This is a genomic window from Roseibium sp. AS2 (assembly GCF_038900065.1).
Taxonomy (GTDB): Bacteria; Pseudomonadota; Alphaproteobacteria; order Rhizobiales; family Stappiaceae; genus Roseibium.
In genome coordinates, this window is record NZ_JBBMQN010000006.1 from 286040 (window position 1) to 341979 (window position 55940).

General features: G+C 62.7%; 53 protein-coding genes (2 of these 53 running past the window's edge). 29 read left to right on the plus strand and 24 right to left on the minus strand.

What is annotated here, in order from left to right; all coding sequences use genetic code 11:
- Positions 1–1196 carry the 5' portion of a sugar ABC transporter ATP-binding protein gene (locus WNZ15_RS19165; protein WP_342894616.1) on the minus strand. The gene continues 328 nt to the left of window position 1, outside the view, so only the first 1196 of its 1524 coding nucleotides appear in the window; it begins with the start codon at positions 1194–1196; its stop codon lies off the left edge, out of view.
- Between the two features lie 202 nt (positions 1197–1398).
- Between WNZ15_RS19165 and WNZ15_RS19170 the strand changes: the two genes are divergently transcribed.
- A complete protein-coding gene (locus WNZ15_RS19170) occupies positions 1399–2424 on the plus strand; it encodes a LacI family DNA-binding transcriptional regulator (protein WP_342894617.1) in 1026 nt (341 codons plus the stop codon).
- 13 nt (positions 2425–2437) lie between these two features.
- Here the strand turns inward: WNZ15_RS19170 and WNZ15_RS19175 are convergent, their stop codons facing one another.
- The 8 genes from WNZ15_RS19175 to WNZ15_RS19210 all read right to left on the minus strand — a co-directional run bounded on the left by WNZ15_RS19175 (position 2438) and on the right by WNZ15_RS19210 (position 9442).
- Complete coding sequence (locus tag WNZ15_RS19175) at positions 2438–3553, minus strand: isocitrate/isopropylmalate family dehydrogenase (protein WP_342894618.1); 1116 nt, start codon at positions 3551–3553, stop codon at positions 2438–2440.
- A 12-nt stretch (positions 3554–3565) separates the two neighbouring features.
- A complete protein-coding gene (gene otnC, locus WNZ15_RS19180; protein ID WP_342894619.1) occupies positions 3566–4213 on the minus strand; it encodes a 3-oxo-tetronate 4-phosphate decarboxylase in 648 nt (215 codons plus the stop codon).
- Entirely contained in the window at positions 4210–5442 is a 1233-nt protein-coding gene (otnK, locus tag WNZ15_RS19185) for a 3-oxo-tetronate kinase (RefSeq protein ID WP_342894620.1), read from the minus strand. The genes otnC and otnK overlap by 4 nt, the downstream gene beginning before the upstream one ends.
- Entirely contained in the window at positions 5439–6236 is a 798-nt protein-coding gene (locus tag WNZ15_RS19190) for an N-acyl homoserine lactonase family protein (RefSeq protein ID WP_342894621.1), read from the minus strand. Before WNZ15_RS19190 ends, otnK begins: the two co-directional genes overlap by 4 nt.
- Entirely contained in the window at positions 6233–6523 is a 291-nt protein-coding gene (locus WNZ15_RS19195) for a putative quinol monooxygenase (RefSeq protein WP_342894622.1), read from the minus strand. The genes WNZ15_RS19190 and WNZ15_RS19195 overlap by 4 nt, the downstream gene beginning before the upstream one ends.
- A gap of 14 nt (positions 6524–6537) precedes the next feature.
- Positions 6538–7821: a TRAP transporter large permease gene (locus tag WNZ15_RS19200; RefSeq protein ID WP_342894623.1), complete on the minus strand. Its 1284-nt coding sequence runs from the start codon at positions 7819–7821 to the stop codon at positions 6538–6540.
- Positions 7818–8348 carry a TRAP transporter small permease gene (locus WNZ15_RS19205; RefSeq protein ID WP_342894624.1) on the minus strand — a complete coding sequence of 177 codons (531 nt, stop codon included), beginning with the start codon at positions 8346–8348 and terminating at the stop codon, positions 7818–7820. The genes WNZ15_RS19200 and WNZ15_RS19205 overlap by 4 nt, the downstream gene beginning before the upstream one ends.
- A gap of 80 nt (positions 8349–8428) precedes the next feature.
- A complete protein-coding gene (locus WNZ15_RS19210; protein WP_342894625.1) occupies positions 8429–9442 on the minus strand; it encodes a TRAP transporter substrate-binding protein in 1014 nt (337 codons plus the stop codon).
- Positions 9443–9629: 187 nt separating this feature from the next.
- On the opposite strand from WNZ15_RS19210, the gene WNZ15_RS19215 reads away from it, so the two are divergent.
- Entirely contained in the window at positions 9630–10667 is a 1038-nt protein-coding gene (locus tag WNZ15_RS19215) for a Gfo/Idh/MocA family oxidoreductase (protein WP_342894626.1), read from the plus strand.
- A complete protein-coding gene (locus WNZ15_RS19220; protein ID WP_342894627.1) occupies positions 10660–11334 on the plus strand; it encodes a GntR family transcriptional regulator in 675 nt (224 codons plus the stop codon). The genes WNZ15_RS19215 and WNZ15_RS19220 overlap by 8 nt, the downstream gene beginning before the upstream one ends.
- 9 nt (positions 11335–11343) lie before the next feature.
- Here the strand turns inward: WNZ15_RS19220 and WNZ15_RS19225 are convergent, their stop codons facing one another.
- Positions 11344–11898, minus strand: a complete 555-nt coding sequence (locus tag WNZ15_RS19225; RefSeq protein ID WP_342894628.1) for a DUF2585 domain-containing protein — start codon at positions 11896–11898, stop codon at positions 11344–11346.
- A 178-nt stretch (positions 11899–12076) separates the two neighbouring features.
- Here WNZ15_RS19225 and WNZ15_RS19230 point away from each other — a divergent pair, with 178 nt between their 5' ends.
- Positions 12077–13678 carry a peptide chain release factor 3 gene (locus tag WNZ15_RS19230; protein ID WP_342894629.1) on the plus strand — a complete coding sequence of 534 codons (1602 nt, stop codon included), beginning with the start codon at positions 12077–12079 and terminating at the stop codon, positions 13676–13678.
- A 366-nt stretch (positions 13679–14044) separates the two neighbouring features.
- Here the strand turns inward: WNZ15_RS19230 and minE are convergent, their stop codons facing one another.
- From minE to minC, 3 genes are read right to left on the minus strand one after another with little or no spacing between them, the layout of a single operon-like run.
- Positions 14045–14305: a cell division topological specificity factor MinE gene (gene minE / locus WNZ15_RS19235; protein WP_342894630.1), complete on the minus strand. Its 261-nt coding sequence runs from the start codon at positions 14303–14305 to the stop codon at positions 14045–14047.
- Positions 14302–15123 (minus strand): septum site-determining protein MinD, encoded by an 822-nt coding sequence (gene minD, locus WNZ15_RS19240; protein WP_342894631.1) that lies wholly within the window; start codon positions 15121–15123, stop codon positions 14302–14304. Before minD ends, minE begins: the two co-directional genes overlap by 4 nt.
- 57 nt (positions 15124–15180) lie before the next feature.
- On the minus strand, positions 15181–15990 hold the full coding sequence (gene minC, locus WNZ15_RS19245; protein WP_342894632.1) for a septum site-determining protein MinC: 810 nt from the start codon (positions 15988–15990) through the stop codon (positions 15181–15183).
- 345 nt (positions 15991–16335) lie between these two features.
- Here minC and WNZ15_RS19250 point away from each other — a divergent pair, with 345 nt between their 5' ends.
- Together WNZ15_RS19250 and WNZ15_RS19255 are read left to right on the plus strand one after the other, a co-directional pair.
- A complete protein-coding gene (locus WNZ15_RS19250; RefSeq protein ID WP_342894633.1) occupies positions 16336–16668 on the plus strand; it encodes a hypothetical protein in 333 nt (110 codons plus the stop codon).
- A gap of 181 nt (positions 16669–16849) precedes the next feature.
- On the plus strand, positions 16850–17770 hold the full coding sequence (locus WNZ15_RS19255) for a DMT family transporter (protein ID WP_342894634.1): 921 nt from the start codon (positions 16850–16852) through the stop codon (positions 17768–17770).
- A gap of 7 nt (positions 17771–17777) precedes the next feature.
- Here WNZ15_RS19255 and WNZ15_RS19260 read toward each other — a convergent pair whose 3' ends face one another.
- Positions 17778–18482 carry a ParA family protein gene (locus WNZ15_RS19260; protein WP_342894635.1) on the minus strand — a complete coding sequence of 235 codons (705 nt, stop codon included), beginning with the start codon at positions 18480–18482 and terminating at the stop codon, positions 17778–17780.
- Positions 18483–18879: 397 nt separating this feature from the next.
- On the opposite strand from WNZ15_RS19260, the gene WNZ15_RS19265 reads away from it, so the two are divergent.
- Complete coding sequence (locus WNZ15_RS19265) at positions 18880–19788, plus strand: alpha/beta hydrolase (protein ID WP_342894636.1); 909 nt, start codon at positions 18880–18882, stop codon at positions 19786–19788.
- 79 nt (positions 19789–19867) lie between these two features.
- Here WNZ15_RS19265 and WNZ15_RS19270 read toward each other — a convergent pair whose 3' ends face one another.
- Entirely contained in the window at positions 19868–20770 is a 903-nt protein-coding gene (locus WNZ15_RS19270) for a LysR family transcriptional regulator (protein WP_342894637.1), read from the minus strand.
- Between the two features lie 85 nt (positions 20771–20855).
- Here WNZ15_RS19270 and WNZ15_RS19275 point away from each other — a divergent pair, with 85 nt between their 5' ends.
- The 3 genes from WNZ15_RS19275 to WNZ15_RS19285 all read left to right on the plus strand — a co-directional run bounded on the left by WNZ15_RS19275 (position 20856) and on the right by WNZ15_RS19285 (position 23140).
- On the plus strand, positions 20856–21002 hold the full coding sequence (locus WNZ15_RS19275) for a hypothetical protein (RefSeq protein WP_342894638.1): 147 nt from the start codon (positions 20856–20858) through the stop codon (positions 21000–21002).
- Positions 21003–21181: 179 nt separating this feature from the next.
- Entirely contained in the window at positions 21182–21850 is a 669-nt protein-coding gene (locus WNZ15_RS19280; protein WP_342894639.1) for a class I SAM-dependent methyltransferase, read from the plus strand.
- Positions 21851–21973: 123 nt separating this feature from the next.
- Positions 21974–23140, plus strand: coding sequence for an MFS transporter (locus tag WNZ15_RS19285; RefSeq protein ID WP_342894640.1), 1167 nt, complete (start codon positions 21974–21976; stop codon positions 23138–23140).
- A 7-nt stretch (positions 23141–23147) separates the two neighbouring features.
- On the opposite strand, the gene WNZ15_RS19290 is transcribed toward WNZ15_RS19285, so the two are convergent.
- Positions 23148–24083 (minus strand): LysR substrate-binding domain-containing protein, encoded by a 936-nt coding sequence (locus WNZ15_RS19290; RefSeq protein WP_342894641.1) that lies wholly within the window; start codon positions 24081–24083, stop codon positions 23148–23150.
- Positions 24084–24361: 278 nt separating this feature from the next.
- Between WNZ15_RS19290 and katG the strand changes: the two genes are divergently transcribed.
- The 7 genes from katG (at position 24362) to WNZ15_RS19325 (ending at position 34285) form a co-directional block, all read left to right on the plus strand.
- Positions 24362–26539, plus strand: coding sequence for a catalase/peroxidase HPI (gene katG / locus WNZ15_RS19295; protein WP_342894642.1), 2178 nt, complete (start codon positions 24362–24364; stop codon positions 26537–26539).
- A 237-nt stretch (positions 26540–26776) separates the two neighbouring features.
- The gene (fabI, locus tag WNZ15_RS19300) at positions 26777–27541 is read left to right on the plus strand and encodes an enoyl-ACP reductase FabI (RefSeq protein WP_342894643.1); all 765 of its coding nucleotides are present in this window, start codon (positions 26777–26779) and stop codon (positions 27539–27541) included.
- A 9-nt stretch (positions 27542–27550) separates the two neighbouring features.
- The gene (locus tag WNZ15_RS19305; RefSeq protein WP_342894644.1) at positions 27551–30211 is read left to right on the plus strand and encodes a DUF3141 domain-containing protein; all 2661 of its coding nucleotides are present in this window, start codon (positions 27551–27553) and stop codon (positions 30209–30211) included.
- A gap of 327 nt (positions 30212–30538) precedes the next feature.
- Positions 30539–31900 carry a DUF2157 domain-containing protein gene (locus tag WNZ15_RS19310; RefSeq protein ID WP_342894645.1) on the plus strand — a complete coding sequence of 454 codons (1362 nt, stop codon included), beginning with the start codon at positions 30539–30541 and terminating at the stop codon, positions 31898–31900.
- Complete coding sequence (locus WNZ15_RS19315) at positions 31897–32466, plus strand: GDYXXLXY domain-containing protein (RefSeq protein WP_342894646.1); 570 nt, start codon at positions 31897–31899, stop codon at positions 32464–32466. The genes WNZ15_RS19310 and WNZ15_RS19315 overlap by 4 nt, the downstream gene beginning before the upstream one ends.
- A gap of 57 nt (positions 32467–32523) precedes the next feature.
- Positions 32524–33579, plus strand: a complete 1056-nt coding sequence (locus WNZ15_RS19320) for a class I SAM-dependent methyltransferase (RefSeq protein WP_342894647.1) — start codon at positions 32524–32526, stop codon at positions 33577–33579.
- 1 nt (position 33580) lies between these two features.
- The gene (locus tag WNZ15_RS19325) at positions 33581–34285 is read left to right on the plus strand and encodes a pseudouridine synthase (RefSeq protein ID WP_342894648.1); all 705 of its coding nucleotides are present in this window, start codon (positions 33581–33583) and stop codon (positions 34283–34285) included.
- A 138-nt stretch (positions 34286–34423) separates the two neighbouring features.
- Here WNZ15_RS19325 and WNZ15_RS19330 read toward each other — a convergent pair whose 3' ends face one another.
- Together WNZ15_RS19330 and WNZ15_RS19335 are read right to left on the minus strand one after the other, a co-directional pair.
- Positions 34424–35545 carry a TauD/TfdA family dioxygenase gene (locus WNZ15_RS19330; RefSeq protein ID WP_342894649.1) on the minus strand — a complete coding sequence of 374 codons (1122 nt, stop codon included), beginning with the start codon at positions 35543–35545 and terminating at the stop codon, positions 34424–34426.
- Between the two features lie 257 nt (positions 35546–35802).
- On the minus strand, positions 35803–36366 hold the full coding sequence (locus WNZ15_RS19335) for an HdeD family acid-resistance protein (RefSeq protein ID WP_342894650.1): 564 nt from the start codon (positions 36364–36366) through the stop codon (positions 35803–35805).
- Between the two features lie 148 nt (positions 36367–36514).
- Here WNZ15_RS19335 and WNZ15_RS19340 point away from each other — a divergent pair, with 148 nt between their 5' ends.
- The 4 genes from WNZ15_RS19340 to WNZ15_RS19355 all read left to right on the plus strand — a co-directional run bounded on the left by WNZ15_RS19340 (position 36515) and on the right by WNZ15_RS19355 (position 39756).
- Entirely contained in the window at positions 36515–36934 is a 420-nt protein-coding gene (locus WNZ15_RS19340; RefSeq protein WP_342894651.1) for a MarR family winged helix-turn-helix transcriptional regulator, read from the plus strand.
- Between the two features lie 103 nt (positions 36935–37037).
- Entirely contained in the window at positions 37038–38300 is a 1263-nt protein-coding gene (fabF, locus tag WNZ15_RS19345) for a beta-ketoacyl-ACP synthase II (protein ID WP_342894652.1), read from the plus strand.
- Positions 38301–38623: 323 nt separating this feature from the next.
- Positions 38624–39181 carry an XRE family transcriptional regulator gene (locus tag WNZ15_RS19350; protein ID WP_342894653.1) on the plus strand — a complete coding sequence of 186 codons (558 nt, stop codon included), beginning with the start codon at positions 38624–38626 and terminating at the stop codon, positions 39179–39181.
- Positions 39178–39756 carry a GNAT family N-acetyltransferase gene (locus tag WNZ15_RS19355; RefSeq protein ID WP_342894654.1) on the plus strand — a complete coding sequence of 193 codons (579 nt, stop codon included), beginning with the start codon at positions 39178–39180 and terminating at the stop codon, positions 39754–39756. Before WNZ15_RS19350 ends, WNZ15_RS19355 begins: the two co-directional genes overlap by 4 nt.
- A 102-nt stretch (positions 39757–39858) precedes the next feature.
- Here WNZ15_RS19355 and WNZ15_RS19360 read toward each other — a convergent pair whose 3' ends face one another.
- Positions 39859–40521: an FAD-binding oxidoreductase gene (locus tag WNZ15_RS19360; RefSeq protein ID WP_342894655.1), complete on the minus strand. Its 663-nt coding sequence runs from the start codon at positions 40519–40521 to the stop codon at positions 39859–39861.
- Positions 40522–41146: 625 nt separating this feature from the next.
- On the minus strand, positions 41147–42958 hold the full coding sequence (locus WNZ15_RS19365) for an ATP-binding cassette domain-containing protein (RefSeq protein WP_342894656.1): 1812 nt from the start codon (positions 42956–42958) through the stop codon (positions 41147–41149).
- Between the two features lie 205 nt (positions 42959–43163).
- On the opposite strand from WNZ15_RS19365, the gene WNZ15_RS19370 reads away from it, so the two are divergent.
- From WNZ15_RS19370 to WNZ15_RS19390, 5 genes are all read left to right on the plus strand, one after another.
- Positions 43164–43661 carry a BA14K family protein gene (locus WNZ15_RS19370; protein WP_342894657.1) on the plus strand — a complete coding sequence of 166 codons (498 nt, stop codon included), beginning with the start codon at positions 43164–43166 and terminating at the stop codon, positions 43659–43661.
- Between the two features lie 221 nt (positions 43662–43882).
- Positions 43883–45469, plus strand: a complete 1587-nt coding sequence (locus WNZ15_RS19375; RefSeq protein ID WP_342894658.1) for a peptide ABC transporter substrate-binding protein — start codon at positions 43883–43885, stop codon at positions 45467–45469.
- Positions 45470–45559: 90 nt separating this feature from the next.
- On the plus strand, positions 45560–46483 hold the full coding sequence (gene oppB / locus WNZ15_RS19380; RefSeq protein ID WP_342894659.1) for an oligopeptide ABC transporter permease OppB: 924 nt from the start codon (positions 45560–45562) through the stop codon (positions 46481–46483).
- Positions 46484–46503: 20 nt separating this feature from the next.
- Positions 46504–47622, plus strand: a complete 1119-nt coding sequence (locus WNZ15_RS19385) for an ABC transporter permease subunit (RefSeq protein WP_342894699.1) — start codon at positions 46504–46506, stop codon at positions 47620–47622.
- Between the two features lie 10 nt (positions 47623–47632).
- Positions 47633–49258 carry an ABC transporter ATP-binding protein gene (locus tag WNZ15_RS19390; RefSeq protein WP_342894660.1) on the plus strand — a complete coding sequence of 542 codons (1626 nt, stop codon included), beginning with the start codon at positions 47633–47635 and terminating at the stop codon, positions 49256–49258.
- 112 nt (positions 49259–49370) lie between these two features.
- Here WNZ15_RS19390 and WNZ15_RS19395 read toward each other — a convergent pair whose 3' ends face one another.
- Together WNZ15_RS19395 and WNZ15_RS19400 are read right to left on the minus strand one after the other, a co-directional pair.
- Positions 49371–50138, minus strand: coding sequence for a GntR family transcriptional regulator (locus WNZ15_RS19395; protein WP_342894661.1), 768 nt, complete (start codon positions 50136–50138; stop codon positions 49371–49373).
- Between the two features lie 375 nt (positions 50139–50513).
- Complete coding sequence (locus WNZ15_RS19400) at positions 50514–51581, minus strand: dipeptidase (protein ID WP_342894662.1); 1068 nt, start codon at positions 51579–51581, stop codon at positions 50514–50516.
- 136 nt (positions 51582–51717) lie between these two features.
- Here WNZ15_RS19400 and WNZ15_RS19405 point away from each other — a divergent pair, with 136 nt between their 5' ends.
- Positions 51718–52455, plus strand: coding sequence for a L,D-transpeptidase (locus tag WNZ15_RS19405; protein ID WP_342894663.1), 738 nt, complete (start codon positions 51718–51720; stop codon positions 52453–52455).
- Positions 52456–52743: 288 nt separating this feature from the next.
- Here the strand turns inward: WNZ15_RS19405 and WNZ15_RS19410 are convergent, their stop codons facing one another.
- On the minus strand, positions 52744–53427 hold the full coding sequence (locus WNZ15_RS19410) for a hemolysin III family protein (RefSeq protein ID WP_342894664.1): 684 nt from the start codon (positions 53425–53427) through the stop codon (positions 52744–52746).
- A 415-nt stretch (positions 53428–53842) separates the two neighbouring features.
- On the opposite strand from WNZ15_RS19410, the gene WNZ15_RS19415 reads away from it, so the two are divergent.
- The gene (locus WNZ15_RS19415; RefSeq protein WP_342894665.1) at positions 53843–54394 is read left to right on the plus strand and encodes a DUF2867 domain-containing protein; all 552 of its coding nucleotides are present in this window, start codon (positions 53843–53845) and stop codon (positions 54392–54394) included.
- On the opposite strand, the gene WNZ15_RS19420 is transcribed toward WNZ15_RS19415, so the two are convergent.
- Positions 54356–55018, minus strand: a complete 663-nt coding sequence (locus WNZ15_RS19420; protein WP_342894666.1) for a cupin domain-containing protein — start codon at positions 55016–55018, stop codon at positions 54356–54358. The genes WNZ15_RS19415 and WNZ15_RS19420 overlap by 39 nt on opposite strands.
- Positions 55019–55529: 511 nt before the next feature.
- Between WNZ15_RS19420 and WNZ15_RS19425 the strand changes: the two genes are divergently transcribed.
- On the plus strand, positions 55530–55940 hold the 5' end (the start) of the coding sequence (locus WNZ15_RS19425) for an ATP-binding protein (RefSeq protein ID WP_342894667.1). The gene runs 1065 nt beyond the window's last position; the window shows 411 of its 1476 coding nt (coding positions 1–411); the start codon lies at positions 55530–55532; the stop codon falls past the right edge of the window.

Sequence of the window (55940 nt, forward strand, 5' to 3'; positions counted from 1 at the left end):
GTGATGTCCCTGTCCTTTGCCCGGACATCGAAGCGGCGAATCGCCCGGTTCAGCGCGGTCTCTTCCGCCTTGCGGTCGATGCCGAAATTCCGGACGAATTTCGGCAGGGCGAACAGGGTCAGGTTCGGCTGCATCTTCTTGTCGAGCAGCAGTCCTTTTTCTTTCCTGTCCTTGGTGAGATAGGCAAGACCGAGGTCGCGTGCCTGCGCGACGGTCATGGGGCCGATGTCGCGTCCAAATAGCCGTATGGTGCCGCCTTCGACCGGCGCCAGTCCGCAGATGGCCTCGAATATCGCCGTGCGCCCGGACCCGATCAGGCCTGAAAAACCCAGTATTTCACCCTTGCGCAAGCCGAAACTGACCGGCCCGGCACCCGGGGTGAGGACATTCTCGACGTCAAGCACCACGTCCGCATCCACATCCGCCTCATGCATCGGCGGATAGAGATCGGAGAGCTCCCGGCCGACCATCATCTGGGCCATCAGGTCCGGCGTCAGGTCGCTGGAGGCGCGGGTCTCGATCCACTGGCCGTCGCGCAGGATGGTCACCCGGTCGGCAATGGCCTTGACCTCGCTCAGCTTGTGGGAAACGAACACAATGCCGACACCGCTCTGTTTCAGCTTTTCGACCTGCCGGAAGAACACTTGCGTTTCCTCTTCCGTCAGCACCGCGGTCGGTTCGTCCATGATCAGGATGCGGGCGTTGCGGCTGACGGCCTTGACGATCTCGACCATCTGCTTCTGTGCGATGGTCAGGTCGGAAATGCGGTCGCCCGGATGAATGTCGAGGCCGATCTCGTCGAGATGTTTCTGAACGATCGCGCGCATCGCGGCCTTGTCCAGCAACCCCTTCGACTTCATCTCGCGTCCCAGGAACACATTCTCCTCGACCGTCATCTGTTCGGCGAGATTGAGTTCCTGGTGAATGAGAATGATGCCGAGCCTCTCGGCAGCGCCATTGGCGGGAAGGACGGTTTTCTCGCCGTCCAGCCGGATCTGGCCGGATGTCGGGTCCTGAAATCCCGAAAGGATTTTCATGAGGGTCGATTTGCCCGCGCCGTTCTCGCCGATCAGCGCATGCACTTCGCCCGGACGCACATCCATGCTGACGCTGAACAGCACCGGGACGGGTCCAAAGGATTTGCTGATGTTGACAGCCTCGATGATCGCCGCCGGTGCGGACGTCTCCAGGTTCATTCTTGTGTCCTCCCAAGCGCCAAATTCCTCAGTCCCATTGGCGCCACGATTAAAATGTAAACGTTTTCATAATTCATGTAAACCTTTACATGGAGAAATGAAAACCTTTTCATCGTGTGCGCTGCGCAGTATACAGCTAAGAGGCCGTGAAGATTCATGAGCTTACAAAGTGCCCGCGCTGCACCATGCCCGAGAGAAAAAAATGAGCGAACCGGTAGAGCGGCCGGCCACCATTGAAGATGTTGCAAAGCTTGCGGGCGTTTCGATCGCGACCGTCAGCCGGGCCTTGCGCTCGCCGGAGAAGGTCGCGGAGAGCACGCGCAAGAAGGTCACTGCCGCCATTGCCCGCACCGGCTATACCGCCAACGCGATGGCACAGAACCTGCGCATGCAGCGCTCGCGGATGGTGCTGGTGCTGGCAGCCTCCATCGCCGACCCGAATTTCGCCGGTATTCTGACGGGCCTGGAAAAGGCCGCCGCCGACCGGGGGTATGGCGTCCTGATCGGGAACACGGAAGGCACCACCGGCATCGAACAGACCTACCTGCGCTTCCTGTCGACCGGCATGGCCGACGGCCTTGTGCTGCTGACCGGGCACATTCCGGTCGCCGGTGAGCCGCAGGCGCCCTTGAGCACCTTGCCTCCCATCGTGGCGACCGAGCGACCGCTCGCACGTGCCGAAATAAGCTATGTCGGCGTCGACGACGTCGCCGCCGCCAAGCTGGCGACCGAATACCTGATCTCCCTCGGCCACAGGAAGATCACCTACATTTCAGGAGGTGTGGCGGATGTGCGCAGCGACCTGCGCCATGCCGGCTATCGTCAGGGCCTGAAGGAAACGCCGGAGCGCCCGCGCGACTGGCGGGTCGAAGGCGACGGAACCGCCGAAAGCGGGCGGGCCGCCGTCGAACGCCTGTTCATCAAGGACGATCTGCCGACCGCGTTTTTCTGCTTCAATGACAACACGGCAATGGGCGTGATCTCGGCGCTGCATCTGCGCGGCTACAACGTGCCGGGAGATTTTTCGGTTCTCGGGTTCGACGACATTCCGTTCGCCAACAATTTCACCCCGGGGCTGACCACGATCCGCCAGCCCAGACACCACATCGGCGAACTTGCCATGAACATTCTGCTCGACCGGCTGGCCAACCGCTCGCTCGAAACCCGGACCCGTCTTCTGCATGGAGACCTGATCGTCCGGGAAAGCTGCGCGGGAGTGCCCCGGTAAGGGCGGGCCGGCATTACGCGCCCGCCGCTGTCCTTGAGCTTTGGGATCCGGACACCCGCGTCAGCAGTTCGCTGGTGACGGCCCGTGTGCCCATTTCGCCGCCGAATTCCATTGGCCGCAGCATGTTGTCCTCAAAGCCATCATCGACGGCCGTGTTGATCAGGTTCGCGGCATCCGCCAGGGCAGGGCGGTCCATCTTCTCGGCGAGATAGTCCAGCATCAGCGCGGCGCTCAGGATGGCCGCCAGGGGATTGGCCTTGTCCTGACCCATGATGTCCGGTGCGCTGCCGTGCGCGGGCTGGAACAGACCGGTGTTGTCGCCGATCTCGCCGCAGGCGGCCATGCCCATGCCGCCGACCAGCCCACCGGCCAGATCCGACAGGATGTCGCCGAACATGTTCTCCATCACCAGAACGTCGAATTCCCAGGGCTTGCGCACCAGGTCGAGGGCCATCGCGTCAACGTAGTTGTAGCTGACAGGAACGTCCGGAAAGGTCCCTTTGACCTCGTCGAACAACTGCCGGAAAAAGGCCAGGGAGGTGAACACATTGGCCTTGTCGACGCAGGTGAGACTGCCGGGCCTGCCGCGCTCGCGGCGCTTGCGCGCAAGACGGAAGGCGAAGTCGTGCAGCTTGGTCGTGGTCTTGCGGGTGATCCGCAGGACATCCTGAACCTCCTCGTCATTGACGACGAGGCTGCGATTGTGGACCGCTGCGGAATAGAACAGGCCTTCGGTCGACTCCCGCAGGATGACAAGGTTGATACCGGCAGCTCTCGGGTCGGCAAGCCGTTGCGGCGCGTTCGGATAGGCCTTGACCGGCCGGACGCCGGCATACAGCCCGAAGCGGTCACGCAGGCGCAGATGCGGCGAGACTTCCGTGCCATCCGCATGCCGGATCGCCGGCAGGCCGATGGCCCCGAGGAAAATCGCGTCCGCGGTTTCCGCGCGCGCTTCACCATCCGGCTCGATGTCGGATCCGGTTTCGCTGAAATAGCCGGCCCCGGCGTTGATGGTGTCATAGACGGGCTGCGGCTGGCCGGTTCGCCGCAAGGCAGCTTCCATCACCGCCATTGCCGCCTCGGCGACATCGACGCCGATCCCGTCACCTTTTATCAGGGCTATCTTCATGGGTATTCGTCCTTAACGCCAGTCAATGTCGAAGCGATCGACAATCCGGGCAACTTGCTGATCATTCAAAGAGGTGGCGGCCGTTCCGCGAAGCAGAAGGGCCAGCCGTGCCGTTGCTTCCAGTTCTTCCGTGGCGAAGACCGCCGCGTCCAGATCCCTGCCGGCAACCACGGGACCGTGGTTGGCCAGAAGGACCGCGGAGCGCCTGCCCGCAAGGCCCCGCACGGCCTCGCCCATGGCCGGGTCGCCGGGCACGAAAAACGGCAGCAGCTGCACCTTGCCGAGCTGCATGATCCCGTAGGCAGTCAGCGGCGGCAGGACGTTGTCGGGGTCGATCTCGGGCAACAGCGACAGTGCCACCGAGTGGCAGGAGTGAAGATGCACGACGGCCCCGGTGCCGTGACGGGTTTCGTAGAAAGCCGCATGCAGCGGCATCTCCTTCGTCGGCGCATCGCCGGAAAGCAGGGCACCGTCGGCGGACAAGTGGCTGATCCGGGCCGGGTCCAGCGTGCCCATGGACGATCCTGTCGGGGTCACCATCAGGCTGCCGTCCGACAGCCGGACGGAAATGTTGCCGGTCGACCCGTGGGTGAGGCCACGGTCGAACATCGACTTCGCCATCCGGCAGATCTGTTCGCGTGTCGCGGCTCTTTCGCTCATGCCGAACCCTCCAGAATGGCGAGGGCCTCGGAGAAGAATGCCGGGCCGCCGAAATTGCCGGACTTGAGCGCGAGCGCCAGTGGGCGGTCGGTCACCTTGAGCGCCGGCACGCCTGCGGCGATCCTGGGGCCGATCTGCAGCATGTCCGCCTGCAGACCGGAGACCACGGCGCCGGACGTCTCGCCGCCGGCGACCACGATCCGTTTGACGCCAGCCTCTGCAAGCGCCGCTGCCAGGCCGGCGAACAGCGTTTCGATCGCCTGCGCACTGCGGTCCCGGCCATGGCGGGCCTGGGCGGCTGCCACGACCTGCGGATCTGCGGAGGAATACAGAAGGGGAGGCGTGTCCTGTGCCAGGGTCCAGTCGACGAGCTCCTGCAACGACAGTTTTTGCGTAAGGATATCGTCCACCGGGAGTTCCCGCGACGGCGCCGACGCCTTGAAGATGCCCACCTGGTTGCGGGTCGCCGACGAGCAGGACCCGGACAGGACAACTGCCTTGCCGGGGACGCCTGTCCAGGGGGAGCGGCCCGGCGAGAAGCCGAAGTTCCGCGGCAGTCCGAGCGCGATGCCGGAGCCGCCGGTCAGCAGCTTGCGCGCCGCTGCCGCGTGTCCGAGCGCGACCAGATCCTCGTTGCGGATGGCATCGACGATCACCATCGCCTTGCCGGCGGCTGCGGCGCTCCATTTGATGGCGTCCGACCCCGACCACACAGTGCCAATGGCGACATGGCCGACTTCCCAGCTTGTCTGCTTGCGCAGAACACGGCGCAGGTCGGGATCCGTCATCGGCGTCAGCGGATGGTTCTGCATGCCGCTTTCGCTGAGCAGGAGGTCCTTGACGAACAGGTGACCCTGATAGACCGAACGGCCGGTCTCCGGAAAGGCCGGGCAGACAAGGACGCAGGTCTCGCCGAGCCGGTCCGCGAGTGCTTCCGTGACCGGTCCGATATTGCCCTGGTCGGTGGAATCGAAAGTGGAGCAGATCTTGAAGACGATCTGCGTGCAGCCCTGGGAAACCAGCCAGTCGCAGGCCTTCAGCGACTGCGCAACGGCCTCCTGTGCCGGCAGGGTGCGGGATTTCAGGGCGACCACACCGGCTTCGACGGCCGCGTCGGCGGCACGCTCCGGGACGCCGACGAACTGCGTCGTCGGCATGCCGCCTTCCGACAGCATCAGGGCGATGTCGGAAGCGCCCGTGAAATCATCCGCGATCACACCGAGCTTCATGCGCCGATCCCCTCGAGCGGCCCGCGGTCGAGGCGCACGATGTGATCGGGTCCGTGGACCGGGAACAGCTTGCGCACCAGCGGGTCGTGGCCCGGGATGACCAGATCCTTCGAGCTGGCGAGGGTCTGGATCTTCCGGAATCCGTCCAGCATGTCCTCCATGTCGACGACGATCGGAAACGGCTTGGCATGCAGGAAGTTCTCGTAATAGTGCGACGCGTCCGAGGCCAGGCACATCCAGCCGGCTTCGGTCAGGACACGGACCACCTGCAGTCCCCTGCTGTGGCCGCCCGTGCGGTGAACGGTGACCCCCTCACGGACCTCGCCGTCGCCCTCGTGAAAGATCACCCGTCCGGAATAGAGCCTTTGCACCGCCTCGCAGACGTGATCGGCGGTGAAGGGCGCATTGAGCGTGCCGTGGCACATGCAGGGACCCGTGGCGTAGGCCATTTCGGCGGCCTGCAGATGGATGGTTGCCTCGGGGAAATACTTCAGCCCGCCGGCATGGTCATAGTGCAGATGAGTCACGATGAGCGTCGAGACATCGTCCGGGCGGATCCCGAGCGGCGCCAGGGCCTCTGCCGGGTTCAGCCGGACCGGCCGGCCACGGCGATCGCCCTCTTCATGGTCATAGCCGGTATCGACCAGCAGGACCTCGTCGTCCCTGCGCAGCACCCAGAAGAAATAGTCCATTTTGTGCGGCTGGTCGTGATTGTCGTCGAAAAGGAAGCTGTCCTTGCGCGTGCGCGCGTTCCGGTCGGCATATTTGACGGCAAAGACGTGCCAGGGGGTCATTGGGCCACCTTGGTAAAGGTCAGGACCGTCTTGCCGGAGATCATGTCCGTGACGGCGGCGTCGAAACTCTTGAAATGCGGCGTCGCCAGATGTGTCTTGAAGGCAGCTTCATCGTCATAGAGCTCGTAGAGAAAGACCTCGTCGGGCCGGGCCGGATCGCTGCAGACATCGAATTGCCGGCACCCCGGCTCGGTCTTGAGGGAGATCGTGGCATTTTCGCTCATCAGCGGCAGGAAGGCATCAGCCTGACCTTGCCGTATCTTGAACATCACCGTGACTGCGAACATCGGTTTTCTCCTTGTCACCGGAACAGGTGCACCATACCCATTGAAATGAACGGAATGTAGGTCACGGCGAGAAGTGCGATGATGGCGGCCACGTAGAGAGGGGCCATCTTGCGCGCAATGGACAGCACGCCGACCCCTGATATCCGCGAGGCCACATAGAGTGTAGCGCCGACCGGCGGCGTGAACAGGCCGACGGCCACGTTGCAGGTCATGATGACCCCGAGATGGACCGGATCGACTCCGAAGGCCTTGGCCGTCGGCAGGAACAGAGGCGCCGTCAGAAGGATGGCCGGGACCGGATCAAGCACGAGACCGAGGATCAGGAGCACAATGTTGACCAGAAGCAGGAACATCCAGGGTCCGGAAGAGAAGTCCTGCACGAAAGCGACCAGGATCTGCGGCATCTGCTCAAGCGTGATCAGCCAGCCGAGCACCGTCGTCGCCCCGATCACCACCATCACCACGGAACTGGTGACGAAGGAATCGATCAGCAGGCGCGGCAGGTCCCGCAGCTTGAAGTCGCGATAGACGACGGTGGTCACGAAAAGCCCGTAGACGACGGCAAGTGCGGCGGCCTCGGTCGGCGTCACCCAGCCGGTGAAGATACCGCCGAGGATCAGCACCGGCATGAACAGCGCCGGTGCGGTGCCGATGAAGGACGAGGTCAGCTCCTTGAGTGTTGTGGTGCGGCCGCCGGGGTCGCATTTTGTGGTCTTGCCGACATAATAGCACACGGCCATGAACAGGGATCCGAACAGGATGCCCGGAACCATGCCGCCAAGGAACAGGTCCGCGACGGAGACATTGCCGACGAACCCGTAGATCAGCATCGGAATGGAGGGCGGAATGATGATGCCGATCGTTCCGGCTGCCGCCACCAGTCCGGCCGCGAATGCCGTATTGTAGCCTTCACGGGACATGTTCTTGATCATGACGGATCCGATGGCCGCGCTGTCGGCGATGGCCGAACCGGAAATGCCGCCGAAGATCATCGACGCGCCGACGACAACCATGCCGAGACCGCCGGCCATGAAACCGAAGGCCGCCCGGGCAAAGCCGATGATGCGCAGGCCGACGCCGCCACGGCTCATCATTTCCCCGGCAACGATGAACAGGGGGATCGCCAGGAAGTGGTTCGGTTCCACGCCGCCGATGAAATTCAGGAACAGGGCCTGCAGCGGATAGCCGAGATCGAAGACGATGATCGGCAGGACGGCCGTGATCAGGATCGCCCAGACCAGCGGAACGCCGAGAAAGACGGAGCCGAGGAAAACGGCAACGACAAAAAGCAGGATCATGACAGGGCCTCGCCGCCATCGGAATGGGATGCATGGGGAACGACCGGGTTCCGGAAGTCGTATGCCATGTTGAAGAGATGGAAGATCAGCGTCACCGTCATGCCCGCGGGCATGGACGCATAGAGCAGTCCGACCGGCCAGTAGAGCACCGTCGTCTTTTGAGCCCAGGTGTGGACGCAGATGAGATAGCCGGTATAGATCAGGCTGATCAGCAGCACGGCGATGAGTATGTCGATCGCCACGGACAGGATCCGCTGGCCGGTGTAGGGGATCAGCCTCTCGACGATCTCCGTCACCCGCATGTGCGCGCCGCGCGCGATGGCCGCCGCGCAGCCCAGAAACGTGCTCCAAAGCAGCAGGAAGCTGGTCACCTCCAGCGACCAGGCCAGGTCAAACCCGGCGAAACCGCGAAGCCAGGCGTTGCAGAACACCAGGGTGACGATCGAAAAGCCGCCAAGCGCCAGGCAAATGTCGACCAGATGGCTGAGCCAGCGCAGCACAGCCGGGTAATGCTCTCGGTAATCCAAGGCTCTTCTCATTCAGGAAAGGGCCGGAACCCCGGGAAGGCAGTCCCTCGGGTTCCGGCAAGTTTCACCCTAGGACTTGATCAGTTCTGGGCCGGGAGTTTTTCGCGGATGGCTGCGGCATCGGCGAGGATCTTGTCGACCGCTTCATCGCCGTAGACGTCCTTTGCCTTGGCGTAGACGGACTGGACCGCATCGCGGAACGGTCCGATCTCCGGAACGCTGACCTTTGCACCGGCTTCCTCCATTTCGGTGAGCTGGCTGTCAACGGAGTTCTTGACGAGGTCACGGCTGAAGGCAGCGGATTCCGCTGCGGCCTTCAGGACCGCTTCCCGGTCCTCGTCGGAAAAGGACTGCCAGGTTTTCTCGGCGATCGTCAGCGGCAACGGGCTGTAGACGTGACGCGTCAGCGTGATGTAAGGCGCCACTTCGTAGAAGCGCAGCGACTTGATGGTGTCGACCGGGTTTTCCTGGCCGTTCACGATGCCCTGCTGAATGGAGAGATAGACGTCGGTGATCGGCATGACGACGGTCTGAAAGCCGATGGCTTCCATCGACCAGCGGATCATGTCGTTCGGAAAGACGCGCATCTTCATGGATTGGGCATCTTCAGGCGAAGTCAGCGGTTCATTGGTGGTGAAGCTGCGAAATCCCGCTTCCCAGGTGCCGAGAACGCGGAAGCCCTTTTCCGGCAGCTTGGCAAACTCGCCCTGAAGCCACTCCGAATTGTCATAGAGTTCCCAGCCCTGCTCGTAGGTGTCGACCAGGAACGGCATGGCCGTCAGGTTGAGGGAAGGCAGGTGGGTGGCGTAGCTGCCGGTCGCCGAGACGGTGAAGTCGACGCCGCCAAGCTGCAACAGTTCGATCGCCTTCGGATCGTTGGCGAGCTGTCCCGACGGGAAAATCTGCACCTCGTAGCGTCCGTCAGTGTAGTCCGCGACTTTCTCCGCGAACAGTTCGGCCGCAGCCTGGCGCGAGCCGCCCGGATTGTCGGTATGGCTGAACCGCAGGGTTTCGACGGCCTCGGCGCCGCCGATGCCGGCGGTCAGGATCGCCGCGCTCAAGAGCAGGCGGCTCAATGATTTCTTGTCAAGCATTTCAGTCTCCTCCCACGGCCGCTCCATAGGCCGTATCAATTTACACATTAGATTGCGTATACGCAAACCAATCCCTTGTCAACGTGACGAATGTCGACTATCAAAAAATCCATTGATCCCCGGCTTTGCCCTAATGTCCGGTGACACATGAAAAAGGCCCTGGAACAGGGTGGGAGGAGAACCTGAGATGAAGAACGGCCCACAGACCCTGCGCGTTGCCTGTCTTGGAGCCGGATATTTCTCCCGGTTCCACTATGACGCCTGGCAGCGGACGGACCGTGTCCGGATGGTCGGTGCCTGCGACCGGGAGCAGGACAAGGCCACGGCGACCGGCCTGACCGCCTTCACGGATCTCGGCAGCATGCTGAAAATGGCGAAGCCCGACCTGCTCGACATCATCACACCGCCGCCGAGCCATCTGGCTGCGATCAGGCAGGCGGTCGAACACGGCGTCAGGGCGATCATCTGCCAGAAGCCGTTCTGCACCTCGCTGGATGAGGCCGGGGAGGCAACGGCGCTTGCGGAAGCGGCGGGCGTGACGCTTGTGGTTCACGAGAATTTCCGGTTCCAGCCCTGGTACCGGACGATGCGGCAGGCACTCGACACCGGGCTCATCGGCGACGTGCTCCAGTTCACCTTCCGCCTGCGCACGGGAGACGGGCAGGGGCCGCGGGCCTATCTCGACCGCCAGCCCTATTTCCAGGACATGCCAAGGTTTCTGATCCATGAAACCGGTGTCCACTGGATCGACACGTTCCGGTATCTGCTGGGCGAGCCGGTCGCCGTCTACGCGGATCTCCGCCGTCTCAACTCGGTCATCAAGGGGGAGGACGCGGGTTATTTCATCTTCGACCACGACAACGGGGTCCGCGCGCTGTTCGACGGCAACCGCCTGCTCGATCATGCCGCCGAAAACTGCCGCACGACGTTGGGCGAGGCCCTCGCGGAGGGCACCAGGGGCACCTTGACACTTTCCGGCGACGGTTCCGTGCGGCTGCGTTCTTTCGGCGATCAGGAGGGCAAAGTGCTGCTTGAAGCCAGGGCCTGGCCGGGCTTCGGGGGCGATTGCGTCAAGAATCTGATAGACCACGTTGTGAGTGGTATTCTCGACGGAACGCCGCTGGAGAATCGGGCGCGTGACTATCTCAAGGTGATCGCCATAGAACAGGCTTTGTATGAATCCGACCGGCTGGGCCTGAAAATCCGGGAGTTAGACAGTGCTTGAGGCGTCAAAACCCAAGACCATCACCACCCAGGCGATGGAACAGATCCGCCAGTTGATCTTCGACGGCGAACTGGCGGCGGGCTCCGATCATCTGGAAAGCGAACTGGCCGACAGGCTCGGCATGTCGCGCACGCCCGTGCGCGAGGCGACCCTGATGCTCGCCCAGCAGGGACTGCTGGAAGTGCGCCCGCGCAAGGGCGTCCGGATCGCGACCCTGTCACGCACCGACATGGAAGAGATCTATGCGGTCCTGACGGAACTCGAAGCCCTGGCGGCGGAGGAAGCCGCCTCCAAAGGGTATACCGAGGAGGACCTCGGCGCGTTGAAACAGTCCATCGAGGCGATGGAGGAGGCCTTGAAGAACGAGGACCGGGAGGCCTGGGCCGTCGCCGATCACGCCTTTCACGCCGAACTCGTGCGCCTGGGCGGCAATTCCCGCGTGCAGTCGATCGTCTCGATGATGGCCAATCAGGTGCGCCGCGCCCGCGCGATGACGCTCTATATCCGGCCGTTGCCGGTCAGGTCCAACGAGGACCATCGGGCGGTGTTCGACGCGATCCGCAAGGGCGATGCCGCGGCCGCCCGCGAGCGCCACAGGAGCCACCGCCAGCACGCCCGCGAGGTGCTGATCGATCTCCTGAAGAAGCACAAGCTGTTTCAGCTCTGACCCGGGGGCTCAGCCGCCCTGCCAGATCCTGATCGCGTCGACCGGGTAGACCAGCATCAGCACGTTCAGCGTGAGATTGTCCCGGATCACCCACAGGGCGAGCAGTTCGAAGACGATCGCTGTCAGCACCGTGACCCAGACCGGCAGTCGCCAGGCGAACACAAACCCGGCCAGCATCCACAGGATGTCGAACACCGAATTCAGGACGCTGTCGCCGGTATATCCCACGGCAATGGTCGCCTCCCGGTAGCGGTCGATGATCCAGGGGCTGTTCTCGACGATTTCCCAGGCGGCCTCGATCAGGATTGCGCCAAGCGCCCGCTCGCACACCGTGTGGCGCCTGAACGCCAGCCACAGCACCCAGTAGAAGATGAAACCGTGGATGACGTGGGAGAACGTGTACCAGTCGGCAATATGCTGGGACGAGCCGGCGAGATCGTCCGCCGGGGTCCAGAATTGAACGTAGCCGCAGTCGCAGATCGGGATCCGCCCCATGGCGAGCAGGAGGACGGCGGTGGCGGCGATCAGGGCGAAGCCGAGGAGGAAACATTTGCGGCGGCTCAAGGGACACTCCCGGGAACTGAAGGGGCTGGACAATTCAATACTGGAAATCCAGCGGGATTCTCTCTATGACCTTGCGCCAACGAAACATCAATCCGTCCGGCCTTGATTGACAGGTTGCGCCCCCGGTTTTACCGGCGCGGTCGCGCGGCCCCGCCGGATCGGCGACCAGGAGACTTTCATGACCAGCCTCAACGGCACGGCACCCTATCAAGCCCGGCGCACCTTCGCGATCATTTCCCACCCGGATGCGGGCAAGACCACGCTGACGGAAAAGCTGCTGCTGTCGGGCGGCGCGATCCGGGCCGCCGGTCAGGTGCGTGCGCGTGGTGAACGCCGCCGGGCGCGGTCCGACTGGATGAAGATCGAGCAGGAACGCGGCATCTCCGTGTCGTCCTCCGTCATGACCTTCGAGCGTGGCGGCATCATCTACAATCTGCTCGACACGCCGGGCCACGAGGACTTCTCCGAAGACACCTACCGCACGCTGACCGCCGTCGACGCGGCCGTCATGGTGATCGATGCGGCCAAGGGCATCGAGACCCAGACCCGCAAGCTGTTCGAGGTCTGCCGCCTGCGCGACATTCCGATCATCACCTTCGTCAACAAGATCGACCGGGAGGGCCGTCACGCCCTGGAAATCCTCGACGAGGTCCAGGAAGCGCTGGCGCTGGACGTCTCGCCACAGACCTGGCCGGTCGGCATGGGCTCGGACTTCTTCGGCGTCTACGACTGGCAGAAGAAGAAGTTCCACACCTCCGCCGGCGATCGGGGAGGGGCCTTTACGCAGACAAAGGACGTTTCGGGCCTCGACGACGAGATCCTGACCGGTACGGTCTTCGATCGGGTTCTGAACGAGCTGGAAGAAAACGTTGAACTCGGTGCGGAAGGCTACGCCGAATTCGATCGCGAGAGTTTCCTGGAAGGGCATCTGACCCCGGTCTTCTTCGGTTCGGCCCTGCGCGACTACGGCATCGAGGAAATTCTCGACTTCATCGCCGAATTCGCACCGCCGCCGCATTCCCAGCCGGCGACCGGCGGCCGCACGATCATGCCGGACGAGGACAAGGTCACCGGCTTCGTCTTCAAGGTTCAGGCCAACATGGACCCCAAACACCGCGACCGGATCGCCTTCCTGCGCCTGTGCTCGGGCACTTTCCGGCGCGGCATGAAGCTGAAACACGTGCGTGCCGGCAAGCAGATCGCGGTGTCAGCGCCGATCTTCTTCTTTGCCGAGGAGCGCGAGATCGCCGACCTCGCCTATCCGGGCGATGTCATCGGCGTGCCCAACCACGGCCAGCTCAGGGTTGGCGACACCTTGACCGAAGGCGAGAGCATCCATGTCACCGGCCTGCCGGCATTCGCCCCGGAAATCCTGCGCCGGGTGCGTCTTGCCGACACCATGCGCGTCAAGCAGATGCGCCAGGGTCTTCAGGATCTGGCCGAGGAAGGCCTTGTCCAGATCTTCAAGCCGGATCTCGGCTCCAACTGGATCGTCGGCGTCGTCGGCGCGCTGCAGCTCGATGTGGTGGTCGACCGGCTGAAGGCCGAATACGGCACCGAGATCGGCTTCGAGGCCGTGCCTTACACCACCGCCCGCTGGATCGAGACGGACAGTCAGACGCTGCAGAAGATGATCGAAGGCCACCGCATGTCGATCGCCAACGACCGTGACGACAAGCCGGTGTTCCTGTTCAAGAACGCCTGGGAAATCGGCCATGTGACCGAGAAGTTTTCAGACGTGAAGTTCCGCGAGACGCGGGAAATCGTCTACGAGGCGTGATCGCCGGAACGGGCCCGCAGGACTGGCGGCCTGTCTGAAAGCCTTTTATGCGCTCTGGAAACGATCGGGTCTCCGGTCCGCGCTGCGCTCGCCGGGGATGGCGGCGGCGGGGACGAAAGGCAGACGGAATGGCGCATGCCGCACCACACCCCGCTGCGCCTTCCCCGCCCCGAGCGGGGATCCAATGCCCCTCGCAGCACGCACTGACGCTCCTCGGACGACGCGCCGCGAACTGCCCTTTGGAAACCTTTCCAGCGCTCTGGAAGTGATTGGGTCCCCGATCAAGTCGGGGATGGCCGGGAAGCATCGAGGGACGGGTGTCCAGGGGCGCCAGCCGGCGCTTGCCGGCCGGAGCCCCTTGCCCGATCAGGATGCCCGGGCGGACGGCAGTTCGATGTCGATGCCGAGGGTCGTGACATCGCCGGAGCGGTCCATCTCGAGCCGGACGGAATCCGGATCGATACTGACGCGCCTTGCGACGACCGCGAGGATGTCCTCCCGCAGGCTGGAAATCAGCACCGCGTCGGAGCCGTCATCGGCCCGTTCATGGGCGAGAAGGATCTGCAGCCGGTTCTTGGCGACGGAAGCGCTCTCGTCCCGTTTGCCGAAGAAGCTCAGGATGTTCATGCGGCCCTCCCTCTGAAGAACTTGCCGAGCAGGCCCTTCTTCTCTTCGGGAATGGTGACCGGGATGTTTTCGCCGAGCAGGCGCCTGGTCGCTTCCATATAGGCCTTGGCCGCCGGTGAGGTTTCGTCCGACAGGGTGATCGGCACGCCGACATTGGACGCTTTCAGGATGTCCCTGCTTTCCGGAACCACGCCGATCAGCGGCACGGACAGGATGTCGACCACGTCGTCGGTCGCCAGCATGTCACCGGTCTTGGCACGCTCGGTGTCATAGCGGGTGATCATCAGATGTTTCGGCATCCGGCCGCCATCCTCGGCGACCTTGGTCTTGGCATCCAGAAGCCCGATGATGCGGTCACAGTCGCGCACCGAGGAAACCTCCGGATTGGACACGATGATGGCCTCGTCCGCATGCCGCATGGCCAGCGTCGCGCCGCGCTCGATACCGGCCGGGCTGTCACAGATCACCCAGTCGAAATACATGCGCAATTCGCTGATGACACTGGCAACGCCTTCTTCCGTCAGCGCGTCCTTGTCCCGTGTCTGGGAGGCAGGCAGCAGGAACAGGTTGTTCAGCTTCTTGTCCCTGACGAGCGCCTGCTTGATCGAGGCTTCGCCGCGCACCACGTTGACGAGATCGAACACGACCCGGCGTTCGGCGCCCATGATCAGGTCGAGGTTGCGCAGGCCGACGTCGAAGTCGACGGCACAGACCTGGTAACCTTCCTTGGCGAGCGCCGAGGCAATGGCCGCTGTGGTCGTGGTCTTGCCCACTCCGCCCTTGCCTGACGTGACCACAACGACGGTTGCGTTGCTCATGGTGTTCGTCCTGTTTCCTGTTGCGGACCCGCTGGCTCTGGCCAGCCGTGTCCGGGGTTAATTCAGCTGTTCGAAGACCAGCGTTTCGTTCTCGAACCGGATCTGGGCCGGCGCGTTGCGCAAGGTTGCGTCGAAGTCGTCCGCGACCTTGTAGAGACCGTTGATGGACACCAGCTCCGCCTCGAACTTGGAGCAGAAGATGCGGGCGCAGTCCTTGCCCGAAACACCCGCCAGTGCCCGGCCGCGCAGGGCGCCGTAGACATGGATCGATCCTCCGGCGATGATTTCCGCTCCGGAACTGACCGAACCGATCACCGTGACGTCGCCGTCCGGATGCAGAATGCTCTGGCCGGAGCGGACCGGTTCGGTGATCACGATCGACGCGCCGTTGTCGATGCAAGCAGGACCGGCCTGCATGTCCCGGTCGGGGTAGGCGTCCTTGCCGTCCGGTGCGATCGGTTTCTTTTCCGGTTTCGGGCCTGGTTTGTCCGCCGCCGCCGCAGTCTTGGCCTGTTCGGCATCGGGTCTATCCGTTGCCGCATCGGGCTTGCCCGCCACCGGTTCGGGAACGTCGACTTCGGCAGTCAGCCGTCCTCCGGAAAAACTCGGCGGCATGCCGGGTTTCAGCCGCGTTCCCGCGACCCCGTCAATGCCCATGACGCGTATCGAACGCTGGCCCAGTTCCTCCAGCAAGTGCTCCAGATCTCCGATCGGGATCTTGCTGCCGCGCACATCGAGAACGATCGGCCGGTCGATGAAAAAGCCCGGAGTGCGCGCAATGATGCGGTCGATCTCCCCGAACCAGTCTGCGAAAGGCAGTTCCGGACTCAGCACGATTGCAATGAAGGATTTTCCCTTGAACTTCATCTAAAGAGGGGTCCGGCGGCGTCGGCGGTCAAAGTGATTTGCTTCATTAAACTTATCATTAACCGAACCGGACAATCCGACCGCCATCCGTTTTCCACCGATATCGATTTTTCTCAAGTAATTCAGCTAATTGATGGAACGGACAGGCCGTCCGGCGTGTTCATGGGACAGATGCCTGACAGAAATGACGAGTCGGGTCGCGAGAATCGCCGGAAAGTCCCCTGCGGCATTCCTTTGCCGGTGCAGGAGTTAACTAAATTCCTGTAAAGCTCTGGATTTTCGCCATATTGCAGTGCAATATAATACGTCGGGTGTCAGGGGCTTCGTTCGTCTTTGGGGAAAAGAATGAGTAATTTCAGCGCTGTTATGAGCTATCTTGGTCTCGCCCCTGCGGAAGCCGCTTCGGTTCTGAGAGTGACTGAGGACGATATTGTTCGCTGGTGCAACACCAGTGAGGCGCCGCCGCTGCACATCTGGCAGGGCCTCGTCAGCATGCTCGACGAAATCCGGGTTTCGGCGGAGGAAGCCGCAAAGTCGGCCGACCTCGACCATATCGAGGCGACGGATCTCAACCGGATCGACCTGATCGTGCCCGGACAGGCCGCCTCTGACTATGCGGGCCCAAAACGGGCCGCCACCGCCCTGGCCGTCGCTGCTCTGGCAAGGGTGTTCGTCTGACCCTTCGGACGTCTGAGCCGGCAAAAAACTCTTGATAACGCGGGGTGCGGTCCGGATTGCCGGCCTGCTGGTGGTCCACCTTCATTGCAAGGGCGTGTAGGATCGTGTCGATCTCGCGCCACGCTTTCTCCGGATATTCAGGTTTGGGCTGGCGCGCATCCTACCGAAGAAGGCCGATCCCATGACCGCAGCATTCAAGGGGCTGATCGCCGCACTCGTTGCTTTCGCCATCTTTTCCAGCCATGACGCGCTCATCAAGACGCTCGGCGGTTCCTATCCGGCGTTCCAGATCATATTCTTTTCCATATTGTTCGCCTTTGTGCCGATGTCGATGCTGATGCTGGCGGACAAGGCCGTCGACAACTTCCGCCCGCGCCACCCCTGGCTTGTGCTGCTGCGCTCGTGTCTGACGATCATTTCCATGTCCTGCGGCTTTTATGCCTTCACCGCTTTGCCCCTGGCCGAGGTCTATGCGTTGCTTTTCGCAATGCCGCTGCTGATCACCGCCTTCTCCGTGCCGCTGCTCGGCGAAACCGTCAGGGCGCAGAGATGGGCTGCGGTGGTCGTCGGCCTGATCGGCGTCCTGATTGTGCTGCGGCCCGGCCTTACCGCCATGTCGCTGGGCCATCTGGCGGCTTTGACGGCCGCCTGCGCCAACTCCCTGGCCACGATCCTGGTCCGCAAACTCGGCGGCCAGGAGCGCTCCGTGGTGCTTATTCTCTATCCGATGCTCTTGTCGATGTTCGCAATGTCGCTGACGCTGCCTGTTGTCTATGTGCCGGTGAAGCTGGTCGATCTCGGCCTGATGGCATCGATCGGTTTTCTCTCCGTGATCGCGCAGACGTTCCTGATCAGCGCGTACCGGGCGGCGCCGGCCGCGGTGGTCGCGCCCATTCAGTACAGCCAGATTATCTGGGCGACCCTGTTCGGCGTGCTGTTTTTCGCCGAAACGCCGGATATCTACGTTGCCGTCGGCTCGACGATCATCATCGCCTCCGGCATCTTCGTCGTCTGGCGCGAGAGCCGGGAGAATGTCTCCCTGCAGACCCCTGTGCTCAAGACCGCCAATCCGCGCTTCGACACCGGGCCGCAACCCAAATGATCTAAAGTCAGCTCGCCCGCTTGAAGACGTTGTACCAGCGCTTCCTGGGTACCGAGATGGCCCGTTCCAGAACCTCCGCAGCATAGAGCGCCGCGTTTTCGCGCGCCTTGGCGACGCCGCTGACGACGGACGGATCCAGATCGGCCAGGCCACCGCCGAATTCCATGATGTCGCGGAAGGCGGCGCGCTCGACGATCGGTGTCATCAGGACGTCGATGCTCTGCGCCGACAGGAAGTCCTGGACCGCTTTCATGGCACGCGTGGTCACCGCGGCATTGGTTCGCGTCAGCACGACGCAATGCCGGATGTCGTGCCGGACGATCCGTTCCAGTTTCTTGATCAAGGTCAGGATCTTGGCGCCGCCGCGCGCGTCCATCGACGATCCCTGGATCGGCACCACCACGAGATCCGACACCGACAGGGCGTTGGCCACGATCAGGTTTTCCGTTCCCTCGAGGTCTACGATGACGAAGTCCGACTGTTCGGCCGCGAAGGTGATCTGCTCGGTGATCGAGGCCGGTGAGATCTCGCTGACGACGCTGATGCCCGGACGGGACTTCGGCAGTTCGAACCACTTCGAGATCCACTTTTGCGGATCCGCGTCGAAGATCGTGACACTTTTTCCCCGTGCGGCGACTTCTGTCGCCAGCAGCAGGGCGGCTGTGGTTTTTCCGGCGCCGCCCTTTGCGTTCGCGAAGGAAATAACTGGCATCTGGGCTCTCCTGACCTTGCCGCGCATGTTCGAGATCAGCCTGAACCGCAATCGTGCGGGCAGGGCGCTGAACTCGCCGATGGTTTCATCGGGTCATATCTCACTGGAAGTCTTGGATTTTTATGGTTACCAAATTCTTAAATTCGCAATTTGCGAGCCGGTTATTCAATGAATGTCAGCACTTGTGGATAAAACGGCCGGCCTGTCTCGGTACAAATTGCAGGGCTGCGTACCCTGGAACCGCCCGGCACCGGCATTGGCAGCGGCGCGGGCATGAACTGCCCGGCGCGGACCCGTATCCGCCACAGCTTTTTTGGCGGACCGCCGATTGCATGGCAATTGGCGGGCGCTTAGTGTGTGAGCCGACCGCGTGATTTGCCCGCAAAAAGGACGCCCCATGCTGCACCGGATAAGGAATGGCCGCCCGGCCGGCATCGTCAGGATAGTACTGGCGGGTGCCCTTCTCGCAGTGTTGGGGATGGCAGCTCCGGTGCAGGCGGAAGCCCTGAAGCCTTACAAGGACAGACTGTTCCGTTACAAGAAGATCCACGAGACGCTCTATGGCGGCGATTTTCTGGTGGTGGAATATTCCAAGCAGCGCGACCTGCGCGACCGCGACGAGGTCGACGAACGCCGGGTCTACGGCAATTACGTCTCCTACAGGCCCAAGCGCGGCCGGGGCAGCGCCGAACTGAACGCCAACGGCCGGGTGGTCCTGTACATGGGCACAGGCAAATGGAAGGGCGGGGCCAATGCCATCGTTCTTTATGTTCACGGCCAGGGCGGCAATCGCTTCCAGGGCATGAACGACGTCTCCTTCGGGGGCAACTTCAACCGGGTGCAGAACCTGATGGTTCGCAACGGTGGTGCCTACCTGACCGTCGATGTCACGAATTTCGACAAGCGCGGCACGGCGGATATCGCCGCGCTGATCCGGTACCAGAAACAGCTTTCCCCGCACGCCAGAGTGGTGGTCGCCTGCGGATCCATGGGCGGCATCATCTGCTGGAATCTCGTCAAGAACGCCAATTACGCCAGCCTTCTGAGCGGCGTTGTGCTGCTTGGCTCGCCAAAGGATCCGAACTTCCTGTCCTCCGGCGCCCTGTCGCGCAACGTTCCGGTCTACATGGGCCAGGGGACCCTCGACCGGGTCTATAACTGGGAGGATCAGGCGAATTTCTTCAAGCAGATCAAGGCCCGGGCACCGGGCTATCCGATCAGGTTCACCCTGTTCGACACCGGCACCCATGGCACCCCGATCCGTATGACCGACTGGCGCCAGGTGCTCAACTGGATGTTGCGGTGAACACGGGTATCAGGCCCGGCTCCGGGCAGGGACCTTTCGTGTGCTCTGGTCGGAACATGCCCCTGCACGTCTGAACGCATCAGAAGCCCGGTTCTACCCGTAGCAGCCCCTCCGCCAGATGGTCGAACACGGTCCGGATCCTCCGGCTGGTGTGCAGTTCCCGGTGGGTGACCAGCCAGATCGGGAAGGTCACCGGCTCGACATCCTCAAAGGCGGGCACGATCTCCGGAAAACGGGCGGCGATCTCGTCGGCCATGATCGACAGGCCGAAGCCGCGGCGGACGAATTCCCAGGCGACCACGCCATTGGGCGAGCCCAGACGGATATTGGCCTCGCCGACATCGAGCCCGAAGGCGCGCAAGTAGCTGACCAGTTCCTCGTTGTTGTCGTATCCGATGAAATCGAGGCCCGCGGCATCCGCCTTGGACAACTTGCCGCCCCGGGCGTCCAGATAACAACGGGCGCAGTAGATCCGGGCAGGGGCCTCGCGCAGCTTGCGGGCATAAAGATCGGGATGGTCCGGTGCCACATGACGGACGGCGATGTCCGCTTCGCGCCGGCGCAGATCGCTGAGGCTGTTGGTGCAAAGAACTTTCACCTCGATACCGGGGGCCTTGTCCCGCAGCTCTCTCAGGATGTCGGGCAGGATGTGGGCTGCCATCAGATCGGTGCTGGAGATGGTCACCAGGCCTTCGACCTGTTGTGCCTTGCCCGAGGCTGCGAGCGACACCCGGCTGGCGGCCTCACCCATGACCCGCACATGTTCGGCCAGCTCGATGCCGGCATCGGTCAGGACGAGCGATTTCGCGACCCGCTCGAACAGCGTCACGCCGAGCGCTTCCTCCAGCGCCGCGACCTGACGGCTCAGGGTCGGCTGGGTCAGCCTCAATGCACGGGCCGCCGCCGACAGCGATCCTTCTTCCGCGGTCACGAGAAAGGCGCGGGCCTGGTTCCAGTCGAAGGTGATGCTCTGCCAGTTCATGCAAATATGTATATCACTCAGGCGTATTTCCGCAATTTCCATTCATTTCTGAAGAGGCTACATTTTTCGGGAAAGGAGGTCGCCAATGAGCCCGTCCTCACTGATGATCCAACTGGCCAACATTGTTCTTTCGGTGCTTGAGTTTCTGGCGTCGCCCACGGGGGGGCGTGACATCGGCCGCGGCTTTCTGCATCAGATCGGTCTGCGCGGCGGCTCCCGAAAGAAGAAATAGCCAGGGTTGTGACATCCCTGAAACGGATGCTCCGGAGATCGTCCGGAATGCGAGGTTGCGTTTGCCGGATGTCATCCTCGCTCCGTGACCTGCCCGCATGACCTGCCTGCATGACCTGGAACCGCGGATCTCAAGGCGCCCTCGACCCTGTCTGAACAAACCGAAATGGAACACCGACCTTGGCGACCACATGGAGCAATGACGTGCCGTCTTCCGCCGGCTTCTGGAGCAAGATGGCCCGCAAATATGCCGCCCATCCGATCAAGGATGAGGCCGCTTATGAAAAGACGCTGTCCCGCACGATCGAACACCTGGGGCCGGAGGACGCCGTTCTGGAACTGGGCTGTGGCACCGGGTCGACCGCCCTGCGCCTGGCGGGCAACGTCAGGTCCTACCTGGCCACGGACTTCGCCGACGGCATGATCGAGATCGCCGAGCGGAAACTGTCCGGCGAACAGGAGACCGGTGCGGCCTCTGAAGGCTTGCGTTTCGCGGTTGCCGACGTCTTCAGCGAGAAGGTGGAACCCGCAGGTGACAAGGGCTACGATGCTGTCCTGGCCTATAATTTCCTGCATCTGGTGGAAAACGGCGAAGACACGCTGGCGCGTACGCGGGAGCTGCTCAGGCCCGGCGGCCTGTTCATCTCCAAGTCGGTCTGCCTGAAGAAACGGGCCTGGCTTTTCGGCCCGATGGTCAAGGTGATGCAGCTGTTCGGCAAGGCGCCCTACGTGCGGTTCTATTCCTTCAAGGCTCTCGAAGACCTGATTACCGCCGCGGGCTTCGAGATCATCGAGACGGGAACCTATCCGGCGCCCTTCAGCCGGTTTGTGGTCGCCCGGAAACTGTAACAGACGGTTCCGGCCGAGCGGTTCAAGCCGGTCCGGAACGGTGGACAGGGACAGCTTGTGGCCATCGGGGGCGGATGCTAGGAGTTGTCCACTCTCCGTCACCGCTTCCTTGAAAGCCTGTGAATGCTGGTTCGCGATCGCGCGTTTTTCACCTCCCTGTTCCTGACGGTTCTCGCCGACCAGATCCTCTTGTTCCTGGTGCCGCTGGTGATCTTCCAGATCACCGGGAACGTCGCCTGGTCGGGCCTGGCGTTCTTTTTTGAAACCCTGCCGCGCTATCTCACCTTTCCCGTTGCCGGCATCCTGTGCGACCGGATGTCGCCGATCCTGCTCCTGCGCATCAGCCGTATGCTCCGGGCCGTGGCCTGCGTCGCCGGGATCACCGGGCAGATCGTCTTCGGCGGCGTCTGGTGGCTGATCGGTCTGTCGGCTGTCGTCGGCATCCTGACGACCCAGGGCATGCTGGCACTGGAGATGGTGCTGGTGCGGGCCTTTTCCGACCAGCGCTTTGAAAAGGTGGCGAGCTATGGCCAGCTTGCCTCTCAGATGGGTGTCGTGCTCGGCCCGCTGACGGCGGCCTACCTGATGGCATTCTGGCCCTGGGAGGCGGTTGTCGTGCTGGCGACGGTGCTGTTTCTGCTCGCCGATCTTGTCTTTCTGCTGTGGCCGGGACAGGCGCGCATGAAAACCGCTCCACAGACCGCCCGGCCCCGCCATCCGGTGGGGGACCTGAAACATGCGCTGGTGCTGGTCTGGCGTCTGCCGGGCCTTGCGCGCGCCATCGTTCAGGCGGCCGGGGTCAACCTGATCGTGGGGGCCACCCTGGCGACCGCCGCGGCCATGATGACCGGGTATTTCGCCCAGAGCGAGCAGGTCTATGCCTGGCTGCAGGTCGGCGGTGCGTTGGCGACGCTCGGCGTCCTATCGCTGACGGCCCATGTGTCGCTGGGTCTGACCACCCTCGGCCTGACCGCCTACATGCTGATCTGCATCGGCGCCGTGTTGACCGGGGCAGGCGGCCACCCGCTGGTCTATGCCGCCGGTTTCCTGCTGATCGCGGGTTTCGACAAGATGTTCAACATCTATGTGCGCACCTTGCGCAAGGAGATCATTCCACCGGAGGAATTCGGCAAGACCACCGGCGTGATCATCTGTCTCAACAACCTGTCCCAGCCACTGGCGGGCCTGGTCGTTGCCCTGTTCGCGGCCGGCGATGACGCCAGGAGCGTGCTTCTGGGGCTGGCGGTGGTCATGGCGCTTCTGGGCGCGGTGACCTGGCGACGGCGGTAGGGCCCTTTCAGGCTTGCAGGTTGTCGTTGGTCTCTGTTCCCGGGTGAAAGGGATCGCCATCGGCCGCCGCGCGGACGATGTCGGCAATCTCCATGAGCTGGCCGGCCAGCGGGCTGGACTTGCGCCAGACCATGCCGACGGTGCGCCGTGGTTCCGGGGTCTCGAAACGGGAGATTGCGACGGATGCGGAGCGCGTTTCCACCGGCACGGCCATTTCCGGGATCAGGGTGACACCCATGCCGGCACCGACCATCTGCACCAGCGTGGACAGGGAACTGGCGTCAAGCACCTCCCTTGGAGGGCCGGAGGGCAGATTGCAGAACGACAGGGCCTGATCCCTGAAACAATGGCCTTCCTCCAGCAGCAGCAGCCGCATTTCTCGCAAGGTGTCGGCATTTGGCAGCGGCGCATTTGCCTCCCGGGCCGACCGCACAAGCACGAACGGTTCCTCGAACAGGGGCGTTTCCTCCAGAGTGGGCTCCGACACGGGCAGCGCGACGATTGCCGTGTCGAGGCGGCCGTCGGCGAGTTCCTGGATAAGCTTCGGTGTCACCGTCTCGCGCACATGGATGTCCAGGCCTGGAAAGCGGCCGGTCAGTTCGCCGACCACCTTCGGCAGCAGGTAGGGCGCCACCGTCGGAATGACACCGATGCGCAGGCGCCCGACCAGCCGGTCCCGCGAGGCGCGGGCAAGGTCTCCCAGTTCGTCGGCGGCCCGCAGGATGTCGCGGGCCCGCTCCGCCGCGACCTCGCCGAAATGGGTCAGACGCACCTGCCGGGCACCGCGCTCGAACAGGGGCGCGCCGAGCGCTTCCTCCATCTCCTTGATCTGCATCGACAGCGCCGGCTGTGAAATCGAGCAGGCCTCGGCGGCTCGTCCGAAATGCTTGTGGCGGGCGAGCGCCTCGAAATAGCGGAGTTGTTTGAGTGTGATGTTGATCATAAGTTAATCTTATCAAAGTTATCAGTAAATACAACTTCCTCTGATAATCGGGGTTTGCTACTGTGAAATCAGAAGAGGTCAGGGACACGGTCGCCGGCACGCTGGCATCGGTTTCCCTGGCTCCTTCCAGATGATTTTTGACACTCTTTGGTCTGTCGTCAGAGGCGGAACCGGCGGAATGCCTCATCAAGGTTTGACGCGGCGACACCGGTCGGCTGACATCAGGTCAGAGTTGTATGAAATGGTGATTGTCACCATAAATTGAACTGGAGAGGGATATGGACGCTAAGGTGGAAAAGACGGGCGGTTGTCCGGTCATGCACGGCGGCAACACCGGGATGGACAAGCCGGTCAACAGATGGTGGCCGGATGCGTTGAACCTTGACATCCTGCACCAGGGGGGCGCGCGCACCAACCCCATGGATCCGGACTTCGACTACAAGGAAGCAGTCAAGGGACTCGACCATGAAGCGGTCAAGGCCGACCTCCGCGCCCTGATGACCGAAAGCCAGGACTGGTGGCCGGCCGACTGGGGGCACTACGGCGGTCTGATGGTCCGCACAGCCTGGCACTCCGCCGGATCTTATCGCATGCAGGACGGCCGCGGCGGTGCGGGATCCGGCAATGTGCGGTTCGCTCCGCTGAATTCCTGGCCGGACAACGCCAGCCTCGACAAGGCCCGCCGCCTGCTGTGGCCGGTGAAGAAGAAATACGGCAACGCGCTTTCCTGGGCCGATCTCATCATCCTCGCCGGTAACATGGCTTACGAGTCCATGGGCTTCAAAACCTTCGGATTCGGCTTTGGCCGCGAGGATATCTGGGGTCCGGAGATCGATGTCTACTGGGGGTCTGAAAAGGAATGGCTCGCACCGTCTGAAGGCCGCTACAGCGACACGGACGATTCGGAGAGCCTGGAGAACCCTCTGGCGGCCGTGCATATGGGGCTGATCTACGTCAACCCCGAGGGTGTCGACGGCCATCCCGATCCGGTTCGCACCGCGAAGGATGTGCGTGAAACCTTCCGCCGGATGGCAATGAACGACGTGGAAACCGCGGCGCTGACCTGCGGTGGTCATACGGTCGGCAAATGCCACGGCGGCGGCCAGGCCGCCTTTGAAAATATCGGCGTCGAGCCGGAAGCCGGCGGTGTCGAGGGGCAGGGCCTCGGCTGGATCAATCCCGGCCAGGAAGGCAAGGCAGCGAACGCCTTCACCTCGGGCATCGAAGGTGCCTGGACGCAATTCCCGATCCAGTTCGACATGGGTTATTTCGACTACCTGTTCAACTATGACTGGGAGTTGAAGAAGTCTCCGGCCGGCGCATGGCAGTGGGAACCGGTCAACATGCCGGAAGACAAGAAGCCGGTCGACGCGACCGACCCGTCCATACGCCGCAACCCGATCATGACCGATGCCGACATGGGCATGAAGATGGATCCGGTCTACAACGAGATCTGCCGCAAGTTCATGGCGGACGAGGCGTATTTCCGCGATGCCTTCGCCCGCGCCTGGTTCAAGCTGACCCACCGCGACATGGGTCCGAAGGTCAACTACATCGGTCCGGACGTCCCGGCCGAGGACCTGATCTGGCAGGATCCGATCCCGGCAGGCTCCACGTCCTACGACGTTGACGCCGTCAAGGCGAAGATCGCCGAAAGCGGTCTCTCCGCTTCGGAACTGATTGCGACCGCATGGGACAGCGCCCGCACCTTCCGCGGCTCCGACAAGCGGGGCGGCGCCAACGGTGCGCGGATCCGCCTGGCGCCGCAAAAGGACTGGGAAGGCAACGAGCCGGAACAACTGGCCAAGGTGCTTGGCAAGCTGGTGCCGATCGCCGCGGAAACCGGTGCGTCCGTTGCCGACGTGATCGTTCTGGCGGGCAATGTCGGTGTCGAGCAGGGCATCAAGGCGGCCGGCTTCGGTGTGGCGGTGCCATTCGCCCCGGGCCGCGGCGATGCAACGGATGAGCAGACCGACGCGGAATCCTTCGATGTCTTGGAGCCGCTATCGGACGGTTTCCGCAACTGGCAGAAGGAAAAATACGTCGTCAGCGCCGAAGAGATGATGCTCGACCGGGCACAGCTTCTGGGCGTGACCGCTCGGGAAATGACGGCTCTGGTGGGCGGCCTGCGTGTGCTCGGCGCCAACTACGGCGGCAGCAAGCACGGTGTCTTCACCAAGCAGGAAGGAGCCCTGACCACGGACTTCTTCGTCAACCTGACCGACATGAAGTACAGCTGGCTTCCTGTTGCCGACGGCATCTATGAAATCCGCGACCGCAAGCTGAACACCCTGGAGTGGACAGCAACCAGCGCGGACCTGGTGTTCGGATCCAACTCCGTCCTGCGTGCCTATGCCGAGGTCTATGCCCAGGACGACAACAAGGAGAAGTTCGTCAGGGACTTCGTGGCCGCCTGGACGAAAGTCATGAACGCGGACCGGTTCGACCTGCACTGACATCGGTCACAACAGGTAAAAATTGCGGCGCTCCGGATCTCCGGAGCGCCGTTTTTTTGCGTTGCAACGTAAGTCTTGCGTCAGCAGTATCCCGTATTTCCCAAAAAAGTCATTGTTCCGTCACAAGGATGATGTTGCACTGCGAAGAGGGCTTGGTGGTCCTTGCCGGTTTCCGGAACCAGGCTGCCCGGTTGGAGTGGCGAGATCTGCCACCCACAGAATTGGAGCGGAGAGCGCATGTTCGATTTGACGGGCCAGAAAGCCCTGGTGGTCGGGATCGCCAACGATCAGTCCATCGCCTATGGCTGTGCGAAGGCCTTCAGGGCCCAGGGTGCCGATCTCGCCGTGACGTATCTGAACGAAAAGGCCGAGCCTCATGTGCGCCCGCTGGCGGAGGAACTGGGGGCCGACATCATTGCGCCGCTGGATATGCGCGACGATGCGCAACTCGAGGCGCTGTTTACGCAAATCACGGAAAAATGGGGCTCCCTCGACACACTCCTTCATTCCATTGCCTTTTCAAGGAAGGACGATCTGCACGGCCGTGTGATCGATTGTTCCGCCGACGGCTTCGGCGAAGCAATGGATATTTCCGTGCATTCCTTCCTGCGCCTGATCCGCAAGGCCGAGCCTCTCATGCCCGAGGGCGGCACCTGCATGACCGTCTCCTTCATGGGCGCTCAGAGAGTGGTCGAGAATTACGGTGTGATGGGTCCGGTCAAGGCCGCGCTGGAAGCGGCGACACGCTACGCGGCGGCGGAACTGGGCCCGAAGGGTATTTCCGTTCACGCGCTGTCGCCGGGGCCGCTCAAGACCCGCGCCGCGTCCGGAATCGCCGAATTCGACGCGCTCCTGAATGACGCTGCGGAGCGCGCGCCGACCCATCAACTCGCAACGATCGACGACGTCGGCGCCTATGCGGCGTTTCTTGCCAGCCGGGAGGCATTCAACGTTACCGGCGCCGTTCATCCGATCGACGGCGGCTACAGTATTCTTGGATAGGAGGTCCTGATGAAGGACATGTTTGACGCTTTTGAAAAAGGCCGCAACGAGTTTCTGAATTCGCTCAGCGACAGCACCGCCTGGACCCCCTCGGAACGGTTCACCGCCCTGCAGGCCCAGGCCACGGAACTCTCCAATCTTGCCGAACTGATGGGCCGCGGGCTCGGCAAGAATCTGACCAAGATCACTGAAACTCACAAGAGCCGCTGGCAGAAAAGTCTTTCGGACTTCAACCAGGCCATGGAAAACATGAGCGGAACCCGGAACGCCGGCGGGCTTTTCAGGGCCTGGGAAGACTACTGGAAGGATGCGTCCCAGCGCATGGTCCTGACCATGGACACTCTGCGCCAGCGCGGCGACAATTTTCTCGAGCATGAGGAAGCAGGCTGTCCGCCGGTTCTCAAATACGACTATGAGGTGGTTCTGGACGGAGCGGATCTGCCGCATCCGAGCTGCTATATGCTGCTGAAGATCGTGCCTCCCAGGGATGTGCACTGCAAGGAGCCCAAGCCCTGGAAACGCCCCTATATCATCATCGATCCGCGCGCGGGCCACGGCTCCGGCATCGGTGGATTCAAGCCGGACAGTCAGGTTGGTGTTGCCCTGCGTGACGGCCATCCGGCCTACTTCATCGCCTTCAGCCGGATGCCGGAAAAAGGTCAGACCCTTGCGGATGTCACCCGTGCCGAAGCGGCATTCGTCCGCAAGGTCATGGAACTGCACCCGGAGGCGCCCCATCCGATCATCACCGGCAACTGTCAGGGGGGGTGGGCAACCCTGATCCTGGCGGCGATGAACCCGGACCTGTCCGGGCCGATCCTGCTGAACGGGGCCCCGGTGGCCACATGGTCCGGACGGGTGGGCGAGAACCCCATGCGCTACAATGCGGGTGTCCTGGGCGGAACCTGGAACGCGATGTATTATTCCGACCTCGGCCACGGCATTTTCGACGGGGCGGATCTTGTCCAGAATTTCGAACAGCTCAACCCGTCGCGAAATTACTTCGGCAAATATTACGACCTTTACGCAAAGGTGGACACCGAACCTTCGCGTTTCCTGGAGTTCGAACGCTGGTGGGGCGGCTATTTCCTGTTCAACGAAGCTGAAATGAGGTGGATCGTCGAGCAGCTCTTCGTTGGCAACCGGCTGTCCAAGAACGAGGCCCAGCTTGAACCGGGTATCAACGTCGACATCAGGCGGGTTCGCGCGCCAATCATCGTGTTCGCAAGCTGGGGCGACAACATCACGCCACCGCAGCAGGCGATCAACTGGATCATGGACACCTATACGGACGAGCGGGAAATCGCCATCCGCGGGCAGAGGATCATCTACATGATCCACGATCAGGTCGGTCACCTCGGAATTTTCGTCTCGTCGAAAATCGCCAAGAAGGAACATACCGAGGTCACATCGACTCTGAAGACCATCGAGGCGCTGGCCCCGGGCCTTTATGAAATGACCATCGACGACTACGAGGGCGATCTTCTGGAACGTGAATTCACGGTCAGCTTCCATGAACGCACGATGGACGATCTGAAGCTGATCGATGATGGCCGGGACGATGAAATTCCATTCGCCGCCGTCGCCCGCGCATCCGAACAGCAGGCCGAATTCTACGATGTCTGCATACGTCCTTTCGTGCAGGCAGGTGTGACCGAACAGAGCGCCGACCTGCGCCGCAGGACGCATCCGCTGAGAGTCGAGCGGGCCTCATTTTCAAGTCTCAATCCTTTTTTGAGCGCGCTGCCGGGCTGGGCCGCGCGTGTGCGTGAGGGACGAACGCCGGCGGCACCGGACAATCCGTTCGTCGAGCTTCAGCATGTCAACGCGGCCCTGGTGGAGCAGTCGATGGATCTCTACCGGGATCTGCGCGACACCGCTTACGAAAGCATGTTCTACAGCCTCTGGGGCTCCCCCTACATGCGTTGGTTCGGCCGCCCCAGGCAGCCGGGCAGGACGCTGAAAGGCAAGGAAGAAATGCGCAGTCTGCCGCCGGTGCAGGCCGCGCTGATGCATATCGAGGAAGGCGGGTTCTGCGAAGCGGTGATCCGCATGCTGATCCTTCTGGCGGAAAGCCGCGGCACGGTTCGCGGCGACCGGCTGGAACGCTCCGCCCGCGTGCTGAACCAGGACGAGCCGTTCAAGTCGTTGAAGCCGGAAGAACGCAGTTTCATGCTCCGGGAGCAGACCCTGATCGTGGAATTCGCCCGCGATCAGGCAATCGAGACCCTGCCCAAACTCCTGGAGACCAGGGCGGACCGTGAGCTGGCGTCGAAGGTGGTGCGCTACGTGCCGGGAGCCGTCGACGAGATGGCACCTCACACCCTGGAATTGCTGAAGACGTTCAATCGTGTCCTGGGGCTTCCGCCCGTCTCGGGAGACATTACCGACGATCCTCTGCAGTCGGCCAGTCCGCAAGGCGTCGCGAATACGGTACGCCTGCCGGACCGGCTCCCCGAAGAGACGCACGGTGAACGCGTCGACGAGGCCTCCGGCGGGACGGAAGCGAAGACCGCATCCGCATCTGCCCAGCCGAAGGCAGCATCACCCCGCAAACAGGCCGGGCGCAAGGCGCCTGCCCGCGAGGGAAGCACGCCGGAGGGCCCAAAACCTGCTGCCGCGCGCAAGCGGCGGGGCGCGGCGAAGGCTTCGGAAGAACCTGTGGAATAAGGTGGCAGCATCGAATTGGCAGCATCGAATTGAAAAAAATGGGGCGTCCGGGCCTCTCGAACGCCCCCAGAGCCCCTCTGGTTTTTTTGGAGTTAGGCTCTGATCCGGAAACCATTCCGTTTCCCGGTTCATGTGGCAGGACACGGGTTGTGTGTTCGCCGCACTGCTCGGGAGACGGTAAAATTACCTATGCCAGAATAGCGATAACGCCGGATACGGCAAGTCCGTTCCGGGCGGAAATCCGTCAAACCGGTATTGCGCCGCACGTGGTATCTGGCCAATGGTGGACACTGGGCGAACTGCCACAAAGAGGCGAAATCATTTTGCATGTTTGACTGGACCTACAGGAAGCGCCTGAAAGACGACCTGGAAATATGGGTCGCGAATGGCTGGGTGCCCTCCGAGGGGGCCGCCGCCATCCTCCGGGATCAGGAGCAGGACGATGGCCGCTCGCGACTGCCCATGGCACTTGCCGGCATCGGCATGGTGTGTGTTGCACTGGCGATTTTTGCCTTTGTCGCGGCAAATTGGGAAGCGATCCCGAAGGCCGTGAAGCTTGCGGGAATTGCCGTTCTTGTCGTGGGCAGTCACCTGCTGGCGGCTTCGGCCGCAACCAGGGGCCGCAAGGGCATATCGGATCTGGCGACCGGGTTCGCGACGCTTGTTTTCGTCGGGGGCATGGCGCTGGTCGGACAGATCTTCCATCTGCCGTCCGACTGGGCAGGCGGGGCGTTTCTGGTCGTTGTCGGCGGCCTTGCCGCCGCCTGGCTCACCGGATCGAAAACGTCGCTCGTTGTTGCCTGTGCCGCGGCTGTCACCTGGCAGGTGACCCGGTCGGATATCGGAGCGTCCGATCCGATGCTGGATCTTGTCGGGCTGGCGTTTCTGGTGGCCGTCGCTGGCCATGCCATCATTCATCCCGCCCGCCTGTCGCGCTGGGCGGCCATCAGCCTGCTTTGGGTGACCTATGGCCGCTGGTTTGCCGATACCGCGGATCTGTTGGGAGACGGTGACGATGCCATATCGGCCATGGCGCTGGTCGGCGCGGGCGGTCTTGCCGCCATCCTGCTGCAACTCGACCCTGTCGCGGACCTGTTCGTCAAGTGGTCCAGCGGCAGGCCCTTGCGGCGCCACGGCCACTGGCTGATGACACGTTCGCTGCAGGACGCCGGACTTCTGGTCCTGTGTGCGCTGACCGTGCTCGCCCTGGTGCTTCAGCCGGAATTTCACGGCGACGACTACATTCGCGGCCTGTTGGCCATGCCGGGCCTGCTGCCGTTGGGGGGAGCGGTTCTCCTGTGTGCCACGGGGCTGCTGCTGTCCTTCAAATCCGCGAAGTCCATGGCGCTGTTCGCCGCCGCCGGGCTCGTCCTGCTGGCGCTGTTGGCGCCGCTGGCAACGGCCAGCGTTCCGGTCCGGGCGGCGATGTGCCTGGCCGCGCTGACCGCATTGTGCGCGCTGGGGACCTGGTACAACAACCGGGCCTGGATGCTGTGCGCCTATCTGGGGCTGACGGCGGTTGCCCTGTGGCTGCTTCAGGTCACGATCGGCTCTCTGCTGGGTCAGTCGGTGTTCTTCCTGATTGCCGGGCTCCTGCTGCTTGCCATGGCGCTCTGGCTTGCGCGGCTGATGAGGCGGGGACCGTCCGCCGCCGGATCGCCGGCGCAGGACCGGGAGGCCGGGCCATGACGAACGCAGCCTCCGCCTCCGGCCGCCTCCCGGTGCCGCGCGCGTATATGGTCTGGGGCCTGGTGGCCCTGATCCAGCTGGCGCTGATCGCCCTCCCGCTGGCGGATCGGGTCGACGTTCAGCGCAATGGCGAGCGCGTTCAACTGGAACTGATTCCGGTCGACCCGCGCGATCTTCTGCGCGGCGACTATGTGATCATCAATCTGGCGATCGGCAGGGTGTCCATCGACGTCGAGGGAGCGGATACGGTGCGCGCGGGCGACACGGTCTACGTCGGCCTGACCGCGCAAGGAGAGAGTCCCCCCGGACCGGTGGTGATCGCCAGAGACCGGGCCGGGGCGGGCAGGCTGGCGCTCGCCGGAACGGTCGTTTCCGCCTCGGGGACGGAAGTCCGGATCGATTACGGCATCGACGCCTTCTTCGTACCGGAAGGAGAAGGCCGCAAAATCGAACGGCTGGACGCCAGCCGCGTGCTTCTGGAAGTCGCGATCACCGGGGACGGACGGTCTCTGCCGATCCGTCTTCTCATAGACGGCCAGGCGTTCAGGTCCGACGCCATCTTTTGACGTGGCGCCATTCTGGCGCTATGAGCGCTGCACCCGATAGCCAGCCGAAAGTTCCTGATGTCCGATCCCGCGCTCGACACATTGATCCTGCCGATTGAAACCGGTGCCGTCGTGCTGACGGAAAAGCCGCGTGTCCTTTTCCTGCGCGCCCGTACAGGCCGGTCTCTTGCCGGGCTGGTCGATGCGGACCTGCTGTGCGAACAGAGCTTCGCCCCCGACCGGGATGCGCTGCTCAAGGCCGGCCTGAACGTGGTCGCCGAGACCGGTGAGACGGGTTTCGATGCGGTGCTGGTGCTGCCGGGCCGCCAGCGCCAGGAAGCCCGCGCTCAGCTCGCCCGCGCGGTGTCCAGGACAAGATCCGGCGGTATCGTCATTGCCTGCGCCTCGAACACCGAGGGGGCCAGGACCCTGGAACGCGACCTGGAGGATTTGCTGGGCGGTGCCCAGAACCTGACCAAGAACAAATGCCGGGTCGTCTGGGAGACCGTCGAGGCCGGCAAGCGAAATGACGGCCTTCTCGCCGAGTGGCTCGAGTTCGACGCGCCGCGCTCGGTTCTGGACGGGGCCTGGCTCAGCCGGCCCGGTATTTTTGCCTGGGACAGGATCGATGCGGCGTCCCGGCTTCTCGCAAGTCTCCTGCCGGCCACACTCAAAGGCAAGGGGGCCGATCTCGGGGCCGGGTTCGGTTTCCTGACGCAGTCGGTTTTTGAAAAGGCGCCCGGCGTTGCTGCCATGGATATTTACGAGGCCGAAAAACGCGCCCTTGAGCTGGCGGAGCAAAATCTTTCCGGCTTCAAGGGCAAAAAAACCATGAACGGCATCTGGTCGGACGTGACCCGGGGCATCGAGGGACCTTACGATTTCATTGTCTCCAACCCGCCCTTCCACCAGGCGGGCAGGGCCGACCGGACCGATGTCGGTCAGGGCTTCATCCGGGCGGCAGCTTCAGGTTTGAGACCCGGCGGAGAATTCTTCATGGTCGCCAACCGGCATCTGCCCTACGAGCAGACACTCGCCGACGTCTTCGCCCAGGTCACCCAACTGGCCGACGAGGGCGGCTACAAGGTGATCCGGGCGGTGAAGGCCAAGGGCAAGGCAAAAGGGGGGCGTTGACATGCGGCTGGTGAAGCTTCTCGCCAATCTCGGCTATGGCAGCCGCAAGGAAATGCAGACCGCGATCCGCAACGGCTGGGTCACCGACCGGGACGGTAACCGGCTCAAACCCGATGCGAAGACGGCCCACGAGGACATCCTGTTCGACGACGAGCCGCTCGACCCGGCCCAGGGTGTGGTCATTCTGATGAACAAGCCGGTCGGCTACACCTGCTCGGTCAAGGACCAGGGACGCCTGGTCTACGATCTGCTTCCCGACAGGTACCGCATGCGCAAGCCGGTGCTGTCCACCATCGGCCGGCTCGACAAGGAAACCTCCGGCGCGCTGCTGTTCACCGACGACGGCACGTTCCTGCACAAGGTGATTTCCCCCAAGGCGGAAGTCCCGAAAGTCTATGAGGCAACGCTCGACCGGCCCATGAAAGGGGACGAGGCCGCGCTGTTCGGGTCCGGCGAAATGATGCTGGAAAGCGAGGTCAAGCCGTTGAAGCCTGCCGGCCTTGAGATTGTGGACGAGACCCATGCCCGCCTGATCCTGCACGAAGGCCGCTATCACCAGGTCCGCCGCATGTTCGCCGCCACCGGCAATCACGTCACCGCTCTTGTGCGAAGCCGTATCGGCGGGCTCAGCGTCGAGGGGCTGGAAGAGGGTGGCTGGAAAGTGTTGTCGGAAGAAGACAAGGCGCTCATTTTCGCGTCTGAGTAAATTTTCGGCGCGCTCAAGTCCACACCGGCGCCGCCCCGGCATCGAGCCGGGGCCTCGCGGCAGGTCCCGGCTCAAGGCCGGGCCTGCCTGATCTTCCGAGTTTTTCACAACGACATTTGGAAGTGCCGTTGCATGTTTCTATGCGTCCCCGTTCCGGCTCAGCACCCGGATGCGGCTGTCGAATTCGCCTCGGTCGACATAGCAGCCGCGCAGATGGCGAAATCCGGTGTTCGAGTCGAAGGCCGACCGGCCATGCAGGACACGGCGATTGTCGAAGATCACCATTTCTCCGCCTCTCAGCCGCGTCGTGACGATGTAGTCGTCGGACCGGGTCATCTGCATGAGCGTGCGGTAAGCCCGGTAATAGGCCTCCAGTTTCTCCGCCGGCAGGTCGAAGATGCCGGCCAGATGCGCGTTGAAATGCAGTTCCTGCAGATTGCCGAAGGGATCCAGGTCGATCACCGTGTGGCGTCGGCGGATGTCGGTGTCGTCGTCCTGGAACCGGAACGGAATGGGCGTGTCGGCAAGCAGCCTGAAGGCGTCGGGATCCTGGCTGGCCAGGTCCGCGGCAATGGCGAAGCCGTCGCAGAAGGTCGAGCCGCCGCCTTCCGCCTCATTGGCCAGGCAGTGCAGGAACTGGAAGCCGGGTGGCAGCTCCTGGTTGGCGAGATCCGTGTGCAGCGGCAGCGCATGGGAAGTGTAGGCGAGATTGTTGGGATTGGGTTTCGACATGACCTCGAACGTGGTGCCGAAATTGGTCTCGCGCAGAAAACCGATCCGGCGGGCCATGGCAATGCCCGCCTCCGCGTCGTCGGCCATGCCGTCGACCAGGGCCAGACCGGTCTTTTTCGTCTCGATCAGAAAGGCCAGCAGGGCATCGTCCCGGGTCATCAGATCCTGTGCCGCCGCGCGCGGAAGTGTGTCCGGGTCGAGATCGCCGCGCCACGGGACCGGGTCGATCCGGGCCGCGTCGGCAAGGCCGAGGCCCGGCCGGTGATCGCGCAACCAGCCGGGCTGGTACCGGCTGACGTGGCCGCCATGGCTCCAGGTCAGCACGATGTCGCCGTCTTCCAGCTCGGCCCGGGAAACGGCAATGTCCAGCGGAATGCCGGTGAGGTCGAATTGCCGTTCCCGGGTCTGGGGATGGAAACCGCTCGGACAATTGTCGCGCAGCCAGAGAAACGGATAGTCGGCCCGGGTGCCGTCCGGCCAGGCGACATGAAGCACGCGGTCGTCGCCGCGCAGGGAAATGCTTGTCATGATGAAACGTCCGTTGATGTGTTGCAGGTCCAGGGCGCCTTGCAAGGCGCATGCATCAACGGTCGGCGGGGGGCGGCCACCACCAGTAGGCCTTGTTATGCGGATTGCCGGGGTTGCGCCCGAGAATTGCGAACATTCACTTTCAGACCCGCTCGCGGGCAGGGCCCGCCGTTCAAACCATTCCGAACGCTACCGCAAAAGCGGCATCCGGCAAAAGGGATTTTGCCGGATGCGCGAAGAAAGCGGGCACAGGCGGTCTAGCCTTTCGAGGCCCGGGCGGCGAGCGCGATGGTGATATAGCTCCAGCCGTTGACAAGAACCGAGATGCCGGCGATCAGGCCGAGCGCCCAGGCGGCGGAACTCGGCAGTTCCAGCCAGATCATGATACCGGCGGCCAGCGACACGATGCCGGCGATCAGCACCCAGACCCAGCCTTCATGCGGTTTCAGCTTGAAGGCGAGCAGGATCTGGCTGATGCCCTGGGCCGCGAAGATCGCGGCAATGACGATGGTCAGCGCGAAGGTGCCGGCCAGCGGGTTCACATAGATGACGATGCCGCCGATCACGGCGATGATGCCGGTGATCAGGTTCCACAGGAAGCTCGCGGTTTCCTTGGTCTTGAAGGAATTGTAGATCTGCACCAGGCCGCCGACGAACAGCACGGCCGCGATCAGGATGGTGACCGCGAAGGATGTTGCCAGAGGCGCGGCGATCAGGATAATGCCACCCAGGACAAGCGCGATGCCGAGCGCCAGGAACCAGCCCCAGTTCTCCTGGATCTTCTGTTTCATGTCTTCCAAAGCCTGAGCCGTATCTGTCATTGTGACCTCCCCACATTCCGGTTTCCGATACTGATGTCGACCGTAACTCCTTCGCAAACAAACGCAATATACCGATGGCAATTCTGCCGGGGACAACCGGTTGCGGAACGGCTTGACTTCCTGTGTGTATATGCACACAACAGGGGCCATGGAAGAGGACGATTTTTCGCTCTGCGTGCTGGACAACGCCCGCAAGGCGGCCCGGGCGGTGAGCCGTCACTATGACCGTCTTGCCAGGCAGGCAGGCCTGACGGCCGGCCAGTTCTCCGTGCTTGTGGCTGTTCGCCAGCCACGGCAGGCGACAACCGGTGAGCTTGCGGACCGGCTGTCCATGGAGCGCACGACCTTGGTCCGCAACCTCGCGCTGCTGGAGCGCAAGGGACTTGTCATCTCCGCCCGCTCCAGCGAGGGCAGAGGCAAGCATTATCTGCTCAGCGGGGAGGGCGCGCGCCTCCTTGCGGACGCCGTCCCACTGTGGCGCCAGGCGCAGCGGGACGTCATGGGTCATTTGGGCGCGGATGAATTTACCAAGACAATCAATGTCTTGAAGAGGCTTTCGAAACTATGATCGGGATGCGTTGAATCAGAATTTCAACGCTCTGGCAAACAGCGTTAACAGCCCCTCCCTGCGCAGGACATGGTGCAGGCCGGCAACAACAAGAGGTTAAGACATGCGGCGTGTGGTGGTAACAGGACTGGGCATCGTATCTCCCCTGGGAACCGGGGTCGAGGCATTCTGGAAACGGGTTGCGGCCGGAGAAAACGGCATCCGCAGGATCACCCGTTTCGATGCCTCCGACCTGGCCTGCCAGATTGCCGGTGTCGTGCCGTCCAAAGAGGAAGACCCGCACGGCTTCGATGTCGACGCGGTAATGGACCCGCGTGAGCAACGCCGCTCCGACAGGTTCATTCAATTCGCCATGGGTGCGGCTACCGAAGCGCTCGCCCATGCCGGCTGGGCACCGAAGACCGACCTCGAGAAAGAACGGACGGGCACGATCATCGGCACCGGCGTCGGCGGCTTTCCGGCGATGATCGCGGGTACGCGTCTGGTCGACGAGAAAGGCCCGCGCAGGGCGTCGCCGTTCCTGGTGCCGTCCTTTCTCGCCAATCTGGCCGCCGGTCAGGTGTCCATCCGCCATGGTCTCAAGGGGCCGCTCGGCGCGCCGGTGACCGCCTGTGCCGCCAGCCTGCAGGCCATCGGCGATGCGGCCCGGCTGATCCGGGGCGGCGAGGCCGATGTCATGGTGGCGGGAGGCGCGGAAGCCTGCATCGACAAGATCTCCTATGCCGGCTTCTGCGCGGCCAAGGCGATGTCGTCCAGACGCAATGACGATCCGGCCCATGCCTCCCGTCCGTTCGATCAGGACCGGGACGGATTCATCATGGGCGAGGGCGCCGGCGTGCTGATCCTGGAAGAATACGAGCACGCCAAGGCCCGCGGCGCCATCATCCTGGCCGAAGTCTCCGGCTACGGCACCTCGGCCGATGCCTACCATGTCACGGCGTCCTCGCCGGACGGCGAGGGTGGCCTGCGCGCCATGTGCCTGGCGCTGGCTTCGTCCGGCCTGACGCCCGGCGACATCGGCTATGTCAACGCCCATTCCACGTCGACACCGGTCGGTGATGCCGCGGAAATCGCGGCGCTGACCACGCTCTTTGAGGGGCGCGGCAAGGATCTGGCGGTTTCTTCGTCCAAATCCATGTTCGGCCATCTGCTCGGCGCGGCCGGTGCGGTGGAGGCGATTGCCTGCATCAAGGCGCTGACGAGCGGCCTGCTGCCGCCTTCGCGCAATCTCGACACCCCCGACGAGGCCATGTCACGCTTCGAGATGATCCCCGGCAAGGCAATGGCCCGCGACGTCTCCCATGTCCTGACCAATGGTTTCGGCTTCGGCGGCGTCAATGCCAGTGCGGTGTTCTCGAAGCTGTGAGGCCGCTCGCCGGCTGTGTGCCGAGCAAGAAATGCAGTGAACCCGGACCCCGGCGAAATTCTTCCCTCTTTTACAGGCCGCGATCCTGCTCCTTTGGCCGAAGACCCCCACCCCTGACCCCTCCCCACAAGGGGGAGGGGAACCAGCCCCATTTCGCCGCATCGTCTGGGCCCTGTCCGCAAGGTTGACGGTAAGATCCAAAAACGGCGTTTCAGCGCTCGCAACCCCTGCCCCCCGTGGGAATGGGATTGGGGTGGGGGGAAGGCGGATTGGCAAGACAGGAATTCTCATGTTAGAGATAATTCTCAAATATGGGAATCATCATGTCTGCTGTTGAACAGGATCTCGCCCGGCATTTGTCCGGGCTGCGCCGGTCGCGAGATTGGCGGCTGGAAGAACTGGCCGAGAGAACCGGCATCAGCCGGGCGACGCTGTCGCGCATCGAGCGCGGCGACACCAGCCCGACGGCCCATGTGCTCGGCAGGCTCGCGGGCGCCTTCAGCCTGTCCATGGCCGAATTGTTCGGCGCGGCACCGGCGCCGGCCGAGCGCCACATGCCCAGGGCCGCTCAACCGGTGTGGAGCGATCCGGAGACCGGATTTCAGCGGCGGGCGCTGACGCCTGCCGCCAGCGGCTACAGGGGCGCGCTCATCGAGGGCATCCTGCCGACGGGCGCAACGGTCACCTACGCCGCGCCGCCCGTTCCCGACCTCGAACATCATCTCGTGCTCCTTGAGGGCGCGTTGCGGGTCATCCTCGGCCCGGATGCCCATGACCTGAACGCGGGAGATGCGCTCCGTTTCCGCCTCAACACTCCCAACAGCTACCACGCGTGCGGCACGGGACCGGCGCGTTACATCCTGACGGTGATCACGCCATGACCCCACCAAACCCGTCCTCCGCTGCGGCCCCCGCGGGCCCGTCCGGTTTCCGGCCCGACCCGCCGGTGTTTCTGCTGTCCGCCGATGATCTGCGCGCGGCGGTTCCGGAACTGGGCCGCCTTCTCAAGGCCTGCGTGGAGGATGGGGCCGGCATCGGCTTCATCCTGCCGATGCCCGAGGACAAGGCCGAGACCTTCTGGCAAAGCCGCGTGCCCCTGCTGGAAAGCGGCGAGGGCTTTCTGCTGGCACTCACGGAAGGCGATGAGATTGCCGGTGTGATCATGCTGATGCTCGCCGGTCAGGACAACGGCCGCCACCGGGCGGACGTCGCCAAGCTGATGGTCCATCCCCGCCACCGCAGGAAAGGCCATGCCCGCAGGCTGATGGCGGCCATCGATGCTCTGGCACTGTCCCTGAACCGCTGGCTGCTGGTGCTGGACACGGTCACCGGCGACCGGGCCGAACAGCTCTACCCCACCTGCGGCTACCGCAAGGTCGGCGTCATTCCCGATTACGCCTATGGCAGCCATGGCCATCTCGACGCCACGACCGTGTTCTACAAGGATCTCAGGTGAGCCAACGCGGGGCGCGCATTCCCGGTCAGGCCGGAGAAGGCGGGCTTCAGGGCATACGGGCCTCGCGTGCGCGGGACCCGAACGGGACCGAATTCCAGGCGATCAGTCGCTGAAATCAACCGAGTCCGGCTCCACGTCGAGGCTCTTGAGCACCTCTTCCAACGCCTCCATCATCGGCGGCGGACCGCACAGGTAAAAGCGCTTGTCGAGGTCGGGCACAAGATCCTTCAGAAGATCCGCGTCGATCTCGCCGTGATGGGTCCCGGCCGTGTCCTCCCTGGACAGAACATGCTCCACTTTCAAGCCGTCCATCGCGTCCAGTTCGTCCCGGTAGATGATGTCCTCCGATGTCTTGTTGGCGAAGATCAGCAGGTTTCCGGCCAGCTTGCCCTCTTTGTCGAGATGGCGGAAAATCGCCATGAACGGCGTGATGCCCGCGCCGCCGGCGATGAACACGCCCGGCTCTTCGTAGCGGAAGGTCTTGAACGGCTCGGCCAGCAGCAGACTGTCGCCTTCGTTGAGCTGATGCAGCTTCTCGGTGACGCCGTCATGCTCCGGATAGCCCTTGATGGTGAACTCAAGCGACTTTTCCTCCGGCAGGGAGGTCATCGTGAACGGCCGCGTCTCCTCGCGCCAGCCGTCCCGGTCGAGTGCGATCTCCGTCGCATCGCCGACCGTATAGTTGAACGCCTCCGGCTCCGCGATCCGGAACCGCTTCACGTCATGGGTGACCTGATCGATCTTCAGGATGGTGGTCTTGTGCATGGCTGTCTCCTTCGTGTCTTGGAAAGACAACGCGAGGGGAGAGGAGGGGTTCCGGCGGACGCATGCGGCAGGCGGGAAGAACGTCCGGAGCGCAAGGCAGCCGCCCGCGCCCGACGGCATTCGTCCGTATGCCCAAAGCGCCGCCCCACTCACCGTGTCGTCCCGGCTTCAGAGCCGGTCCTTCGCCGCCTCGGGACCTTGAGCCAAATCCTGGAACCTTTGCCCCACCATCAACGCCGCGACCCGCTATCATCACCCCATCCCGAGCGCCGTCCCCGCCTCCGCGCGGGGACCTACTCGTTTCCAGAGCGATGAAGATGTCCACGGAGCGTTCGGTTCGGGAAGTGTCCAGAGCCGATGTCTTCGGCAAGCGGTGACGCCAATGGAACCCGGCTCGGGGCCGGGAAGGCACTGGGGGAGGGGCATCGAACAAATCGGCATGTCGGACGAAGCGTTGCTGGTGGTGTGGACGGCAACGTTGACTCAGATTGTGAGCGGCCTTGAGGTGTCCCGTGCCATCCAGTCCACCCGGCCCGGTCCGTCCGGCCCTCCGCTAAGGCTCCGGGCGTTCGTTGCTTGAAACGCCAGATCGTTGGCGTTTCATTTGCCGAAGGCAAAACGCGCCTCACTCTTCGTTGAGCATCTCCAGCTCCAGCCACTGCTCTTCCGCAGCGTCCTTTTCCCTTGCCAGATCAGTGATTTGGCTGGAAAGCTTCGCAAATTTGTCAGGGTTCTTCGAAAAAAGGGTCGGGTCGTTCATGTCGGCCTGAAGTTTTTCAAGCTGTGCTTCAATTTTTTCGATCTGTTCAGGCAATGTCTTAAGCAGATGCCGCTGCGTGAAGGAGAGTTTTGATTTCTGCTCCGGCTTTTGCTTCGAATTGCTTGTCGGGGCGGCTTTTTCCTTTTTTGCCGGAGTGCCCGATCCGTCCGCCTTGCGGGCGGTCACGCCTTCTCCGCGCTGCACCAGCATGTCGGAATAGCCGCCGGCATATTCGCGCCACAGGCCGTCTCCTTCCGAGACGATGACGGAGGTTGCCACACGGTCGAGGAAGTCGCGATCGTGGGAGACGATCAGGGCGGTGCCCGGATAGTCGGCCAGGAGTTCCTGCAGCAGGTCGAGGGTCTCCAGGTCGAGATCGTTGGTCGGCTCGTCGAGCACCATCAGGTTGGATCTGTTGGCGAGCGCGCGGGCGAGCATGGCACGGGCGCGTTCGCCGCCGGACAGGACGCCGACCGGGGTGCGCGCCTGTTCGGGCGAGAACAGGAAGTCCTTCATGTAGGACATGACGTGCTTGGCCTCGTCGCCGATCACCACCGTGTCACCGCCGCCGCCGGTCAGCACCGAGGCCAGAGTGTCGGTGAGATCGAGGTTCTCGCGCTTCTGGTCGAGGGTGACCATCTCCAGGTTGGTGCCCAGCCGGGTGGTGCCGCAGTCAGGGGCGAGTTCACCGGTCAGCATTTTCAGAAGCGTGGTCTTGCCGGCGCCGTTCGGACCGACGAAGCCGATCCGGTCGCCGCGCTGGATGCGGGTCGAGAAATCCTCGACGATCACCCGGTCGCCGTAGTTCTTGGAGATGTTCTTCGCCTCGATGACCAGCTTGCCGGAGGCCTCGCCCTCGGCGGCAGCGAGCTTGGCGGTGCCTTGCGGGCCGCGATGCTCGCGCTTCTGCTTTCTCAGGTCCGCCAGTTCGCGCACCCGGCGCATGTTGCGCTTGCGCCGCGCGGTCACGCCATAGGTGATCCAGTGCTCCTCGCGCTTGATCTTCTGCGCCAGCTTCTGCTGGTCGACTTCCTCCTGCTCGAAGACCTCGTCGCGCCAGGCCTCGAAATGGGCGAAGCCCTTGTCGAGACGGCGGGCGGTGCCCCGGTCGATCCAGACCGTCGCGCGGGACAGGTTTTCCAGAAAGCGCCGGTCGTGGGAGATCAGCACCAGCGCCGACTTCAGGCTTTTCAGCTCCTCTTCCAGCCATTCGATGGCCGGCAGGTCGAGGTGGTTGGTCGGCTCGTCGAGCAGCAGGATGTCAGGCTCGGGGGCAAGAGTGCGGGCCAGCGCCGCACGGCGTGCCTCGCCGCCGGACAGCGCATTGGGGTCTTCCGCGCCGGTCAGGCCGAGCACGTCCAGAAGATAGGCACCGCGATAGGGATCGTCGCCTTCCGTCAGGCCTTCATTGACATAGTCGAGCGTAGTCGCATAGGCGCTCAGGTCCGGATCCTGGGGCAGATAGCGGACCGTGCGGCCGGGCTGAAAGAAACGCTCGCCGCTGTCCATCTCGATCATGCCGGCGGCGATCTTCAAGAGCGTCGACTTGCCGGAGCCGTTGCGGCCGACCAGGCACAGCCGGTCGCCTTCCGACACGGACAGGTCCGCGCCCGTCAGAAGCGGGGTGCCGCCGAAGGTCAGGTGGACGTCTCGCAGGATCAGGAGGGGCGGGGCCATGGGTGCCTTGAGGGTTCTTTTCGGAAGGACGATCGGCGCCCGGTTTACTGGCCGGACAGGGGCCGCGCAAGCGGCCCGGTGAAAAAGGTCAGGCATTTTTGATCGCCGCCCGCGAGATTCTTGCCGGCAAATCGGCTATAGTCGCCCGCGGGTGGACAGGGCCGATCACAAGGGCGCAGCCTTCGGGCTGCCGGGAGAACGCATCATGTCTGACTGGAAGCTTGGCCCCCATGTCGGCGGGCTGGTCCGCCGGGGCCGTAAAATCTGTCTTTCCCTGGCGGTCCTGGTGGCCGCGGCGTCACTTGCAGCTGCCGTGGTGCCGGGAAGCGCCCGCGCACAAGGCATCTATGTCGGTGGCAGCGGTTTCGGCTTTTCATTCGGCACCCGCGGCTATCGTGGGCACCGGGGATCTTTCTTTTACGGCGCACCCGGATTTGCCGGACCTCCGTACCGGCCCTATGGCGCACCCTACCATTATCACCCCTACGACATGCGCGCCTATCCCTACCGCTCCAGGGTCTATGTCAATCCGCCGCGCGGCCGCCCGCCTCTCGGACAACCCCAGCGTGTCCCCTATACCAAGACCGGCCTGGCACCGTTCACGCCCCGGTGGTACGCCTATTGCTCCCGCAAATTCAAATCCTTCAACCCGGATACGGGCACCTATCTGGCCTATAGTGGAAAATTTCGCTTCTGCCGCTAGATTTGAAATGAAATTTCGCATCAGGTGATTATCCGAGGCAACCGATGGCCGAAACTCCGGAATATTTTTCCTGTTGGAATTGCCAGTTCGCAAAAATATCGCCTATTTGCGGTCAAAGATGAAACGTGCCGTCGGGAGACGGTTGATTGCGCGCATAGAGCGTGGAATCGTGTCTGTCATCGTTCCTGATGTTTCAACAATAACCGAGAGGGGAGAGCGAAATGATCAAGTCCATGCGCGTGACAGCGCTGGCCGCTGCTTTGATGGCGGCCACATCACTGACCGCCGTTGCAGAGGTGGTCTATAATCGTGGCAACACGGCCGACCCGGAAACCCTGGATCAGCACAAGACCTCCACAATCTATGAGGCGCATATCCTGCGCGATCTGTACGAAGGCCTGGTTTCCTACAGCGCCGAGGGCAAGATCATTCCGGGCGTCGCAGCCGACTGGACCATTTCCGAAGACGGCACCGTCTACACCTTCACGCTGCGCGACGATGCCAGGTGGTCCAACGGCGACCCGGTCGTTGCCGGCGACTTCGAATATTCCCTGCACCGCATCATGACACCGGAGACCGGCGCGAAATATGCGACTGTCCTGTATCCGATCAAGAATGCGGAAAAGGTCAACAAGGGCGAATTGAAGCCGGAAGACCTCGGCGTCAAGGCGATCAACGACCGGACGCTCGAGATCACCCTGGAGCAGCCGACGCCCTTTTTCATCGATCTTCTGGGACATCAGACCGGCCTGCCCGTGCATCCGGCAACTGTCGAAGCCAAGGGCACCGATTTCATAAAGCCGGAAAACATCGTCACCAACGGCGCTTTCACCCTGACGGAGTTCATTCCGAACGCCCACATCAAGGCGGTCAAGAACCCGCATTTTCATGATGCGGACAATGTGAAGATCGACACCATCCTGTACCATCCGACGGAAGACCGCGGTGCGGCCATGCGCCGGTTCCAGGCCGGTGAACTGCACACCAACAACGATGCGCCGACCGAGCAGGTCGACTTCATGCGTGAGAACCTGGGCGACCAGTTCCGCGTGGCGCCTTATCTGGGCACCTACTATTACGCCCTGAACCATGAGGACGAAGGCCTGTCCAACCCGGATGTGCGCCAGGCTCTCTCCATGTCCATCGACCGGGAATTCCTGGCCGACGAAATCTGGGGCTCCACCATGGTGGCCGGCTATTCCTTCGTTCCGCCGGGCATCGGCAACTACGGCGATCCGGCTTTTGCCGACTACAAGGACATGTCCCAGATCGACCGTGAAGACAAGGCGATCGAACTTTTGGAAGGCGCGGGCTACGGGCCGGACAATCCGCTCAAGCTGACCATCAACTACAACACCTCGGAAAATCACAAGAACACGGCTGTCGCGATCGCCGACATGTGGGCCCCGCTCGGTGTTGAAGTTTCGATGATCAACACCGACACCAAGACCCACTACGCCATGCTGCGGGACCGTCAGGACTTCGACGTCGCCCGGGCCGGCTGGATCGGCGACTATTCCGATCCGCAGAACTTCCTGTTCATGGTCGAAAGCGACAATGACGGCTTCAACTATGCTCGCTACAACAATCCGGACTACGACGCCCTGATGGACAAGGCTGCCGCCACCATCGATCTGGAGGAGCGTGCCGATGTTCTGAAACAGGCCGAAGAGCTGTTCATGCGGGATCTGCCGTTCATCCCGCTGATGTACTACGGTTCGATGAACCTGGTGTCCGACAAGGTCGGCGGCTTTGAGGACAACCTCCTCAACATCCATCCGAGCCGCTGGATCAGCATCTCCGAATAGTCTTCAAACTCCGGAACCGGCAGGGTGCATCCTGCCGGTTCCGGCAAGGCGGCAATCGAAGACCGCTGAAAAACAACAGGGGCAAAGCCTATGCATCGCTATGTGCTCGGTCGATTGCTTGGTGCAATCCCGACCCTCTTTCTGATTGTCACGATTTCCTTTTTCCTGATCCGGATCGCGCCCGGCGGCCCGTTCGACCTTGAGCGGCCTCTCGAAGCCAAGGTCATGGAAAACCTGAACAAGATCTATCATCTCGACGAGCCGCTCTGGAACCAGTACCTGCTTTATCTGAAAAGCATCGCGCAGCTCGATTTCGGACCGAGTTTCTACTACCGCGATTTCACGATCAACGAACTGTTCGCGCAGTCCCTGCCCATTTCCATCCAGCTTGGTCTGACCGCGCTTTGCCTCGCGCTGGTCGTCGGCGGTGTGCTCGGCATCGCCGCCGCGCTCCGCCAGAACCGTCCGGCGGATTATTCGGTGATGGCGGCCGCGACCCTGGGTGTGACCGTTCCGAATTTCGTGGTGGCACCGATCCTCACCCTGATCCTCGGTGTCTGGCTGGGCTGGCTGCCGGTCGGCGGCTGGAACGGAGGGGCCTTCGTCAACGTCATCCTGCCGGTGGTGACCCTGGCCTTGCCGCAGATTGCGGTGGTCGCGCGGCTGACCCGCGGCTCGATGATCGAGGCTCTGCGGTCAAATCATGTCCGCACGGCCCGGGCCTACGGCCTGACCTCATACATGATCATCGTCGTTCATGCGCTCAGAGGCGCGATCCTGCCGGTGGTCTCCTATCTGGGACCGGCGGCCGCCGCGCTGTTGACCGGCTCCGTGGTCATCGAGACCATCTTCGGCATTCCGGGCATCGGCCGCTACTTCGTGCAGGGCGCGCTCAACCGCGATTATACGCTGGTGATGGGGACTGTCGTGGTGGTCGCCTGTTTCGTCATCCTGTTCAATCTCATCGTGGATCTGCTCTATGCGTTGCTTGATCCGCGCGTGCGCTACGATTGAGGAGGAACCGACCCATGACCATGACACTCTCCTCGAACGAAACACCCGCGAAGGGCCGGTCCCTCTGGGACGATGCCCGTGACCGCCTGCTTGCCAACCGCGCGGCGGTTGCCTCCATGATCGTTCTGGCGGTGATCACGCTGCTGTCGATCCTGGGCCCCAGCCTGTCGCCGCATGATTTCGACACCGTCTACCGTGACTACGTCAAGGTGCCTGCCAGTCTTGAAGCCTATCCGCGCGCCGACCAGGTCGAACCCGGCTTCATGGCCGTCCTGAAACGCGCCCGCATGAATGTGGACAGCTATGAGCGGGACGGCGACACCGTCATTGCGCAGATCAGCTCCCGACGGGAAATCGATCCGCGCACCACCCGCTATGTCGACCGCAGCGATCTGTTCACCAACGCGGAACTGACCGATATGTCAGCCGACGGCAAGTCGGCGATCATGCGGGCCGAAATCGACAAGATGCATTTTTACTTCGGCACCGACTCCAACGGCCGGGACATGATGACCCGGACCTTCATCGCCGGCCGCGTGTCCCTGACGATCGGTCTTCTGGCCACCATCGTGGCGATCTCCATCGGCGTCCTCTACGGCGCCACCTCCGGCTATCTCGGCGGGCGGGTCGACCAGATGATGATGCGTGTGGTCGACGTGCTCTATTCGCTGCCCTTCATCTTCTTCGTGATCATGCTGGTGGTGTTCTTCGGCAGGAACTTCATCCTGATGTTCATCGCCGTCGGCGCGGTCGAATGGCTGGACATGGCCCGCATCGTGCGCGGCCAGACCCTGACCATCAAGCACCAGGAATATGTTCAGGCTGCGGAAGCCATGGGCGTTGGCGACGGCGGCATCGTGCGCCGCCACATCATTCCCAACACGCTCGGGCCGGTGGTTGTCTACATGACACTGCTGGTGCCCAAGGTCATTCTGCTGGAAAGCTTCCTGTCGTTCCTGGGCCTTGGCATCCAGGAGCCGATGACGAGCTGGGGCGTGCTGATCTCGGAAGGCGCGCGCAATCTGCAAGGGGCGGCCTGGATGCTGATCTTCCCGTCGATTTTCCTGACATCCACGCTGTTTGCGCTGAATTTCGTCGGCGACGGGCTGCGCGATGCTCTGGATCCGAAGGACCGATAGGGAGATGACAATGACCCGGGATTCCCAAACGACGGTCCTCTCCATCGAGGATCTGATCGTCGACTTCGAAACGGCCACCGGCACGGTCAACGCCGTTCGCGGCGTCGACATCCATGTCCAGGCCGGCGAGACCGTTGCGGTGGTCGGCGAGAGCGGCTCCGGAAAGAGCCAGACCATGATGGCGGCCATGGGCCTGCTGGCGTCCAACGGGCGCACCCAAGGGCAGGTCGTCTATGAGGGCCGCAACATCCTCGGGCTGGCTGCCGGCCAGCTGAACGGGGTCCGCGGCGCCCGGATCACGATGATCTTCCAGGAGCCGATGACCTCGCTCGATCCGCTCTACACCATCGGCCGGCAATTGGCCGAACCGATGGTCGTTCACGGCGGCCTGTCCTGGAAGGCCGCCAGGGCAAAAGCGCTCGATCTGCTCCGGCTCGTGAACATTCCCGAGCCGGAGCGCAAGATCAAGGCCTATCCATACGAGCTCTCCGGCGGCCAGCGCCAGCGCGTGATGATCGCGATGGCCTTGTCCAACGATCCCGATGTCCTGATCGCCGACGAACCGACCACCGCGCTGGACGTCACCACGCAGGCCCAGATCCTCGATCTGCTCGCCGAGTTGCAGACACGTCTCGGCATGGCGGTGATCTTCATCACCCATGATCTCGGCATCGTCCGCCGCATCGCCGACCGGGTCTATGTCATGAAAAGCGGGGAAGTGGTGGAAAGCGGCGAGACCGGCCAGATTTTCAACCAGCCGGAGCATCCCTATACGAAAATGTTGCTGGATGCCGAACCGACCGGCCACAAGCTGCCGGTTGCCGACAGCGCGCCGGTCGTTCTGGAAGCGCAGAAGGTTTCGGTCGAATTCGAACTCGATTCCGGCTTCTTCACGTCGAAGCATGTTCTGCGCGCTGTCGACGACATCAGTTTCTCGCTGCGCAAGGGCCAGACCCTCGGCATCGTCGGCGAGAGCGGCTCGGGCAAGTCAACCCTGGGCCGGGCGGTCCTGAACCTGCTGCCGGCCGGCGGGCGCGTGGTGTTTCATGGCAGGCAGATCTCCGGCATGGACAGGACGGCCATGCGGGCGCTGCGCAAGGACATGCAGTTGATCTTCCAGGACCCGTTTGGCTCGCTCAGCCCGCGCATGACCGTCGGCCAGATCATTTCGGAAGGTCTCCTGGTCCACGAACCGTCGCTGTCGGCAAGGGACCGGGACGCGCGCGCCTGTCAGGCGCTGGAAGAGGTTTCCCTGGATCCGGCCATGCGCAACCGCTATCCGCACGAGTTCTCGGGTGGTCAGCGTCAGCGGATCGCCATCGCCCGCACAATGGTGCTGAAACCGGAGCTGGTCGTTCTGGACGAGCCGACTTCCGCGCTCGACCGCACCATCCAGAAGCAGGTGGTCGAGCTGTTGCGTGACCTGCAAAAGGCGCATGACCTGACCTATCTGTTCATCAGCCACGACCTTGCGGTGGTCCGGGCCCTCTCCGACACGGTGATGGTGATGCAGCGCGGCAAGGTGGTCGAGGCCGGAACAGCGGACGTGATTTTCGAGGCGCCGAAACACGATTACACCAGGGAATTGATCGACGCGGCAATGCTGACACGGCAGCAGATGACGCAAAACGCCTGATCCGGGAAACGGGTCTTCGGACGGCCACAAGGATCATGCGGGAACCGGCCCGCCTGCGCCCAGATGAACCTGGCTCCTGCAAAGGATCTGAACAGCCCGGAGCTGGCCCCGGTCAGTGTCCGGCCAGGTCCGCCGGGGCGACGAAGTTTGTTTCGACCTGGTCGAGCAGCCGCTGCATATCGGTCCCGTAATATTGCGGTGCCAGCAGAATGGCGCTGGACAGGATATGCGACCGCAGAGCGGCGAGGGCCGCTTCCGTATCGCGCTCGGCCAGAGCGTCGAGCATGATCAGGTGGGGTGTCACGCTGGGACGCGCCCAGGAGGCGTCCGGCCGGGGTGTCGACAGCAGTATCCGCTGCAGGATCATGAAGGTTCTGACCAGCATCGGCTCCAGAACCGGCATGCGTGCGATCTCGAAAAGCCTCAAGTGAAATTTTATGTCCACCGACGCGCAGCCGAAGACATCTCTTTGCTTGCGGCAGAACTCGAACTGGTTGTCGAGCTCGTGGAGCTGCTCAAGTTCGTTGTCGGTTATGAATTTCACGGCTTCGGCAACGCCGGTGGATTCAATGCTCACGCGCAATTTCAGCATCAGCCGGGCTTCGGTCCAGCTCGGATCCGTGACGAAGGTGCCCTGGTAACCCCGCCGTACGACCAGGCCGTATTCCTGAAGCAGCATCAGGGCTTCGCGGATCGTGCTTTGCGAGCAGCCGTATTCCTGCGCGAGCGCCTGTTCCGTGATCGGGCTTTCGGAAGTCATTTCGCCAGTCAGGATCTGCCGTTTGAGATCCTGGTAGACCGCATCCGATTTTCGGGCGCGCTTGCCGCTTTTGATGCCTTCCGGATGCGAACCCCTGTCCGCGACGAGTGATATGCTCACGTTGTTGCCCCCCCACTGGCCTCGACCTGGAATGGCAACGCGTTTCGGGATCGCGGCCCGTGTCGCTCACGGGCTTTCATCCGGGATCCTATGCACCTGATCTCCCGCGCGCGAAAGACCAGCCGATGGGGCGTGCCAATCCTTCGTAGTCCTCTGCCGGTCCTGTCGTCTGCCTGTATCTTTTCCCTGCTCAAGGCCGGGTTCTGCTTGCACAGTTCAGAAGTCGGTGCCGGTCTGCGAATTCAGACGACTGCGAATAATAACAATAAATACATTGTTTCGGTCTCGCGAAGCAAATGCAATCGCATAGTTGTTGGCTTTGGTAACAAAATTGCGAGACCTGCCGCATTGGCCGGCCCGGATGACAAAGTTCGCTCAGGACGTTGCCTTGTCCAAGGCCGCGATCCAGTTCCGCCAGGCAATCTTTTCCAGGAGACCGGCCGTGAACCCGCGCGCCTCGAAGGTCTCCATCAGCCGGCCGAGCCCGGTGACGTCACCAAGATCCCGTGGAACCATGCAGCCGTCGAAATCGGACCCGAGCGCGACATTGTCTTCGCCGAGCCGGTCGACCAGATAGGCCGCATGATCCGCCATCACGTCGAGGGACGTGTCTCGGCTGAACCTGCCATCCGGCCGCAGAAAGGCAACGTGAAAATTGATGCCGACCAGGCCATCGCTCTCCTTGATGGCGTCCAGTTGCCTGTCGGTGAGATTGCGGCTGCTGGCACAAATGGCATGGACATTGGAGTGGCTGGCCACGATGGGCCGGTCGGTGATTCGCGCCAGGTCCCAGAAGCCCTTTTCGTTCAGGTGAGAGACGTCGAGCAGTATCCCGAGCCGGTTGCACGCGCGCACGAGGTCCCGGCCGGCGTCAGACAGGCCCGGACCGATGTCGGGCGTGGAAGGGCAGGCCATGGGAACCCCGTATCCGAAAACGTTTTCGCGGCTCCAGACCGGCCCCAGGGAGCGCAGGCCCCGGCGGTGGAGATCCTCCAGCGCATAGAAATTGGTGTCGATGGCTTCCGCGCCTTCGATATGAAGGCTGATCGCCAGCCTGTCAGCTTCGATCGCAGCCCTGTTCTCCTCCGCCGTCCGGCAGAGGACCACCGACCCTCCGGAGTCCGCCGCGATCTGCTCGGCGCGATCGATCAGCCTGTTGGTGAAGTCCAGGGCCTGTTTCTGCGGGACCGCCCGAAAGTTGACCGGATCCTTCGGATCGAACGATTTGGCGAAATCCTGCTCCGGGTTGGACGGCACGAACATGGCGAAGAGACCGCCGGCGAACCCGGCTTCCTCCGCGCGCACCCGGTCGACATGACCCTTGTCCGAGCGCTCGAAAAAACTGCGCTCCTGGCCTTTTATGGCTTCGATCTCGAGCTTCAGAAGCGTGTCGTTGTGACCGTCAAAAACGGGAAAGGGTGATTTGGCAGCGGTGTTCGGCACGGAGGGACCTTCGTTTTGGGTAGTGGCATTGCGTAATCTAGGCATTCATTCGACGAATGTAAGCTACCTTGGCGAATGTGACTTGCAACTGCCGAAAAGCTGGCCCAAGAAGAACCCGGCATATTTCGGAGGTCCCATGAAGCCTTTCAATTTGTTGACCGGGAACGAGACTTTGCAGGAGCGCGGCGTCCTGGATCGCCGCGGATTTCTGACCGGCAGTCTGGTGCTGAGCGCTGCGGCGCTCGCGGGCTGCCAGTCGGCCGCTCTGGTGGGGCTGCCCGACCAGGATGAGCTGCCGGGCGAGGAATTCGACTATGCGGCTGCCTACGCCGCACGGCCGGACGGTGACTTCACATGGCCGGCAATCAATTACAAGAAATTCGACCAGCAGTATCTGCGGCAGGTTGTGGAGTACAAGACCCGCGAGCGGCCCGGGACGATCGTCGTCGATCCCTACAATAATTTCCTTTATTGGACCCTGGGCAACAAGAAGGCGCTGCGCTACGGCATCGGTGTCGGCAGGGCCGGCTTTGCCTGGTCCGGCGAGGCGCTGATCCGCGTCAAGCGTCCGCATCCGATCTGGAGGCCTCCCCGCGAAATGATTGCCCGCAAGCCGTCGCTGGAGCGCTACTGGGTAAAAGGCTACCCGGCAGGCCTCAGAAATCCGCTCGGCGCGCGCGCGATGGACCTGTGGCAAGGCGCCACCGATACGCTCTACCGCATCCACGGCACCAACCAGCCGAACTCGATCGGCAAGAGCGTTTCCTCCGGCTGCATTCGCATGTGGCAGCAGGACGTGATCGACCTGTTCAACCGGGTGCCGCTCAGAACCAAGGTTGTTGTTCTGACCAAGGATCCGGACGCCGAAGCCTGAGGGACCCAAGCATTTGAAAAGGCGGCTCACTGACGGTGAGCCACCTCAGCTTGTTGACAGGTTCCCAATTGGTCATTCCGGACAAGTGCGGCGAAGCTGCGCGCTGATCCGGAACCTGGCGCATCAGCGCGAGCGAAGGCGAGCACCGGAGCAATTCAAACATCTGAAATCATTATCAAAGGCGCGCCTGCAGCGCGCAGTAATCTCTGGGCTCCTGCTCTGGCCATGCAGCTGCGCTGCAGACCGGCCGGAATGACTTACGTGAGTTTGTCAGCAGTCTGAGGCGGTTCAGACCGCCCGTGCCAGGGCCACGTCGTGAAACACGGCGGTGAAATGGCACACGGCCGCGGCCAGCACGAAAGCATGCCAGATCGCGTTCTGGAACGGCAGGCGTTTCCAGGCGTAGAATGCGGTGCCGACTGTGTAGAGCAGGCCGCCCGCAAGGATCATCTGGAAACCGAAGGCCGAGGCCTTCTCGATCAGCGGATTGATCGCGAACACGACGACCCAGCCGAGGGCGAGGTAGATCGGCACGGACAGCTTGTCGAGTCCGGTCAGGTGCAGCAGCTTGATGATGGCCCCGGTCACGGCGCCCGTCCAGACGACCGCAAGCAGGATGCCTCCGGTCCAGCCGCCGATGATCATGGCGGCCAGCGGCGTGTAGGTTCCAGCGATCATCAGGAAGATGGCCGCGTGATCGAGACGCCGGAAAATGCCGGTCTTGTGGTCGCGCGCGAACATGTTGTAGAGCGCGGAGCACACCAGCATGGTCATCAGGCAGGCCGCGTAGATCATCACCGTGACCTGGCGCGGGGCATCGCCGCTGTTCCAGAGTGTGGCCGCGAGAATGATCGATGCGGTCAGTCCGAGGCCGATCCCGATCACGTGAATGGCGCCATCGGCAATGAACTCCGCGAGTGTCAGCGGCCGGGGCGCCGGTGTCTGCAGTGTCGTTTCGGGTTTGCTGCGCATGGTGTGCTCTGGTGGTCTCACATTGAAGGTTGACTTGAGGGCCTTCCGGCAGGGCCGCCCCTGCCTCGGGCCTACAGGAAGCCTATCAAATAAGGAAGGGCTATGGTTGTCGCATGTCCGGCCAGCGCGTTGCTGTCAAAATGCACTCCCGTTCGCCCCAGCATACCAGCGCCATCGGGCAACAGGATCGCGGAAGCGCAATTATCCCCGAAAACGTATCCGGTCATAAAGATGAATACGCTTCGTCTCCCGGAACCGTCCGCACTCGATATTCAGCCCAGGTGGTTGTCTGCGCACGCCGTCGCGAGACCGCGGGACGCTGCTGCTGCGGCAATCCGCCCAGTGCGTATTTCCGCGAACCGGCGCACAGTACCCAAACAGGATCGGTGCCAAAACAGGATCGGCGGAGTGCCCCATGAGCAAGAGCGAAGAACTGCCGGCGAAAAGCCTCCTCAATGCGTATGTCGCGCGGGGAGACTATCTGGATGTGTTTTCCGTGTCGCTCCAAGGGCGAACGGATCTTCAGACCGCCGACATGCGCGTTCTGGCCGACCATATGCTCAATGCGGATATCGGCTGGATGACCTCGTTGATTGCCTTGCGCGACAAGCTGGTCGCTCCCCTCGGCCTGAAGACAACGTCAGACCTTGCCCGCGACCAGCGGGCCGCGCCGCTCACCGACAGGCAGCCCGGAGACCGGATCGGGTTCTTCCGGATCTATGACATGCGCGAGCACGAGATTGTTCTGGGCGAGGATGACCGGCATCAGGATTTCCGCCTGTCGCTGTTCCGGCAGGCGGGCGACCGGCCCCGGCTCTTCGCGGCGACCTGTTGCAAGCGGCACAATGTCTTCGGTTATCTCTACCTTGCGCTGATCCTTCCGTTTCACCGGAAGTTGGCCACCACGTTGCTGGACACGGCGGTCCGGTCACCGCTCGGGGGTCAGATGGCCGGTCTTGCGCCATAGGCGCGCGCCATGCGAGGTGTTGACCGTCTGCCGGCTTCCCGGCGGCAGACGCAGCCAGGTGCCCTGGCCGTAATGGCCGTCAAGGTCCTCGAAGCTGCCCTCGACGACAAAATACTCGACGCCGCCCGGAAAGTCCTGCATGTCGAAGCTGGCTCCGCGCTCCCAGTCGAGCATGACAACTTCCTCGTCCGGACGCACATGCAGCGGCAGGATGCTCTCGCCGGGCCGGCCGACCTGCCAGCCGGTTGGGTCGAGCGTATTGACGCGCACGAAAGCCTTGTCGTCCGGGTGCATCTGCCGCAACTTGACCAGGATGACGGCGCCCGGATCGCTGGCAGGCACATGGCTCGAGCCTGGTGGGTTGCGCACATACATGCCTTTGGCAAAGTCGCCGCTCTCGTCGGAAAAGACTCCGTCCAGCACCAGAAACTCCTCGCCAAGGTCATGGCCGTGGGCGGAAAAGGCGGAGCCGGGAGCGTATCTGACGAGCGAGGTCGCGCGGGCGACTTCCTCACCGTCGCGCTCAAGCATGCGCCGTTCCACGCCGGCAATCGGGGAAGGAATCCAGTCGAGCGCAGCGCTGTCGACGACGGCTTTTTCCGAAAGATCGGCATGTATCTTCATTCTGGTCACCCACTTATTGCTCTCCCGATCAAATGGGGCCGAAGGCCGCACTTGGAAAGGGGACCTGAAAGCCTTATACCAACCTCAACAAATAAGAACCCGTCTGACCGTGTCTGGAGACTGTTCAGCAAGAAGCAGGTTGCAGGGCGATATGGGTTATCGTCCAAGACCTTCGACGCCGCGGAACAGTCTCCAGACACGTCCTTCGGTGGCCTGTTCCAGCCCGCCGGACGGCGTTGCACCGCATGAACGGCAAATAGGAACAGTGCCATCAGATGGCGTCTTATTTGTTGAGGTTGGTATTATGACCGGCGAACCATGTTTTGCCGCATAGCGCGGGACAGGACAACCGGCCGGCCAGGCGTTGCAAAGCGGTGGAATGCAGGGAAAACGCCAGTTGGATCCGTTCCCGGCTTTGCATGGTGCACGGAATCGTGCTGACTACCGCACTGCATGAAAACAGGGAACGGAGGCTTCGCGGCGCTGTCGGGGCTGTACGAAAAGTGGTCGTATGACGGTTCAGATCGATATCGGTGAAATGGCGGGTGGCGCGCGGGCCGGACTTGACCTTGAGGAACTGCTGGCAACGCGGCTACTGGTTCAGGGCAATTCCGGATCGGGCAAATCGCATTTGCTGCGGCGGCTGCTGGAACAGTCGGCGAGCTGGGTACAGCAGGCGATCATCGACCCCGAAGGTGATTTCGTCTCGCTCGCGGACAAGTTCGGTCATGTGGTCGTGGATGCCGTCGGCACGGAAAAGGACCTGCAGATGATCGCGGCCCGCGTGCGCCAGCACCGGGTCTCCGTCATTCTCAATCTGGAAGGTCTTGATGCCGACCGCCAGATGAAAGCCGCTGCCACCTTCCTGGACGGCCTTTTCGATGCCGACCGGGATCTCTGGTATCCGATGGTTGTCGTTGTC

Excerpts from the sequence above, each read along its gene's own strand:
- WNZ15_RS19170 (WP_342894617.1), top strand. The coding sequence starts at position 1,399 with ATGAGCGAACCGGTAGAGCGGCCGGCCACCATTGAAGATGTTGCAAAG.
- WNZ15_RS19175 (WP_342894618.1), bottom strand. The coding sequence starts at position 3,553 with ATGAAGATAGCCCTGATAAAAGGTGACGGGATCGGCGTCGATGTCGCC.
- otnC (WP_342894619.1), bottom strand. The coding sequence starts at position 4,213 with ATGAGCGAAAGAGCCGCGACACGCGAACAGATCTGCCGGATGGCGAAG.
- otnK (WP_342894620.1), bottom strand. The coding sequence starts at position 5,442 with ATGAAGCTCGGTGTGATCGCGGATGATTTCACGGGCGCTTCCGACATC.
- WNZ15_RS19190 (WP_342894621.1), bottom strand. The coding sequence starts at position 6,236 with ATGACCCCCTGGCACGTCTTTGCCGTCAAATATGCCGACCGGAACGCG.
- WNZ15_RS19195 (WP_342894622.1), bottom strand. The coding sequence starts at position 6,523 with ATGTTCGCAGTCACGGTGATGTTCAAGATACGGCAAGGTCAGGCTGAT.
- WNZ15_RS19200 (WP_342894623.1), bottom strand. The coding sequence starts at position 7,821 with ATGATCCTGCTTTTTGTCGTTGCCGTTTTCCTCGGCTCCGTCTTTCTC.
- WNZ15_RS19210 (WP_342894625.1), bottom strand. The coding sequence starts at position 9,442 with ATGCTTGACAAGAAATCATTGAGCCGCCTGCTCTTGAGCGCGGCGATC.
- WNZ15_RS19215 (WP_342894626.1), top strand. The coding sequence starts at position 9,630 with ATGAAGAACGGCCCACAGACCCTGCGCGTTGCCTGTCTTGGAGCCGGA.
- WNZ15_RS19230 (WP_342894629.1), top strand. The coding sequence starts at position 12,077 with ATGACCAGCCTCAACGGCACGGCACCCTATCAAGCCCGGCGCACCTTC.
- minE (WP_342894630.1), bottom strand. The coding sequence starts at position 14,305 with ATGAACATCCTGAGCTTCTTCGGCAAACGGGACGAGAGCGCTTCCGTC.
- minD (WP_342894631.1), bottom strand. The coding sequence starts at position 15,123 with ATGAGCAACGCAACCGTCGTTGTGGTCACGTCAGGCAAGGGCGGAGTG.
- minC (WP_342894632.1), bottom strand. The coding sequence starts at position 15,990 with ATGAAGTTCAAGGGAAAATCCTTCATTGCAATCGTGCTGAGTCCGGAA.
- WNZ15_RS19250 (WP_342894633.1), top strand. The coding sequence starts at position 16,336 with ATGAGTAATTTCAGCGCTGTTATGAGCTATCTTGGTCTCGCCCCTGCG.
- WNZ15_RS19255 (WP_342894634.1), top strand. The coding sequence starts at position 16,850 with ATGACCGCAGCATTCAAGGGGCTGATCGCCGCACTCGTTGCTTTCGCC.
- WNZ15_RS19260 (WP_342894635.1), bottom strand. The coding sequence starts at position 18,482 with ATGCCAGTTATTTCCTTCGCGAACGCAAAGGGCGGCGCCGGAAAAACC.
- WNZ15_RS19265 (WP_342894636.1), top strand. The coding sequence starts at position 18,880 with ATGCTGCACCGGATAAGGAATGGCCGCCCGGCCGGCATCGTCAGGATA.
- WNZ15_RS19270 (WP_342894637.1), bottom strand. The coding sequence starts at position 20,770 with ATGAACTGGCAGAGCATCACCTTCGACTGGAACCAGGCCCGCGCCTTT.
- WNZ15_RS19275 (WP_342894638.1), top strand. The coding sequence starts at position 20,856 with ATGAGCCCGTCCTCACTGATGATCCAACTGGCCAACATTGTTCTTTCG.
- WNZ15_RS19285 (WP_342894640.1), top strand. The coding sequence starts at position 21,974 with ATGCTGGTTCGCGATCGCGCGTTTTTCACCTCCCTGTTCCTGACGGTT.
- WNZ15_RS19290 (WP_342894641.1), bottom strand. The coding sequence starts at position 24,083 with ATGATCAACATCACACTCAAACAACTCCGCTATTTCGAGGCGCTCGCC.
- katG (WP_342894642.1), top strand. The coding sequence starts at position 24,362 with ATGGACGCTAAGGTGGAAAAGACGGGCGGTTGTCCGGTCATGCACGGC.
- fabI (WP_342894643.1), top strand. The coding sequence starts at position 26,777 with ATGTTCGATTTGACGGGCCAGAAAGCCCTGGTGGTCGGGATCGCCAAC.
- WNZ15_RS19305 (WP_342894644.1), top strand. The coding sequence starts at position 27,551 with ATGAAGGACATGTTTGACGCTTTTGAAAAAGGCCGCAACGAGTTTCTG.
- WNZ15_RS19310 (WP_342894645.1), top strand. The coding sequence starts at position 30,539 with ATGTTTGACTGGACCTACAGGAAGCGCCTGAAAGACGACCTGGAAATA.
- WNZ15_RS19315 (WP_342894646.1), top strand. The coding sequence starts at position 31,897 with ATGACGAACGCAGCCTCCGCCTCCGGCCGCCTCCCGGTGCCGCGCGCG.
- WNZ15_RS19320 (WP_342894647.1), top strand. The coding sequence starts at position 32,524 with ATGTCCGATCCCGCGCTCGACACATTGATCCTGCCGATTGAAACCGGT.
- WNZ15_RS19325 (WP_342894648.1), top strand. The coding sequence starts at position 33,581 with ATGCGGCTGGTGAAGCTTCTCGCCAATCTCGGCTATGGCAGCCGCAAG.
- WNZ15_RS19330 (WP_342894649.1), bottom strand. The coding sequence starts at position 35,545 with ATGACAAGCATTTCCCTGCGCGGCGACGACCGCGTGCTTCATGTCGCC.
- WNZ15_RS19335 (WP_342894650.1), bottom strand. The coding sequence starts at position 36,366 with ATGACAGATACGGCTCAGGCTTTGGAAGACATGAAACAGAAGATCCAG.
- WNZ15_RS19340 (WP_342894651.1), top strand. The coding sequence starts at position 36,515 with ATGGAAGAGGACGATTTTTCGCTCTGCGTGCTGGACAACGCCCGCAAG.
- fabF (WP_342894652.1), top strand. The coding sequence starts at position 37,038 with ATGCGGCGTGTGGTGGTAACAGGACTGGGCATCGTATCTCCCCTGGGA.
- WNZ15_RS19350 (WP_342894653.1), top strand. The coding sequence starts at position 38,624 with ATGTCTGCTGTTGAACAGGATCTCGCCCGGCATTTGTCCGGGCTGCGC.
- WNZ15_RS19355 (WP_342894654.1), top strand. The coding sequence starts at position 39,178 with ATGACCCCACCAAACCCGTCCTCCGCTGCGGCCCCCGCGGGCCCGTCC.
- WNZ15_RS19360 (WP_342894655.1), bottom strand. The coding sequence starts at position 40,521 with ATGCACAAGACCACCATCCTGAAGATCGATCAGGTCACCCATGACGTG.
- WNZ15_RS19365 (WP_342894656.1), bottom strand. The coding sequence starts at position 42,958 with ATGGCCCCGCCCCTCCTGATCCTGCGAGACGTCCACCTGACCTTCGGC.
- WNZ15_RS19370 (WP_342894657.1), top strand. The coding sequence starts at position 43,164 with ATGTCTGACTGGAAGCTTGGCCCCCATGTCGGCGGGCTGGTCCGCCGG.
- WNZ15_RS19375 (WP_342894658.1), top strand. The coding sequence starts at position 43,883 with ATGATCAAGTCCATGCGCGTGACAGCGCTGGCCGCTGCTTTGATGGCG.
- oppB (WP_342894659.1), top strand. The coding sequence starts at position 45,560 with ATGCATCGCTATGTGCTCGGTCGATTGCTTGGTGCAATCCCGACCCTC.
- WNZ15_RS19385 (WP_342894699.1), top strand. The coding sequence starts at position 46,504 with ATGACACTCTCCTCGAACGAAACACCCGCGAAGGGCCGGTCCCTCTGG.
- WNZ15_RS19390 (WP_342894660.1), top strand. The coding sequence starts at position 47,633 with ATGACCCGGGATTCCCAAACGACGGTCCTCTCCATCGAGGATCTGATC.
- WNZ15_RS19405 (WP_342894663.1), top strand. The coding sequence starts at position 51,718 with ATGAAGCCTTTCAATTTGTTGACCGGGAACGAGACTTTGCAGGAGCGC.
- WNZ15_RS19410 (WP_342894664.1), bottom strand. The coding sequence starts at position 53,427 with ATGCGCAGCAAACCCGAAACGACACTGCAGACACCGGCGCCCCGGCCG.
- WNZ15_RS19415 (WP_342894665.1), top strand. The coding sequence starts at position 53,843 with ATGAGCAAGAGCGAAGAACTGCCGGCGAAAAGCCTCCTCAATGCGTAT.
- WNZ15_RS19420 (WP_342894666.1), bottom strand. The coding sequence starts at position 55,018 with ATGAAGATACATGCCGATCTTTCGGAAAAAGCCGTCGTCGACAGCGCT.